Genomic DNA, 57,671 nt, shown 5'->3' on the forward strand with positions numbered 1-57,671 from the left:
ACACTAATCGGATAACTAACTCTTTTTCCCATACAAAAAACACCTCCAAATTGTTTTCAGATATGCTATACCCGATTTTTCAATTTAAAGGTGTTTTTATTTGTCTCACTTTATGGGGTCAGTCCCAGATCTGAAGGCTTTTTGATTATTTTACGATGAAACAAAAGAGGGTACTATTTAAAAATCCTGAACCACCCTTTATGTTTAAACCACAAAAGCATCCCTGAGACGAGGAGACCCATGAAAATCAGCACGCCAAAATAGCCGTATTTCCAGTGTAATTCAGGCATGTTGTCAAAGTTCATTCCGTACACCCCAACAATAAAGGTCAGTGGAATAAAAATGGTCGACACAATGGTCAATGTCATCATAATCGCATTCATCCGGTTGGAATTCAGCGTCTGATAGCTGTCTCGTAAATCGGCTGTCATATCACGGTTTGACTCAACAATTTCGGTTAGTTTTAATAGATGATCATAAATATCATTAAAATACGCTTGGCGGTTTGTATCGCTTTTCATCATGTTTGTGTTCACAATACGATATAAAAGGTCCCTCATCGGGATAATCGTTCTTCGCAGTTTGAGTAAATCTGAGCGAATCCCAAATACTTCGTTCATCAACGTGCCATACGTTTTATGCCCTTCTTCATCCTCAATTTCATTCAGCCTGTCTTCAATTTGATAAATAATAGGGAAATAATCATCAACAAGCTGATCAATCAGCATGTAGGCAATATGCTCAGGTCCGCTGTTTCTCGCTTTATCAGACCCTTTGAGCTTTCGAATCACACGTTCAACGTACGGCGCTTCTTTCAAATGAAAGGTCACGATATAGTTTTCACCAACAAACAGATCGACTTCCTCAGAACGAAGCGTTTTTTGATTAAGGGCATGCAGCACAAAAAACAAATACCCTTCATAAAAATCAAGCTTGGGCCGTTGTAAATAATGAAAACAATCTTCGATCGCAAGCGGATGGAAATGAAAATATTCCTTTAAAAGCGCTGCTTCCTTTTCCGTTGGCGCATGAAAATCAATCCAATACCAGGCGATATCGGGGCTTGAAAGCTGCTGCAATGTTGCATGTTCAATCAAGTCGCCGTTTTTTGTCACTGCAAGTTTTCTCAGCATGTGCACCCCTCCAGACTTGCATTATATCATGAAGCAGCGCCGGTGAACTTATACGTTTTCTTCATAAAAAAAGCCGATCTCATTTTTGAGATCGGTTCAATGTGCGTGTATGATTGATGGATAAAACCGAGAATTAAGGACGACGGAAGTTGACGAAACCACCATTACGGTCGAACCAGCCTCTAAATGCCCAGTTGATGTAGCCGCCGTCACCTTTGTTTGTGAAAGATCCATTTTCGAATACCCAGACTCCGTACGTAATACTTCCGTATTTCACAGTAGCAAACGTTTTGACGCCGTTGAAACGAGTCTCATAACCTTGGCTTAAGTTAAATACCATGACATTGTATTTTGCGCCAGCAGCATAGAAAGCAGACTCCATTAATCCTTTCACAAAGCCTTCACGGTTTGTGTTAGCATTTGCAGCATTGATTAATGCATTCGCAATACCAAGTACGTCAAAGTTAATATTAACGTTTCCTGCAGTTGTAGATGCTTTACCTTCAGCAGCTTTGTTTAAAACGGTTTGCTGTAATGTAGTAGAAACAGGTGCTGAAGTTTTTGGCTCAGCAGCGTCAGCGAATACTGGCAGTGTCGAAGAAACAGCAGTGGCAAGAGCAACAGAAAGAATTGTTTTTTTCATTGGTCGGATCTCCTTTGTTTTAAAATTTTGGGTCTTCTTTTTTGTAAAATGTGAAACTAAGTGAAGCCGGTCATCAATGAGGTAAATATGTTCCTGCAAGATAAAACAAATGATTGCCTAATCCGCTAATTTCTTTGTTCACCTCCTTGATATGTCATAATTATACAAATATTTTTAGAATGGAAGATATCACCCAGAGGTTCTATTTCTAATTTAAGGAAAATGAGCCTAAAATGTTGCAGGATGCTGTCGAATTTTAGCTGAATTCGACTAAAAACTTTCATCTATCCAAAAGGAGAATGACCACAAATAAGGAAGATATAACTGATAAATTCTTGTACTCTTTATGTTTAAAAGTATTCAATCTAGAGAATCATTCATGCAAAATGAAACAATCACATCTGCGTATGTTTGCAGAAAGGAAGAGGACATGTATGTGGGAAAAACAGCTGGCGGTAGAACCGCCGTATCATTTCGATCAAGTGCTTAGACGCTTATCAAGTGATCCATTAAAAGCAGTCGATTTGAGTCAAAGAGAAATCAAAGTACCGATCAGATTAGAGCAAAAACCGTACGTGGTCATCGTTCAAGCTACTGGAACAAAGGATGCGCCTATGTTTCGGGTGCGATCAAACGGTCCAGAGGAACCCGTTCTTTCTGAGGTGAAACGGATATTTGGCATGGAGCATCAATTACACATGATTCAAGACCATTTTTCTCAAACCAATCTAGCGCCCATTTTTGAGCAGCATATCGGAACGCCGCTCATGCTTGATTTCCATTTATATCATTGTTTAATGAAATGCATCATTCATCAGCAGCTTAATCTTTCGTTTGCTTACGAGCTCACGAAACGATTTGTCCATACGTACGGCGAGCAAATAGAAGGTGTATGGTTTGATCCTTTACCAGAAACCATTGCCTCTCTTGAAACAGATGATTTGAGAAAGCTTCAATTTAGTCAGCGAAAAGCAGAATATGTCATCGATGTATCGAAACGAATTGTGAGCGGCTCACTTTGTTTAGAGGAATTACACGATTTATCTGATTTGGAGGTGGAAGAGCGATTGCTTCCGATTAGAGGGATTGGACCTTGGACGGTTCAAAATGTGCTCATGAATGGGCTTGGAAGACCAAATCTTTTTCCGATGGCAGATATCGGCATTCAAAACGCAATCAAACGTCACTTTGACCTGCCTGTAAAACCGACAAAAGATGAAATGGCAGCGCTAAGCAAGGAATGGACCCCATATTTAAGCTACGCTTCTTTATATTTATGGAGAAGCATTGAGACAGATAAATAACGGAAAGGAATTTTCTCTCTTTGTCTAAGACGTGATATACTAATGAGATGGAATAAAATGAAGACAACCTATTAAGGGTTCAAATAGAACGGAGAGAATAAAGTGAAAGAAAAACAGCAAGGTGCCCTTTTGCAAAAGGGACAGCAGTTCCCGCTTACCATTAAACGCCTTGGCATTAATGGTGAAGGGGTCGGTTATTTTAAAAAGCAAGTGGTCTTTGTCCCAGGTGCGCTTCCAGGTGAGGAAGTGGTGGTTGAGGCAACGAATGTCCAAGCAAAATATGCAGAAGGTACAGTGAGGAAAGTGCGAAAGCGCTCCGAGCATCGAGTCAAACCGCCATGCCCAGTATACGAAGAGTGCGGCGGCTGTCAGCTGCAGCATTTGGCGTATGAGCAGCAGCTAAATGAAAAGCGTGATATTGTCATTCAATCAATGGAGCGACATACAAAGCTATCGGTTGAAAAGCTTGATATTCGGCCAACGATCGGCATGGAAGATCCGTGGCATTATCGAAACAAAAGTCAGTTCCAAGTAGGACGTTCTCACAGCGGAGACATCATTGCAGGACTTTATGGACTAAATTCCCATAAGCTTGTACCGATCAAGGAATGTATCGTGCAGCATCCAAAAACGAACAAAACAACAGGCGTTGTCCGCAAAATTTTAGAGAAATTCGGCGTATCTGTCTACAATGAACGGACAAGAAAAGGCGACGTACGCTCGATTGTCGTGCGTGTCGGCTTTGAAACAGGGGAAGTACAAGTCGTTCTTGTCACATCAAAACCTGAATTTCCAAAGAAAAAAGAAATAGCCGAAGCCATTCAAAAACGTCTGCCAGAAGTGACGTCTATCATGCACAATATTAATGGTGAAAAAACGTCGGTCATCTTCGGCCATAAAACATCTCATCTAGCTGGCAATATGGTCATTCAAGAATTTTTAGGAGACGTCTCGTTTGAATTGAGTGCACGTGCTTTCTTCCAATTGAATCCGAAGCAAACGCTAAAGCTTTACGATGAAGCGAAAAAAGCGGCCAAACTGACAGGCAAAGAAAAGGTTGTCGATGCGTATTGCGGTGTTGGGACCATTGGGATGTGGCTCTCAGATGGCGCCAAAGAAGTACGAGGAATGGATGTCATCAAAGAATCGATTGATGATGCCAAGAAAAATGCCAAAAAACACGGCATGAAAAACGCGACCTATGTAACAGGAACAGCTGAACATTGGCTGCCAAAATGGGTCAAAGAAGGCTTCCGCCCTGACGTCATCGTCGTCGACCCGCCAAGAACCGGCTGCGAGCGCACCTTCTTAGACACCGTCAAACAAGTCAAACCAAAACGCTTTGTCTACGTCTCTTGCAACCCATCCACCCTAGCAAAAGACCTTGAATACATGTCAAAAGACTACAAAATCGAATACATGCAGCCAGTTGATATGTTTCCGCATACGGCGCATGTCGAGGTGGTAGCATTAATGTCTAGGAAATAAGTACATCAGTAATAAAAACATTGATATAGCAAGGTTTATAGGGTTTCGCCTAAGTTTATTTTAAATGAATAAACGGGTGGAACCCTTTTTGTTATTGGTGTTGGAAATGCTAGAATTTGGGGTTGAGTTGACAGAATAGATTTTGACTATGGGAGTTGACAGGATGAATGGATGATAAAAGATGTATCGGTGTTGATAGGTTGCTCAATGTGGGAGAACATCAAGAACATTATGTCTTAGAAAACAATCATTCAACAGTTATTTCAAAGAGCGATTTGAAGCGGTATAAAAAGAAAAACGGTTGGTTGAAAGGATAACGATTTATGAAAGAGAACTAACAATTGAATTTAAGTCGGGGCTTAAGATTGAAACAGAAGTATAAAATCTTTAGAAATAGTCCCTTCCCACCTTCATGAATTTTTATTTGTGGAGGTGTTTTAGTTATCTTATAACTAGATTGTAGTAAAATAAATATAATCATTTATATAGTCGGAGGTTGTTAAAGTGAAACAAGTAAGAAATGAACCTTGTAAGTGTGGAAGTGGTTTGAAATATAAAAAATGTTGCCTTAATAAAAAAGAAGAATTTGATATGAAATTACAATCACTATTTGATACTGTTGAAAAAAACAAAAGAAAAGCACGTATTTCTCATTGTTTGCATCCAGAAAGTGAAAACTGTTCAGGGAAAATTGTTCGTTCTCATGCAATTCAAAACAACAGGATTTTAAATAAATTAGCAGTTAATGGGATGCTAAAAACAATGGATGGCGAGTCGCATATGATATTCCAAGACGTAGACACTAAAGGTAGGAAACAAGCAACTACATTTAAAGGTTTTTGCTCTTTTCATGATAAAATAACTTTCCAACCAATAGAGGATTTTGAATTTAATGAATCTGCTGAACAGCTGTTTTTATATACATATAGAGCTCTTGCTTGGAGTTTCCATAAAAAACTAGAACAAGTTAATCATATTATTTTAAACATGGAATCATTAAAGAATAAAGGGTTTCATTTCTCGGATGATTTGATGCTTCATAATTCAATGCATTTACTAGGACATTTCGAAAATGAATCAACATTGAAAAGGTTCAATGGATATTTACAGAACGAAAATTATGAAAGAGTATCTTCATATGTATGGACAATACCTTATGAAATAAAGTTTGCTGTGTCAACTATGCTTACAATTGAACATGATATTAAAGGCAATATGATAAACAATATAAAATCCTTCCGACCTTTAAAGAATATTTATCTAAATATATTTCCAGGTAATCAAGAATCATATCTTCTTTGGACTTGGGAATCTAATCATAAAATACTTGAAAAGTTCGCAAAGCAATTTGATAGTCTGAAAGATAAAGATAAGAAAAATTATTTAAATAATAATCTTCCCAGGTGGACAGATGCCATTGTAATTTCACCAGATTTATGGGATACATGGGGCGCTCCTATTCACGAGAGTATTATCGCTCATTCTAACTTTGAATTTTTATATAGAGCTATGGAGGAAGACTTGGGGACTTATGCGTATGAATATGAATATACACCTTGGAATTTTTTTTGAATAAATATTCTGCTTGGTTTCTACTAAAGCAGAATATTCGCTATTAATGATATAATAAGAATAAAGTTTAATAAATTGTCCGTTAATTAATATAATGCAGTTTTGTTTGTGTAGAAAGTAATATAAGGAGATGGGAGTATTGTCCTATACCAATCCCATGAAAACATACTCTACACGAATGTTAACAAAAGAAGCTGGAAAGGATAGTGTTTATGTTATCAATTTCTAGGAAAGATTTATATGATGAAATTTGGTCAGTTGGAATGACAAAGGCAGCTAAGAAACTTGATATACCTTATGAAAAGTTGAAAAAGGCATGTGTTAATCATGATATTCCACTACCTACTCAATCTTATTGGAGTAAAGTATACATGGGAAATGAAAAGCCATCGCAGCCAGAATTACCTAATGCGAAAGATAGTGTAGTGATTACAATTAAAAAAGCGAAAAAGCAACAAGTTAAATTAGCTCCAAAAAAGATTGTTAAGTCCACAAAACAAAAGGAAAAACAAGAACCACCACCCTTAAAAACAAATCACGGCAAATTATCAGAACAAGAAAAAAGTTATTTTTCTTACTTTAAACAAGATGAAGATAGTTTAATAGATATTTATAATAATTTAAAAATAAACAAAACTCTATCTTCAAAACCACACAAGGCAATAGTTGAGTATAGTAAAAAAACTCAATCCTATCGAGAGGATAAATTGAGAATTAAATCGGCATCTGGAAAAATATTTCCAGAAGTTTTATCTTTTGTAGATAGCCTATTTAAAGCCCTTGAGAAAACGGGCGCCAGGATAATTCCTAAATACGATGAAACTGAAGTTATACTTAAAGATAAATATACTGTTACTTTGAACTTTAAGTTACCGTGTAGAAAAATTAACCTATCACCAGAAGATGAAAGATATTCTACATATCATACATTTGAATATGAAATTAAAGGAATAATAAATGTAGAAGTTGGATATAAGTTATCTTGGTATAGTTGGGGTAGAAGTGAAAAAAATATTAATCAAACAAAAAGAATGACTACAGAAGATCTTTTAAGAAAAGTATTTGTATATATATTTTCCTTGCCTGAAAAAATAGATGAAGAAGAAGCGGCTTATCTTATTAGAGAAAAGAAAAGGCTTAAAGAGGAAGAAGAAGGATTAATCTTGAAGGAAAAGCGAGACAATGAATACACAAAAACACAGCAACTCATAAACAATTCATTGAATTATTTCTATTCTAAATTAGTTCAGGAGTATGTTGCTGCTGAAATTGAAGAAGATTCAGACGAGTATAGGTGGGCGAAGGAAAAGGCTAATTGGATTCGTGATTCAGAAAAACATCCTGATGATTTATTAAATAATGCTGATAAGACATTAATGTTAAGATTTGAAATAAATAATTAATATAGAGGGTGAAAAGATAATGCCAAGACCAGGGATTACAGCATATGATGTACTGATATCTTGTCCAGGTGATGTTGCGGATTATTTGGAAGTGATAAATCAAAGTATTGATAATTTTAATAGAATGTTTGGAGAGTTAAATAATATCACTCTTGTAATAAAACATTGGTCAAAGGATAGTTATCCGCAGTCGGGCGATAAACCACAGGAATTATTAAACAAACAATTTGTTAATGACTGTGATGCAGCAATAGCAATTTTTTGGACTCGTTTTGGAACACCTACAGATAAATATGGGTCTGGAACAGAGGAAGAAATAGAGATAATGTTAAATTCCGATAAGCAAGTATTTATATATTTTTTAGACTTACCAATTAATCCTTCAGAAATTGATATGGAACAATATCAAAAGGTATTAGATTTTAGGAATAAATATAAAGAGAAAGGTCTTTACGCTGTTATAAAAGACAAGCATGAATTACAAAGAGAATTGTCAAATCATTTAGCTATGCATTTTATTCCAATTATTTCGGGTGAAAGTGTAGCAGTTAATAATAAGGAAAAACCAGAATTAAATATAAGAAATACTGAGGACTATTCAGAAGCGTTTTATACTGTACATAAAACAAGTTTGTTAGAAAGTATATTTATGGTTGAGCAGAAAGAGAAAATATTTAATGACATTGTAGAACTGAAAACGACTAGTTTACCATTAAAGGATAAAGTGAAAGATAATGACATTCATACTGAAGAAAGCTTAAAAAAGGTTGAAAGTTCTGGAATAGATTCGAAGCATACTGAACTTCTTCAAAGTATAAAAAAAGGAAGTTTTTATACGGATGTTACAATAAGTGAGGATTTTAAAAAGGTAATTAAAGATTTCATAAAAGCTAACCAACTTATTATTGAAGATGACTTTTGGAATTTGGGTAATTTAAAGAAATCAACATTGCAGTTTCCTTTTGGAACTGGTGGTTCTACATATGAAGGTTCGGAAGCAGAAAAGGAAAGATTCAAACAGATTAAAAAATTATACTGGGATATCCGAACTTATAATGAATATGTAATTTATTTTGGAGAAATTGATAAGATTAATTTTTTGAAATTAGCAATATCTAATAATGGAACAACATTTGATGAGGATATTGACATAAAATTTATAATCCCAAAAAAATATTTAATTAATTATTCAGATCTACCCATGCCAGGAATAAATATTATAAAAGAATTAATTGATATTAAATTTATTGATTATATTTTTTCTATTGCAGAAACTGAAACAATGGATGAGTATTCTGGGCATCCCAACTATCCATTAAACATCCCAAGTCATTTATTACTTAATCAAAGAAGTATTGAACAAGAATATGAAGATTATAAAGATGAGTTTTTATCTGAGTTTGAATACCTATTCTGTTACAGAACATTCGAAAATAAAAATAATGATGTGGTTTTATTTCATGTTGATTATTTAAAACATAATACTACAATGGCATTTCCTTCTGTTCTTATGTTTAAGGAAATTCCACCATATATAAAATATGAAATCTCCTCCAAGTTTAGTACAGAAATAATTGAAGGTGAATTAACTCTGAACCAGAACTAAATGAGTGTCTTGACTTGTTTCCGTAGACGTACAAAATAGTCGATTTGTTACCGCAGACGACCATTTTGTTAAAATTCGTAAAAACATCAATTCTATCAACTCGTCCCATGTGGAGTGCGTGGTGTCTTTATCTCTTAAATAAAAAGGAAATGAAATCTATGATGGACCAAAAACGAAACCAGCAATAGAAAAGGCAGTATCTAAATGATAAAACCCTTCCAACAGGAGGGGTTTTACTTTAACTAACAATCTATTTTTCCTATTCGGGTTCTTATTGTACTTAGTCCTCTATAATGAGACACCCATCATGTACTCTCGATTCTCAAAACAACTCATGTCTCACTCAATTATCAGCTGGATGAATATAAAATCAAGGTCTTCGGCAAGGTGCTCTTTAAATATAATTTTAAGTATTTTTAATGGGAGTGATTCAATATGAGACTGAAAGAACATGAAATATAACAACTTTATACATTCGTAAGAGGCCCGCCAAATATTTAATCATTAAACTCAAAATGATAATTGGAGGGATTATGATGAATGACAAACAGTTTTCTTCATTTATAAAACAAGCAGATGAACCTTTTGTTGGGTGGGATTTCTCATTCATATCTGAAACTGGAAGAATGAAAAGTGAGCTGCTTTCATGGTCATATGGTAGTATAGCTACTTCTCTTGTTCAAAATGCAAAATCAATGCTGGACATGGGAACAGGTGGTGGAGAGTTTTTATCAAAATTAAGACCTTTTCCAACGTCAGTTTATGCTACAGAAGGGTACTTGCCTAATGTACCTGTCGCAAAAGAACGATTAACACCCTTAGGAGTGAAGGTAGTTCAAATTTCTAATGATGGAAATCTTCCGTTTGAGACTGGAAAGTTTGATCTTATCATCAATCAACATGAGTCATTTTCATCTAAAGAGGTGAGAAGAATTATCTCGAAAGAAGGTATTTTTCTAACTCAACAAGTCGGTGGACTCGATTGCATAGAGATTAATGAGAATCTAAGGGTACCAATAAATAAAGATTTTATTGATTGGAACTTAAAGAAAGCTTTAAACGAAATACAGGAGAATCATTTTGAGGTGTTGAAAAGTGCAGAAGAGTTCCCTATTCAAAGATTTTATGATATCGGAGCATTGGTGTATTATCTGAAAGCAATTTCTTGGCAAGTGCCAGGTTTTGAAATAAGTAATTTCAAGGATGAATTATACACCATTCATAAAATCATTGAACAAAAGGGTTATTTTGACGCAAAACAACACAGATTTATTATTTTAGCTAAAGCAGTTTAGTTGGAAATGGAGCCTTTGATATATTTGAAGGCTCCAGCCTAATTTTGAATAGATGCCACCACGAAACAAAAGATGAAAAATAATAAAACGTACGATTCAGTTGATCATATGTTTCCTTTTATTATTGTCGGGCTTGAAAGCATTCTAAAAATAGAGGAGGATAACGATGAGCCAATTTGATAGTCTAACAAAATACATACCGATGCTCCGCGAGGACCATATCGGAGAATGGGTGATCGACCAAGAAAATGATGGAACAGCTGAACGCCCAATCCAGATGCCTTTTGTCCATTATTCTGAAACGGTCCAACGCTTTATCGAAGATGTCTATATCTTTGCGGAACAACATCAAGAAATGGAGCTTATCCGCTACAGAGAAATCCTCAAAGAAAATGGCATTGAAGGTGGATTGAACGATATCGAGAATGTGGACCTCTCACATTTAAATGCGCAATGTATACTTGCCCTCATCATGGGAGTGGTGAGTGCTGAGCGGTTTTGCGATGGTGCCATATTGGGCTCTTTTAAAAGTGGAGCCATCTTAAAATGGCTTGAAAGATTGAAAAACCTAGATGTATGACATCTAGGTTTTTTATTTCTGAAACGAGATTATGAGCATGTGAATTGCTCCACTTCTTGACGAAATAGATCAAGCAGCAGCTGCTTGGTGTTTTCCAGAGAGAGATGGGGTTCCTTATGAGTTAAGATTCCTATTGGGATAAAAGGGTCTTCCATTTCAAATGGAACTTTCACAAATTCGTCTGACAATAGAGTAGAAGAAAGAACAACTCCGACAGAGGGGAATTTTTTTAGAAATGATGGAATCGCTGAAATCTGGCTGATGGTGTAAGTGAACGGCTCCACATTTATTCTTGAGAGTTCCTTTTGTAATTTTATGTGATATAAACAACTTTCCCCGCCAATAATCAAAGGCTGTTCATAAAGATCTTTGATCAATGAAATCGGTCCAACTTGATCTGCCTGCTGTTTTGCGATAATAAAAGACATTTCCTCCTTGTACAACTCCTCAAACGGAAGTGTATTCATCACTGGTTCCCCTGAAATGGCAAAATCGAGCTCTCCCTTGAGCAGAAGCTTGTGAAGAAAGTCTGTATTACCAATGATAAAGTGGCATGTGATATTCGGTTTTTGCCTCCTGAATGTTTGAAGGACGGAAGGAAGAATAGTAGCAGCAATTGGTTCTATGACGCCTATATTCAAGGTTCCGATTTCTTCTTTTTGGAGTTTTTGTGATTGTTCTAATACAAAATGCCAATGGAGTATCAGCTGATCAATCTCTTTGGAAAACAATTGTCCCGAAGGGGTTAATTCAGTCTCCCATCCTCTTACAAACAATTGAAATCCTAACTCCTTCTCTAATCGTTTGATCTGATTCGTTATGGTCGACTGGGCATAATTCAATTTTTGAGCGGCTTTTGAGAATGTCCCTTCCTGAATGATGGCTTGAAATGCTTTTAACTCTTTTAAGTCCATTTCTAATAATCTCCATTCGTTTTATAAATACAATTTTATATATTATTCAATTATATAAAACAAGTATTAGCATGTAAAATGAATGTAGACAGAAAAAAGGAGATGACATTCATGCCATTTGTAAAAGTCAGCTATATGGAAAATGCGTACGATACAGAAAGCTTAGCTTCTGTTAGCCAAACGATCATGAAGGCGCTGATGAAAGAATTTCAAGTTCCTAAAAAAGACTACTTTCAGGTATTCAGTTCACATAAGAAAGAAGAATTTTTTTATGATCCCCATTATCTTCTTCGTCATGAAAGAGATCATCGTCTTTTATATATCCAAATTACATGTGGTGCAGGAAGAACCGAGGAGCAGAAGCAGTCTTTATATAAGGAAATAGCTGACCAGTTGTATTGCCAGCTTCATATCCCGAAAGAAAATGTATTCATTATGCTGATTGAGACAGGGGTGGAGAATTGGTCCTTTGGAGAAGGACTTGCGCAGATGATCAAGTAACAGAACGAATGAAAGGGGAAATAGCTATGCATCAGCCAATCAAGCCAACTGTAAAATTCACTCTCGGAGATTTTGCCCCAGCATTTGTTGAGTATTCAGAAAAAGTTCTCTTTGGAGATTTGTGGAGGAGGGAGGAACTCTCTCTTAGAGATCGCAGTCTGATTACAGTCTCAGCCTTAGTAAGTACGGGCAGTTTGAATCAGTTGGAATACCATTTACATCTTGCCAAAGAAAATGGTGTCACGAAGAACGAATTGATTGAAGTCATCACTCATCTTAGTTTTTATATCGGATGGCCTAAAGCAGCTTCAGCACTAGAAGCGGCTAAACATATTTTGGAGGACGAATAAAATTCATCAAACAACGAGAGCCCTATTTGAAATAGGGCTTTTTATATGCGATAAATTGTATTTTAAAATCTCCTGTTGACTTTCCCCTTTACTGAAAGGTTTATACTTTGATCAGATCAACAAAACGGAGGAGATGCAGGATGTTTAAAATCGGTGATTTTTCTATGTTAAGTAAGGTCCCTGTCAAAACCTTAAGGTATTATGACCAAATAGATTTATTAAAGCCTAAGCAGATCGATCAAGAATCCGGATACCGGTATTACTCAGCTGAACAGCTGCTTGAGGTCAATCGGATTTTTCTGTACAAGGAATTAGGTTTTACGTTAAAGCAAATGGGTCAGCTTCTTCGTGAAGATATTTCTGTCGAGCAGATTCAGGGCATGTTTCTTTTGAAAGAGAGTGAGATTCAGCAATTGATCGAGAGAGAACAACAGAAATTAGCGCGTATTAAGGAGCGGATGCACCTCATCAAACGAGAGGGGTGTGTTGAAAAAGCGCAGGAGGTCATCATCAAATCGGTTGAAAGCAAACGTATCATGTCTTTTCAATCTCATGGAACTGTTGACGAAATCCCAACATTCTTTCAAACGTTTCATCATTTGTTACATAAACATCCGCAAGACTTGAACTCGGAGCCGCAAATCGTGCTGTGGAGGGAATCAATTGCTAAAGAAAGTGAGTTCGAATTTGAGGTGGGATATTCCACGAAAGCGTTAAGGGGCTCTCTGCCTCAGGGTATCACGATGCGTACGTTACCAGCTGAAGAAACCATGGCGACGCTCTTATTTCATTCAGATTCTCCATTTGCACAAACTGCTTGTGTTGACCTAGCGACATGGATCGAACATAACGGATACCGCGTGAAAGAAGATCAGCCGGGCAGAGAGATTTATTACCCATTGTCTGAAAATGAAGAAGGAAGACTCATTGAAATTCAAATTCCTATAAAAAATGAAGTCAAATCGTAAACATTGTCCAAAGGAGAAAAGCCACGATGAAAAATAAAGCCGTTGTCTATTTACTTGCTTTAGCAGCCTTTTTAATTGGAACGATCGAATATATCATTACAGGCATTATTCAAATGGTCGCAGATGATTTACATGTCACGACATCTGCTGCTGGTTTATTGGTCACATCATTAGCGCTCTCAGCAGCAATCGGCGCGCCGATTGTCATTGCACTGACCATCAATATCGACCGCAGAAAAATATTATCATGGATGCTGATCATTTTTACTTTAAGTAATATCATCACAAGTGTCAGCCATTCGTTTGAAATGGTGCTGATGACTAGGGTTTTACAAGGAATTAGTGGGGGAACGGCTATTGTGGTGGCAATGGCTGTGGCTACTCGTCTTGTCGAACGAGAAAAAAGAGGAACAGCGATTGGCATCATCTTAATGGGATTAAGCAGTTCCTTAGTTTTAGGTGTGCCAATCGGGACATTTCTAAGCAGTATGATTGGATGGAAAGCATTATTTGCAGCCATTGGATTGATCACGCTCATTCCGCTGATAGTTGTGTATAGGCGCATCCCTTCTATGAAAGAACAAGAACCGGTGACGCTAGGTATGCAATTATCGATATTAAAAGATAAGAGAATTTTGCTTGCAGTGGCAGTTACACTCTTTTATGTAGGCGGATATTCCACTTTATTTACCTATTTAACGCCATTCCTGCAAGAATCAGCAAACCTTAGCATCACAGAAATCAGTGGCATTTTATTGCTAGCGGGAATATGCAGCTTTTTGGGCTCCAGTCTTGGAGGGGTTGCAGCAGATAAAAAAGGCCCAACATTCACGATTTTCTCCGGAATTATTCTACAAATCATCATGCTGATGCTGCTTGCATTTGTGACAGGGAATCTCGTGGTCATGGTGGCGGTGATCATGATATGGATGATTGCTACATGGAGCACATCGCCAGCTCAGCAGCTGTATCTCGTCACACTTGTACCCAAATCTCCTGATATCGCATTAAGTGTCAATACATCATTTATTCAATTCGGATTTGCTTTAGGCTCGGGTTTAGGAGGTCTTGTATTGAGCAGGACATCTATACTGCACTTGAGCTGGATCAGCGCTGGAACGGTTCTTCTCGCTTTACTTATGACCATCTTGATGGTAGCATTTGACCGAATCTCTCAGCAGAAGAGTTTGAAGGTGATGGGGCAAGGAAGGTAACATGGTTCGATTCACTAGTAATCACACAAATTCAGTTTTGTATTGTGGGAACTACTTCTTTCGGGTAGTTCCTTGGCCCAGTTTCGTAGGGTTTTTTTATAAAAATTCTTATCTCTTTAGTTCTGCTTTATTACTTCTGTAAATACCTGATCATCTTATTGTCATACTTTTGAATGAAATTGACTCAATAGAATTGACGTAAGAACCGTGAATAGGTGAAGATGAAATAAACTGTAAGATAAAGGGAGACGGATGATGATACATATCATATTTGGGGCGGCAGCTGCGGGTAGTTTAAAACAAGCAATACGTGAAATGAAGCAAGATCAAATAGATGATATCATCGCTTTTGATGATATTTATTCGATTGGACCACTTCTGTATTTACACGAACATAAAGGACAAGCGAACCGTATAGAGTGGCTGCGTAACGTGATGTCAAATGAATTTGGCTATTTTGACGACATGGTTAACGATCAGCACAGAATGCTTCAGCAAATAAGAGAAATAAAAGCTGGCAGTCGTATTCTCATCTGGGCAGGCAGTAATGCACATGAGCAAATTGGTTTGCGATATGCCGTCTATTTATTAAAAGAAAAAAGGGTTGAATTGTCTGTAATCAATATAACGACAGCATTTGATCAGCTGTTCAATACAAATACAAGAAGAATGATCCTTCGACATTCCGGAGAAATCGCTTCTGAAAAATTTAAAATTTTGTATGAGAATAAAGAGCATATTCACCCAGTGACAAAAGAAGAGAGAGAAAGATTACAAAATGAATGGCTTTCACTTGCTAAAGAAAATCATACGCTGCGGATATGGCAAAAAGGACAAATGATCAGCGTACCAGAAGATGAATTTGATGCTTATTTAGTGAAAATGGCTAAGCGGCTTCATCAGTCCGCGCCAGAAGAGGAGTACATCGTCACTCCACGTCTAATAGGAGAAGTCATTGGTCATTTAGATCAGTATATCGGCGATGATTTTATTGAATATCGACTGAAGACATTAATTGATCAAGGGATTTTTGACATGAAAGGAAAACGAACTTCCATGCGTTATTACTCGTTTAAACTGACAGAGTTCGGTCAGCACTTCAAAAAATGGGTGTGCTGTCGAGAGTTTGTAGATCATCCCTTTGTGAAAATTGAAGGAGATTACGGTGGTGAACCTTTTCATTGCGGGCATTGTCAATGTCATTTAGAAAGAGATGATGTACCAGTAAGCGATACCCTTTTCTCAAAGATTTGGAATTGGGTGATACAGTATGGCCGCTGGTTTGACGAAGAGACCGATGATTTACTGCCAAATGGCGTAGATATGGAAAGGAAGTTTAATCAAGAAGGAGAGCGAATCACGAAAGAAGTGAAACGTGAATTATCTCCTGCGTATCAAATAGAATATAGTCCAAGTGAAATGACGAGATATTTTATTTAAAACAGTAGAATTAATTAAGTAAATGTAGGTTTTTCTAAGGATTAGACATTCGTTGAACTGATGGGGAGTGAATGTTTAATTCTTTTTTTATTTATGAAAGATTTTAAGATCCGCAGAAAAACGGAATCTGCAATGGAAAGGGAAAATATTGAAACATTTTTTCGTTAAAACCGTAATAAAGATAGAGCGTTCAACAGAAACCTTTAAAACGGAGAGGAGTATTGCATGGAACAAGCAGCATTGAAAAAGATGAGAACGAAACAAGTAGTTACCTCTAATTTACTATTCGGCATGTTGATCTTGATTTTTTTTATTTTGATTCAAAAAGTTGAGATTCAATTTACATATTTCTTTCTTTGTTTAGGAATCTTCATGCTCCTTCAAGGTATTTACGGCTTGATCAAAAAAGGATCAACAAAGTCTATCATTTCCATTTTTGAGCAGGTAGCCATTTATGAAAAAGAGAAATTGGGAAAAGAGTGGGAGAAAGAACAAAGAGTGGAAAATATTTGGAAATTGATATTGAGCGGGCTAATGTTCTTCCAGTCATTTAGTTTTCAAACGATGCAAGATCCATTTTTTCATATAGAACCTAAGTTTCTCATTTTCTTATTTGTTATGGCTTTAGCCCTTATCAATATAAGCATGCTTTTTCGCTTTAAAAAAATCGACCGGTCGACTGAAGGCGAATTAACAGGCTATACAAAAGAGTCAAATATAATGGCAATAGCTTTAGGGTTCTTAACTGTAATCATCATCTTCATCTTTATCGTCATTTTTCTTCTTCCATAAAACATCATCATTTTGAGGTGAAACAAATGAATGCAAACATTCAACAACTGATCGATCAGACAAAGGCGAAATTTGGTTTAGATCTTTATTATTTAAAAAGGCACAGTTTTCATCGCTACGTCAATATGTTCAATGAAACGGTTTATACATTGAATATGGAATGGTTTCCCTCTCATGAAGCTGAACCCGAGGACGATGATCTAAACCCGGACGGCACAGCTGTGATTGACGTGAACTTAAATACAGGCCAGATTGAAACGGTCATTTTTGTCATGGACAAAACCTTCGCGAAGAATGGTGTCACATTTAAGAGGCCTTATCCAGCTCATGTCATTCAATGGATTGAACAAGAAACAGGGTTGATCTATGGCGAGCACTTTCACATGCATCAAAAGGAGAAAGGGGAACTTTTTTTCGAAGAAGCAATAGATGGTGTGAAAGTGACGCCTTCAGGCAGAATCGAAGTGAAATGGGATGAACAGGGGCAGCTCATTCACTTTACACATCGAGGGCCATTTATGGCAAAAAAACTATTAAGAGCTGAAGAATATGTGCTTTCCATTAATAGGATCGAGGATTTAGCTAAGCAGCAAGTGCAGCGGTTTGATTGGCCATCCTTCGAGCAGAATCGAATCCGCCCTATATATGCGTTAGAAGAAATTTATGTGAAGAACGATGGAACAGGCACGCTTCCGTTTGAAATTGGGCGTGAAGAAACGCATTGTATACATATGCATCAGGTCATGGAGTGGAATGAACCGTTAAACAAAGCTTTTGAAAAAAAGGAAATCAATATAAACGAAGACATTACTGCTGAACAAGCCTTCTCACTGGAGCCTTCGCCAGATACATTCCCGATCTCAAAAGAAGATCAAGCTGCGTGTATCAAAGCGGTTCGAACCTTTTTGGCGCAAAAATATTCAAAGGATACAGGGAAGTGGGTGCTAAAAACACTCCACCGTGATCATGGCTACATCCAAGCGATATTAAAAACGAATGAGCAAGAAGGCTTTGGATTTATGGATAAGATCAAGGTCTTCATTGATGCCAGCACTTTTGAAGCCGTTAATTACATAGATAAAAAAGAGATGTTTCAAGTATGCGGGATACTCAATCCATCTCAAACAGCTAGTGAAATCACCATATCTCCGAAAGAAGCCTTTGAAAAATTGAAGGAAAGCCTCGAACTTACACCCATCTACGTCTATGACGATGTGCAAAAACAATATGTTTTATGCGGAAAGCTCGACTGTCATGAAGGCGTTGATGCAGTGAGCGGTGAAGTGTTCTCTTTGACAGACCTTTCATAACTTCTAAAAGAACAGTGAGCAACTGTTCTTTTTTGCCCATTTTCCTCTTTTTAGAATAAAAATGGAATTTTGTAGAAGGAAGTTGTCGTTTCATCACGAAAGAAACAGATAAGAATATGATCATAGGTCCATCGGTTGGAATTCGTATTTCATATAGTAAACGTCATACATAATGAAAACCCATGACAGTAAAGTTGATCTACAATTCTTTTAGAAGAAAAATGAAATCGTGTCTCTAGTAGTATGCGAAAATAGGCGGACTGAGATCATAGGATGAGTTGAACATGTTTGTTTTTAGGTAAGCTTAAAGCCATAAATAGAAGAAAGTGAGGATATCTACCTTGAGTACATTGGAAGTGTTTCGTCAGTTTTTGGTTGACCATTATCCTGCGTTACAAGATGAGCTTTGGCTAAAAGATGTTGATACCCTTCGAATCTCTCCTATTCTTCATCCTTTTCTGAAAAGCAAGCTGCCAGAAGGAATCGAAAAATTCACTTGTGTCCTATTCACGCAGCAGACAGATCAAACCGCTGCACCGCTCAAAGTCTACCTTTTATTAGATGAATATGAGCAATCGCTTTACGCCATTGATTTGATGAATGAACAAATAGTGCTTCATTAATACAGAAGAAAAAAGCTGCTTGAGAGCTCCTCAGCAGCTTTTCTTGTGAATATTAGTTTGTCATACCAACCAATCTTGAGTGCAAGTTGTCCAATTCTTTCTTTGTTGGAAAAGAGCTGATCAGCAGCGTAGACCGTCCTAATTGATTAGGAAGCTCAGTATCAGTCACAATCATATCAATCCCAAGTCGATCCATTGTCAGTTCATTTAATGTATTTTCTGGACTTGTGAAAATATGAATGAGAGGAGGCAATCTTAATTTAATTAAATCCGCAATCAACAAACTATGATTATAACCTAATGTTGAAATGACAAAAATGTTCAACACGTTTCTCCGATCCATTTCCAAATGAACAAGCCCCCTCCAGTTAGAAGTAATGATACGAATCAATTCTCGTTCATTTTTCACAAAAGAAGCAAGTATATCGTCTGTTTTTAACTCTTGGATGATATGAGTAATCCTCGAATAGAAGTAAGGAAGCTGTTTTTTTACCTCTGATAAATACCTCGATTTCTTTTTGAAAAGGAATCCATCTCTTACGGTAATTTCCCTAGAATACACATAATATTGGAGAAGAATCAGCGTCATCACCTTGCGATTAGCCACCTCTTGATGAAAAATCAACTCCAATTGATTGATAAAGGAATGAATGGCTTCGAAGAGGTGTGGTGTATGCGATTGAAAGAACGTCAATTTTTCTTCGACAGTTTCAATTGATTTATAATGGCCAATAGCTGGTTCAATCAATAGTAAAAAGACAAATTCGTGACGATCCAACGTAACACCAAAAGTGTCCTTTGTCATTTGGCAAACGTGTTCTTCCAAGTTTTTGATTTGTTTATAGATACCTTTAGCTGTAGATGTTTGTTTTTCCTTATCCATTGAGTACGTATAATTGCGTCGTATGGTAAAATTTTTCCTCACTCGGTGTATGGAAACGGCGAGCCATAGGCAAAATTTATCTATAGCCACATCAGGTAGAGTGACTTCGAGCACCTGAAATAGCTTTTGTAAAAAATCAACTGCATCTTGCTTTTGAATATCATCGAATGGCCAAAGCCTGCTTCCATAGACTTCAAACAAAAATTCCACAAAAAATTGACGAATCTCCTTCTCATTTCCATGGAACTGCATACTATCTGGTCGTAACTCAAGGTCATACGAGATAAGAAGCGAATTGATTTTATGAATGGTGTTATACAATGTGGATCTACTGATATTCAGCGTGTCCATCCATTCATAGAAAGACCTGTTTTGTTCAAAGAAAACGCCGTCAATCAATCGAATTTCAATCGTATCTTTTAGAATTTCTTTGATATAGTAGTCGACTCGTATCGTCTGTGTATAACAAATGGATATGCCTTGTCTTGGCTTTATGTGGATTAACGGCTCTCCGTTCTCTGTTTGGAACGACTTCATTTGTTCTAAATCGCTTTGAATGGCACGAACCGAACCTATTTGTTCATTCGATATCTCTTGAAGGCTCCACCACTTATCTTTTGATACAAGCAGTTTTAAAATTTTTATCCATCTCTTTGATTTATTATCAATGAGCTCCATTAAACAACTAACTCCTTCCCTTGGCTTGCCTCTATATGATGAAGTTCACTTAAAGAACATTTGATTTTCTAAATAGGCATAAAATGATTTTAATGTTTAGGCTAAATCGTTTTGTCTTCACTTTTCATGATAAAAGAGAAAAAAATTAGACGAAAACAAATGTTATGCCCTGATTCTTCATATATTTCTTTTAAAAGGTGATAAGTAAGCCATGAATCCTATAAAAATGGATCATTTTAGATATTTAAGTTTATTTTTTTGCTGTTGAAACGGTAAATGTAAGAATAAAACACAGCAGCTTTTTGATTACCATATGAAAGGGAGTAGAAAGGAATGCGGTCTATATGATGCTGAACTGTCTAACCATACATACCATAAGATACATGCTTGTTTCATATGAACGAACCATATGTGAGTACATGCTTATATATGCATGTATTTATAATTTATTGTTTATTCCAGTATAAATAGAAACATTCTTCATGATCCCTCTCACTATTCCCCATTTCTATGGACCCCAATCCATTTATAGAATCCACTACTCATGATTGATCAACTCATTTTATTCATAGGGTCTTAAGGTGCAAATTTTTAAAAAAATATTAGATCAGAAGCGGAGTGATTGATCAGACAGTATACAAATGATTTTTTTATCATTGGTGAACATTAAATTTAGAAAAGGGTGGATGTATTGAAAAGAATATTGGCGCTGGCACTCATTACCGTGTTAGTCATACAGTCTAGTATATTAGGAGTCTTGCCTTTAGCAGGGGCACAAGCAAAAGAAATTCAAGAAAACATTTATGGGGATATTGAGTTTGCTGATAGCGAAGGCAATAAGTTATCAAGCATGGAAGATCAGCAAGTAAGAAAGGCCACTGTGCATTGGTCTATAAAAGGAATTGATCTAAAAAGGCAATATCCGTATGTACTCTCTCTCCCTTCTGCCATCCAGGTAGAAAAGGAGCAGAAGGAACCCATTACTGTGGGTGACATAATTGTTGGTGAGTATACCGTTTCAAAACAAAATGAAGTGACGGTCATATTTAAAGAAGATGTTGAGCTTGATCCAAATTTAGAAAGATCAATAGACATCGATGTCACCAGTATAGCTGAGCAAAAAGAGAAAACAAAGCAAAACGAGAGTGAAGAAAGCCTTCCAAAAGAGGAGTCAACCTTATCTGAAAAAGATGCTAAGAATCAAGAAGCCGCTCAAACGAAACAAAGCGATGAAGATGAATTACTAAAAAACAAAGTGAATGTATCTAAGCGTGCAGGGCTGCAAAGTGTTTCAAAACAAATGCAGATACAAGAAAATCTCCTCACTGATGCGAAATTAATTTTTGAAGATCAGGAAGGAAATTCAGTTGAAAAGCCTGACATCAACTCGCTGATTTCCATTAACTATGAGTGGGCCATCCCGAACGGTCATAGCTATAATGGCGGGGATGAATTCCATTTCAAGGTTCCAGAGGAATTAGTGATTTATGAAAAAATCGATCGTCTTGAGATGAAATTTAATCAGGCAACCATTGGTTATTTTTCTGTAGATGAAAGCGGAAATGCCTCCATCGAATTCACTGATTTTATTAAACAATATTCAAATATCCATGGAACACTTCAAGTGTGGACGCAATTAGATAAAAAAACTGTCATTACTGAAGAAAAAGAAGTGGTCATTACCCCGATTGAAGGAAAGGATAAAATAACAATCCCGATTCAATACATTCCAAATGGCCCAAACGTCTCTAAAAAGGGAGAACCAAATCGATCTTACAATGCTGAAACCATTCAATGGACAGTAGATTTTAATATGGATTTAGAAGATGTGAAACAAGCGAAACTGTTAGATCCGATTCAAGAAGGTCAGGCGTTGAAAAAAGATTCAATCAAGCTTTATCGTATTGATACAAAGCTAAATGGTGAAACATCGCTTGGTCAGCAGCTTGACGAAAACCACTACACGATCGGCCAAACAGCAGATGGTCAAGATTTCACGATTGAATTTAAAGATGACGTTCATCTAGCTTACCGTTTAATGTATGAAACGGACATTACGAATCAAGACCAGTCTGCGTTTCGTAATAAAGCGTCCCTTGTCTCTGGTGATAAAGTGATCAGTTCAGCAGAAGGCACAGTGAATGTGACAAGAGGCAGTCCTTTAAATAAAAAAGCCGCCCAATACGACCCAGTCACACAAACAATTACATGGGAAATTCGTTATAACTATAACGAAAAAAAGATTGCTGAAAAGGACGCTTTGTTAGAAGACTTCTTTAACGGCACACAGGCGCTGATATCTGATTCCATTCAAGTCAAAGAAGTCACAATTGATCAAAATGGCAACGAAGCAGGAACAAAAGCGTTTGAAAATTATGTGGTTCAACCTCAAAAAAAGGATGAACAAAACGGGTTTACCTTGCAATTCAATCAAGATATTCAATCGGCTTATCTCATCACCTATCAAACAAAAGCAACCGAGCGGATTTTTGAAGCTGAAGAGATTATCAATACGGTAACAGCTGGCAAAGAGAGCAAACAAGGGAAGCAAAGAATTGACCAGCAAATCCTAACGAAAAGTCATGGAACACCGAATTACAAGAACAAGACCATTCCCTGGCGTATCACCTTCAACAAAGATCAACAAACGATGAACAATGTGATATTAAAAGATACGTTTACAAACGAAGGATTGACGCTGCAAAAAGATAGTTTAAAAGTGACGACAGGTAATACAGTGCTTGAAGAAGGCACAGATTATCAAGTAGTTGAACATGCAAATGGATTTGATATTCAATTTACGAAAGAAATAAAGACAGAACATACCGTCACATATACAACGTCTTTTGACTATGAAAAAAGAGCAGATAAAGATCAAAAGAACCTGCGTAATCATGTAAAGCTTGAATGGGTAAATGAAGAAGGCAAGGATTTGACGAAGGAAAATCAATCTGTCTTCACGCCTGACACATACACGCAGTCAAATGGCTTCAAAAACGGAACTTATAATGCAAAGAAAAAAGAGATCACATGGAATATCGGTGTGAACTATAACTTGAAACATCTAGAAGAGGCGAGAATTGAAGATTTCATTCAAGGAAACCAGCGTTTGCTTAAAGATTCAATCACCGTCTATTCGCTTGATTTACATGGCGGGGAAAATGGTACGGAAGAAAAAGAGGTATTAGCGAAAGAAAATTACGACATCAAATTCCTTGAAAATGAAAAGGGAGAAACAGGCTTCGAAGTCATTTTCAAAAAAGCCATTGATTCTCCATACAAAATCACGTATCAAACAAGTGTTGAAGGAATGGATTTAGTACAGAAAACCTACGATAATAAAGCGACCCTTTATGATGGACAGACAAAAGAATCAGACGTGAATGCTGTGGTGTCCATTCCAAATGGGGGGAAATACACGAGCAAATCAGGAAATCAACAAGGAAAAGTCATTGATTGGAAACTAAATATCAACTTTGGTCAATCAACAGTCCAAGATGCGACGATTATAGATCATCCAAGCACTAACCAAGCCATAATAGAAAACTCATTTCATCTCTATTCGACGACAATAGATGAAAAGGGGCAAGTGACAAAAGGAGAAGAGCTGGAAAAAGGGAAGGATTATGAGCTAGATCTTGAATTCGATCCAGATTCTTTTCAAATTAAATTTAAAGAAGAAATCACGAGACCATATATTTTGGAATACCAATCTCTCATTTTAGATAAAGTGGGAAGTACACTTCAAAACGAAGTGACGTTTAGAGGTGAAAATGTAAAAGAAATCAAAAAGGAATCCGAAGCCTCAATTGTGGTCAAACGCACCGCTGGCATGGGAGATGGCACAGGATCGATTGGTGCTTTAACCGTTAAAAAGGTAGATGCGAGTAGTGGAAAAGCGCTAAAAGGAGCAAGCTTCTCTCTGACAGATGCTGCGAGCGGTATTGTCATAGGTACAAAGACAACAGATGAAGAAGGAGCTCTTCGATTTGATCGTCTTCTGTATGGTGACTATATCGTGACAGAAGAGAAAGCACCTGATGGTTATATTAAAACGAAGGAACCGATCCATGTAACGATTGATCAGCCTTACGAATCAGGAGATCAAGCGAAAACAGGAAATAGCATGACGGTCCAGAACCAAGAAATCCGCCAGCATGTCAAGTTAACGAAAAAATACAAAGAGACGGGTGCAGCATTAGAGAATGCAGAATTTGAACTGAAAAATGAATCTGGAGATACCGTCCAAACCGATTTGAAAACGGACGAAAAAGGAGAAATTCTTTTCAAACATCTTGAGCCAGGTTCCTATTATTTTGTGGAGACAAACGCACCGAAAGGCTATCAGTTAAATCAGCAAAAATGGCCGTTCACCATTAAAGAAAATCAAACAGAAACAACAATTGTAACTGCAGTAAATGACATCATCAAAGGCTCTGCAGAATTGAGCAAAATAGGTGAAGGCGGAGAGCGACTAGAAGGTGCACAGTTCAAGCTTTTAGATCAAGATGGGCATGAGCTAAAAGGTTCGCTTGTCACAGGAGAAAATGGCAAGATCACGATAAACGAACTAAGGCCGGGTACGTATCACCTCATTGAAACAAAAGCACCCGATGGTTATGTATTAGATGAAACGCCAATCAAATTTGAAGTACCACTTGATCCAAAGGAACCAGTCGTCATTTCACAAAAGAACCTATATGAAACAAGTGCATTAGAAGTGATGAAAGAAGGGGAAGATGGCAAGAAACTTCAAGGTGTTCGATTTGAAGTCAGGGATCAAAATGACGAAGTTGTGCGTAAAAATTTGACAACAGATGAAGATGGGAAGCTTTTGGTCGACAACCTCAAACCGGGCAAATATCAGCTCGTAGAGACAGAGAGTATTGATGGTTACGAAAAGAAAAATAAGCCTTATCCGTTTACCATCGAAGTCGCACAAAAAACACCAGCAGAGATCAAAGTGATCAATGATCTTAAAACTGGAGCTGTCGAGCTCACGAAGCGCGGTGAAAAGGATGATGTGCTTAAAGGAGCAGAATTTAAGCTTGTAGATGCAAATGGAAAAGAGATGAAAACAGGTCTCGTCACTGATCAGAACGGGAAGATCATCGTCAACGATCTGAAACCTGGAACCTATCAGTTTGTTGAAACGAAGGCTCCATTCGGTCATGAGCTTGACGAAACACCTGTCACTTTTGCTATTCCATTTAACCCTGAGAAGCTGGTCAGTGTGACAAAAGAAAATAGCCGCACTACAGGCGGAGTGCTACTGCACAAAAAAGGCGAAGATGGGAAATCATTAGAAGGGGTTGTCTTTGATCTATCTGATGATAAAGGAAAGATAGTGGCAGGAGGAGAAGGGGTTACAACCAATCAGGATGGAAAGATCACCTTCACAGGGCTAAAACCTGGAACCTATCAATTTGTTGAAAGAAAGAGTCTTGAAGGCTATGAATTGAGTACGAAACCACTTGTCTTTGAAGTTAAATTAGGTCAAAAAGAGTTGATTCAAGTGGAGGCCATCAATCAGCTTAAGAAAGGTTCTGTAGAACTCACAAAAATAGGGGAAGAAAAAGAAAGATTGAAAGGCGCAGAATTTACCCTTTTCAATGACGATGGCAAAGAATTGATGTCGGGTTTAACAACAAACGAGAAAGGCATCATCACTGTCAACGATTTGAAACCAGGCGCTTACCAATTGGTTGAAACGAAGGCTCCTTTTGGACATAAACTTGATGCAGAACCAGTAGACTTTAAGATTGAATTCAACCCAAATCAACTGGTGAAAGTGACAAAAGAAAATATTCGGACGACAAGTGCTGTGCAGCTTCAGAAAAAAGGAGAAGATGGTCAGTTGCTCAATGGAGTGACCTTCGATCTGCTTGATGAGCACGATCAGCGTATAAAGAAAGACTTAAAGACAGATAAAAACGGTCAACTGACAGTCGATCAACTGAAGCCAGGCACCTATCGATTTGTCGAAACAGCAAGCATTGCCGGCTATGAATTGGATCAGACACCTGTCACCTTTACGATTCGATTAGGTCAAGACAAACCAGCAAAAGTAGAAATGATTAACAAGCTGACGCCGGGAGCAGTGGAACTGACCAAAGTGGACGATGAGGGACATACGCTGGAAAATGCAGAGTTTGCTCTTCTGAGTAAAGAAGGAAAAACGTTGAAGAAATCACTTGTAACGGACCAAAAAGGAAAGCTTCACATCAACGATCTAAAACCGGGACAATATCAATTCGTTGAAACGAAAGCACCTCATGGCTATCAATTGGATCATCAGCCGATCCTGTTCACAATTGAGAAAAATCAGCAGAAGCCGCTTCAATTAACAGCGAAGAATCACTTGATCTTAGGAAGTCTGCGTATTATAAAGGTAGACCAGCAGACAGATAGAACCTTAAAAGGGGCAGCCTTTGACATTCGTACAAAAGCCGGGAAAACCATAAAATCTGTGACCACAGGAAAAGACGGAGAAGCGATTGTCAAAGGGCTTAAACCTGGAGAGTATATACTCACAGAGACGAAAGCACCAGATGGTTATGTAGCTTTAAAGAAGCCGCTCGCTTTTACAATTCAAATGGGCGAAGTGGAGATCAAGACAATGATTGTAAAAAATGCACCAGTGAAGAATGAAGAGGAACACACGAATCCTCCAGCCTCAGATAAAGGGGATCAGCATCCGCCTCATGACTCAAACGGTGAGCTGCCAAAGACTGGAGAAGAATGGCTGCGTTACTTGATGTATGCAGGGATTTTACTAGTAGTGTCTGGAACTGTTCTTCTTGTTATCAGAAGAAGAACCATTCAGTAAAAGGAAGGAACGAGTGTATTGATGAAAAAAAGAACCTTATTAGGCAGCTTTTTGGTGGTCACGGGGCTGATGCTCATCTCCGTTCCTTTTCTATATGAGTGGCGAACTTCTCAAGAGACAGCAGCAATGGAACAGGCATTAAAGATGATTGAAGAAAATGAAAGTGATGCCCTTTCTTCTATTCCACATTTAACTGTGTCAGAAGAAGACCTACGAGATGTGATGGAGCTAGAGATCCCGTCAATTGATTTAAACGAAAAAGTGCTTCCTGTTACAACAAAAGAAAATTTAGGTATAGCACTGACTCAAATTAAATCTCATCAAATGCCAGGTGAAGGGAATTTCACGATTGCAGGGCATAGAGGGTATAGAGGCGATCGTCTTTTCCGTCAGCTGCCAGAGGTATCTAAAGGAGAAAAAGTCGTCTTACATCATCAAGCAGAAACATACGAATATAAAATTGTCAGCTCAGCTACGATAGAACCGACGGATGTGGATGTACTAAAGGATCGCGGGAAAAATGAACTGACATTGATCACTTGTACACTTGATGGTCAGAAACGCTTTGTCTTAAAAGGAATACGAATCAATGCTTCAAAGGGTGAGCAGCCATCGGATGTATAACACCAACATAATAAATGATGGATGCGATGGAAAAGCAGCGCTCACGACCGACATGTTACACGAATTGTTATCAGAGCATTATCCAACTTTAAAAAATGAACATTGGAATGTTGATGTAGATACAATTCGGGCTTCGCCTATTCTTCACCCTTTATTAAAAAGACTGCTGCCAGTTGGTATTGAAAAATTCACCTGTGTTTTGTTCACGCAGCAGACAGAATCTATTGGAGAGCCTTTGATTGTGTACTTTTTATTGGATGAGAAAGGCGAATCGATTTACGCAATGGATCTCTTGCTCGAGCAGCAAGATACCCATTAAACGAGAAATAAAAAAGGATTAGCGGGTTTGATTTTAAGGTGGAAAAATAAAATCAGTCATATCATGAGGACTCTAATTCGTATATGAATTAGAGTTCTTTTATTTGTTTATATATAGTCGTTTTACTCACTTTATTATCTACTAAAAAGTCCGCTGCCTAGCAGATAGTCTCCAATGACTGCTTCATATTTTAGATGATAAAGATTTTATAAAATGGATTGAAAACAGAGGTCATAATCACGATTGGCGACCAAAGAAGATCATCTAGTTTTTATCCCTTCCCCTGTTTCTTCGGAAGAAATATCAGAAAGTGATAAAGATAATAATGTGTTGACTCCAAAATACTGATAAAATTTATTTAGATATTCCTTAATTATAGGTGTGGAGGTAAAAGCATGCGAAAAGAAGACCCCCAATATATTTTTCATCATGATAAACGACCAGAAGTTGTTCATGATTTAGCCGATGTAGATGAAAGCTCCACTGAGTTGTTAATCACAGGAAAAACAAAAAATATTGAAAGGTTGAAATCTTTTTCTAACCTGACGAAATTGTGGATTTACAAAGTGAACCAAAAGGAATTCAATACGATCTTGAGCTTAGTTAATCCCAAAATGCTCTATATGCGTGAACTGAGAGTAGAAGATTTATCAATCATCAGTTCTCTTAAAGATGTTGAGGTATTGGCACTTGAATGGAATACAAAGGCACAAAGTTTATGGGATTTATCAAAAAACACGTTTTTAAAATCTTTATCCATAACAGATTTTTCAAAGTTGAATGACATAGCTCCTTTGCAGAAAAAAACTGATTTAGAATGGTTAGAATTGTCAGGCGGCCTTTTTAATTCATTAAACTTAAATACTCTTCAACCTTTAAGATACCTCAAGAATTTAACATATCTGTGTTTATCAAATATAAAAGTGAAGGACGAGTCTTTAGAGCCGATATCGGAATTAGAGGGACTCAAGGAACTTGAAATTTCGAACCAATTCCCGACAGAAGAATATGCCAGGTTATCCGTAACCCTCCCAAATACGAAGTGTGATCGTTTTGCGCCATACATCTTTTTAACAAGTCCTATTGTAGATAAAGATGTGATGGTGATTGGAAAGCGAAAACCGAAATTAAATTCAAAAGTTGATGGGGAAAAGCTGCAAAAATACGAAGAACAATTTAAAGTGTATCAAGAAAAGTATATAAAGTAACTTAAAAAGCAATGGAACATCATTCCATTGCTTTTTCTATTGCTAATGTAATAGCTAATACCATCATAAATTTTTTCTTTCTTGTGATTCAATTACGCAAACAGCTTCAGCCCAACCACACCAATTACAATCAGCAGCAAGCTCAGTATACGAATCATGTTTTTCGGCTCTTTAAATAGAATCATATTAAACAAGACAGAGCCCGCCGTTCCAAGCCCGATCCAGACCGTATAAGCGACGGATACTTGAACGGACGAGAACGAGGCGTATAAAAACAAAAAGGATAACGCAAACCCGCCGACAAATAAAATGCCTGTCGTGATTTGCTTTTTCTTACTAAACATATTGAGGCCAATGGTTCCGCCGATTTCGCAGGCAGAGGCTAACAGTACAAAAAACCAGCCCATTTATACCGCTTCTCCTTTCTGCTCATGTACATCTCCATCAGACACTTTCAGTCCGATAATTCCGAGAATTAAAATGCCCATAAATAAGAGCTTTTCTAATGAAAACGAACCGCCAAACAGCGTATAATCCATCAAAGATGTCCCAATCGTTCCAACTCCGGCAAACACGGCGTACACGGTCCCTGTCGGCAGCTTTTCGCAGGCCTTCATTAAAAAATAAAAATCAACTGGGATCAGACAGATAATGACCGCCCATTCCCACACAGCATCAGCTCTATTTAAACCAAACACCCAAAGTAATTCGAATAAACAAGTGAGTGCAACATACATCCAGCTTTTTTTCATCGTATTTCCTCCTAAAACTCAAAACTGACGATTCGTCATTTTGAAACCAAAAAAGAGCGTACAGCAAGTGCTGTACTAAGTTAAGGCGTCTCTATGCCAAGTGCGTAAAGAAGAAATTGCTTCACCTCTCGCTTTTGAATCAGAACCTCTTCTGTATCTGTTTCCGTAAATAAGTACATTTGCTCAGCAGAAGATTCAAGTAAACCGATAATGAATTTGGCTGCATATTGACAGTTCAAATTCGCACGGACCCTTTTGTCCTGCTTTGCTTTTTCTAAAAAAGCAGCGACCCATTTGTAAATTGGCTCATAAATATCTTCCCATTCCTTTAAATGCTCGGTGGCGGCTAAGCCTGAGTAGGTCAGGGCAAGGACATCACGGTATTGCCTTGTAAAAGCGAAAATGAATTCAACAAGCGCATCTGCTTGATCGAGGACATCTGCATGCTGAGTGAATTCCTTTTCGATCGCAGGCACCATCTGTGCGATCAAATGTTCAGCGATAGCAGGCATGACGGAAAGCTTTGAAGGAAAATATAAATAAAACGTTCCTTGCGCTACTCCTGCTGCTTTCACAATATCCGAAATGGTCGTCTTTTCGATTCCTTTTTCTTTAAACGCATCAATCGCAGCAAGCATAATCTTTTCTCGTTTCGACATATCATCACCGGCCTTAACTGACTGAATGTCATTCATTTTAGCGAGAAAATGACGATTTGTCAATATGGTCTTCTCTTCATTGAATGTGAGAATAAGTGATGAATAGATGCGGGCAAGCCTGAATAAGCTGTAAATATGGTCAAGCATCATCATGTGAGAAAGGGGCAGCTCTCTGTATGACATCCAGTGCTATGTTTTCCATTACTTATTTTCTCCTGCTCGTCCCGCTCTATTTACATATGAGATACAGACAGGCAAAAAAGCACAATCGTTTTATCTATTTGCGAACAGAATTGGTCCTTGCCAGTCTGTTTATTTATACGAATGTTTTACTATATTTGACGGTCTTTCCAAATCGTTTTTCCGCCCCAAGAGATCAGGTGAGTGTCAACCTCATGCCTTTGCAGTCCATTTATCAAAATCTTCACGCCTACCATCACGGCTATCCAAATCTTGTCTTTTTAAATTTAGCAGGCAACATATTGTTATTTGTACCACTCGGTTTTTTTCTATATCAAGCCTTTCGAACCATGCGCTGGCAAAAGGCAGTTCTTGGGGGCTTTCTCCTGTCAATCATGATCGAATTGCTCCAATGGATGTTCTCGCAATCTGGTATCATTACAAGAAGCAGTGATATTGATGATATTCTTTTAAATACAATTGGCACAGCGCTAGGCTGTATCATGTATCAGATCTATCGAAAAAGGAAGGAGAAAACCTGAGTGAAGCGAGTTTGTATCATTCCATGTGGCGCGAAGAAAATTTGGGATGTCGATCCAGAAGCAGGGAGCCAGCCAGCGAATCATGTCTATTTAAGTCCCCTGCATCAGCGTACGAAAAGCTATGCTCAAACGTTCTTTTCAGACTGGATGATCGTATCAGCGAAGCACGGATTCTTAAAGGCAGATGATATCATACATGAAAATTATGATGTGGCTTTTGGTACACCGCATGCTAAGCAGATCACACGAGAAGAACTGAGCCAGCAATTTCATCAAAAAAATCTTTTCGCATATGATGAATTGGTGGTACTGGGTGGAAAGAAATATCGAAAAGTGATCGACCCTTTATTACAACCTCATCAAAAAGCAAATTATCCGCTGGCTCCATATAAAGGAATTGGCTACATGCTTCAGGCATTACATCAAGCAGTGGAATCAAAAATAGAACTTCCGCCGCATATTTAACACATTCACATCTACCGGTAAGCAGGGTTTTGATCTTTAAAAAGAGAATAATTGAAATAGCGATGCTGATTGTTTCATATCTTTTCAGCAGCCACTAGGATCTGTATCGCTCAGGTGAAGTGGCTCAATGAAAAAGGGAGGCGTATGAACATGACAACCATCTATTTAGCTGGTGATTCGACCGTTTCATCTTATCCAGATCGTCCTGTTCAAGGAGGATGGGGAGAGTTTTTACACCGCTATACAGCGCACGGGGTGAACGTCGAGAACCGTGCCATTGGTGGAAGAAGCTCAAAAACATTCATTGAAGAAGGACGCCTTGATGACATATTGGCTGACATTCAGCCGGGAGACTGGCTTTTCACACAAATGGGGCACAATGATGCTTCCAAGGAAAAGCCTGAGCGGCATACAGATCCTTTCACGACGTATAAAAGCTACCTGTCTCAATATATTCATGGAGCAAGAGCAAAGGGGGCAACACCACTTTTACTCACGCCAGTCGGCCGTTTTCATGAAAAAGACGGAGAATTTATCAATGATTTTCCTGATTATTGTGCCGCTATGAAAGAACTAGCTGATGAAGAAGAAGTCCTTCTCGTTGATTTAAATACGGCAAGCCTTCAGTTTTATCAAATTTCCGGTATAGAGAAAACGACCTCTTACTTTATGCTGTCAACAGGAATTGAGGATCGCACACACTTTACAAAAGAAGGCGCAGATGCGATTGCAAGACTTGTTTCTCTTGAATTAAAAGACCTTGGTTTAACCATTGTGTGATGGATAACAGGACGAGTGAGCGCTCGTCCTGTTCTTTTTTTGCAGAAAGCTATTGATTCCCTTCACTAGAGTAGACTACAATAGGTACATATGATAATGAGAATCAATATCACTGGAAAATAGATCATTCGATGGAAAACTGGAGGGACTCAAATGACAGATCAGCTTGAATTGTTTGACGTCACCATTATTGGCGGCGGCCCAGCAGGCATGTACACCGCCTTTTATAGTGGTATGCGGGACTTAAAGACGAAGGTACTTGAGTACAACGAAAGCCTTGGCGGGAAAATCCTTCTGTATCCTGAAAAGGTCATTTGGGATGTCGGCGGTTTGCCGCCAACAAGAGGAGAACAGCTGATACAGCAGCTTGAAACACAGGCGAAAACATTTGAACCAGAGATTGCACTGAATCAAAAAATCACGTCATTTGAGCGAGATGAACATAATCATATCCTGCTGACGGCTGAAAATGGTGATCGTCATTTGACAAAGACCCTCATATTAGCGATGGGTCACGGCATTCCAGTTCAGCGGAAACTTGAAATCGAGCATGCAGACCGCTATGAAGTGACAAACCTTTATTACACTGTCCAGGAGCTCAAGACATTTGCAGGGAAGCGGGTTGTGATTTCTGGAGGCGGCGACTCAGCGGTTGACTGGGCCAATGCCCTTGCACCGATTGCTGAAAGTGTCACCGTCGTGCATCGCCGTGACATGTTTGGCGGACATGAGAAAAATGTCGCCAATATGAAGGCAACTTGCAAACGAATTTTAACCCCGCATGAACTAACAGAGCTGCATGGTCAAGGCGACAAAATTGATGCTGTCACCATTCAAAATATAGAGACAGGTGAAAAAGAACGAATCGAAACAGATGCTGTGATCGTCAATCATGGGATGAAAGGCGATTTAAGCGTTCTATCGGAATGGGGTCTTAAGCAAGGTGAATGGGGACTGATCGAGGTTAATGAAAAAATGGAAACCAATTTACCGGGCGTCTATGCGGTAGGCGACTTGTGTACACATAAAAGCAAGGTCCGCTTAATTGCCGGCACGTTTGTTGATGGAGTCAATGCACTGAATAGCGCAAAGCTGTACATCGAACCAGAAGCTGAGAAAGTGGCGTACGTTTCCTCTCATAACGAACGCTTTAAAGAGAAAAACAAAGAATTACAAACGGCTGGAGCTCGTTGAAGCATTTAAATAACATAGCAAAGTGCTGCCCGTATGTGGCAGCACTTTTTATATGGGTCCATTAACTGCGAGGGGCAAATAACATCACACTGACTCCAGCTAAACAGATCAAAGCCCCCATCCAGTCATAGAGATCAGGTGTTTTTCGATCGACCCACCAGCCCCAAAACACAGCAAGAATGACAAAAACACCGCCATAGGCAGCATAAACCCGTCCGAAAGTCGGGAACTGCTGGAAGGTTGGAATGACGCCATATGCAACCAAGATGAGGCTGCCGGCGATCCCGAAGCTGACAGGCTTTGCTTCACGCAGCCAAAGCCACACCAAATAGCCGCCGCCAATTTCTGCTAAGCCTGCTAATAAAAAAAGAACAATCGTCACCATCATATACGGACACTCCAATTTCTCCAATTTACACCCTATTATGACATGAGGAAAGAATGCGTTCTACCTCAACTGAATTGAGAGGGAGAGAGAGTTTGCTAAAATCAGCTGATCAGAGAGTGGTCACAACATGGATTCTTGACTTTTGTACGATGGGTGATCCAAACGGTCTGTATGTCGTAAAGTGTTTACATTCTCATGAGGAGCACACTTCCTTTTCAGAAAAAGAACTTGTGGTGAGTGCAGACGGCTTAAAGGGTCCGCTTGATTCATCTGCTGTTTATCAAGTGTGGCTTATTAAAGGAGATCAGCCGGTTCCAGCAGGTGCCTTTAAAACAGATAACAAAGGGGAAGGAACCGTCACTTATGCTTTATCTGAAAAAGAAGCAGGCGAATCATGGGATACCGTGGCTGTTACACTTGAACCGAAAAAGGATAACAAGCTCCCGCAAGGTCCTGTCGTACTAAGCGTTGCTTTTTAAGTTTGATTCATGAAAAGGATGCCTTCTTGGGGCATCCTTTTTTGATAGCGAAGGGGAACATTTTGGCAATTGAAACGTAGTACATATGGAGGTGAAACACATGAAAACATCCATAGAAAAAGACCTATTTGTCTTATCAGTCAGACACGCATTGATTGCCATTTATTTTCTTGTGATCCCATTTGCAGTCCCAATTTTTTATCACCCATCTCCTTTATCGATAGCGCTTATTGCACTATTTATAACTCATAACTTAGCAGAAAGTATCATTTGGTTCTACAAATCGAGAAAGATTAGAAAGCACCAGTCTGGTGATTTATCAAAACGCGGGCAGCTCCTTAGCCAGTTCGTGCAAAGAGTTGAACAGCTCATCATCCTCGGTTTTGTGATTCTGTTGATCAATGAATGGATACAAGGAAGGGCGGATCTATCTACACTCTCATTCACTCTTTTTCTATTGGTCATCGTTTTTCTACAGCACGTCCAGTTTTACTACGTTCAGCTATTTTTTAAATCCAACAGCTGGTTCACTTATGTTCCTTCTTTGCAAAAAGCACGTCCTTCATACATGGCGAGGGAGCGAAAGGCTCTGAAAAGGTCATAAATGTGCCGTCATTCGTTTGATCCAGCCATCAACATCAGAAAATTATGATAAAATGTGGAAAGAAAGAATGGAGAAAGGGAGTGCGAGCGAGTGAAAGCAGTTGGACTATTGGAGTATTTGCCGATTGAGCATGAACAAAGCCTGATGGATCAGGAGGTTGAAAAGCCTAAGGCGTCTGGCAGAGATGTACTCGTGAAGATAGAGGCTGTGTCCGTGAATCCAGTGGATACAAAGGTGAGATCACCGAAGGATCAGAAGGAAGAAAAACTGAAAATTCTAGGCTATGATGCAAGCGGTACGGTTGTTGAAGTGGGCGAAGCGTGTACATTGTTTCAGCCAGGTGATCATGTATACTATGCGGGAGATATTACACGTCAAGGCTCGAATAGTGAATACCAGCTTGTGGATGAACGTATTGTGGCGAAAAAGCCTGCCAATCTATCCTTTGCAGAAGCAGCCGCAATGCCCCTTACAACAATTACGGCTTATGAGGCTTTATTTGACCGGATGCATATGAAGCGGAATGCTGAAGGCTCAACCTTGCTGATCATTGGTGGTGCAGGCGGTGTTGGGTCTATCGCCATTCAACTAGCTAAATTAGCGAAGGCAACTGTGATCGCTACCGCATCAAGACCAGAAACAAAAGAGTGGTGTCTGTCATTAGGTGCCGATCATATCATTGATCATCATCAGCCGCTTTTCGCGCAGCTCGAGGAAAAAGGAATCGGCGAAGTGGATTTTATTTTATGCTTAAATGATACAGATGGACATTTCAAAGGCATGGCAGAAGCCATCAAACCGCAAGGCACGATCTGTACCATTGTCGAGAACAAGCACAACCTAGACATTCAATTACTCAAAAATAAAAGTGCGGCATTTGTATGGGAATTCATGTTCACACGCCCTATGTATGAAACAGCGGACATGATCAAACAGCATGAGCTTTTGACAGAGGCGGGTGAGTTATTTGAGCAGGGAAAAATAACGCATACCTTAACAAAGGTTCTCAGTCCGATCAATGCTGCTAACTTGAAGCAGGCACATCAAACACTTGAGCAAGGAAAGATGATTGGCAAATTTGTACTTGAAGGATTTGAGAAAGGGGAGAACGTATGACGTCATTACAATATCCGATTGGCTTATATGAACCAGTTGAAACAAAAACGAAAGCACAGCTTGAAGCATGGATTGATCAGCTGGCTGCAATCCCCGAAGAGTATGAAGCGGTGACTGCACCGTTGACAGATGCGCAGCTTGATACACCTTATCGGCCGGGAGGATGGACTGTTCGTCAGCTTATTCACCACGTAGCAGACAGCCATCTAAATGCATACTTACGATTCAAGCTTGCTCTCACAGAAGATACACCGGACATATGTCCATATGATCAGGAGGGATTTGCCTCACTTCCTGACAGCAAGGCGCCCATCAGTTTATCCCTGCCTTTGATCAGCAGTCTGCATCGCAGGTGGGTCATTTTACTGCGGGGAATGTCAGAGGAAGACTTCAACGCTTCTTATTATCACCCTGCCGATCAACAAACGGTGTCCTTATATGATGCAACGGGAATGTACGTCTGGCATTCAAAGCATCACCTTGCCCATATCACGGAATTAATCAAAAGAAATCAGTGGAATTAAAGGAGTAAACGCATGTCTGGAAGAAGAATTGTCGGCGCCATGTTTATCTGTATGGCGGCATTGTTTTATATAGCGAAATATGTTCTTTTTGAGATACGCTATAGTAACAGCTTAGGCTCAGAAAGAACGATTGAGGAACTTGAACAGCTGCTTCCTGGCGGTACGTGGATCAGCATCTTTTTTCTCCTCATTGGCTTAGCCTATCTTTTATGGGATGACAGGGAAGTGATTCGTAAAAATCTTTACACCCCAGATCGACAAGTAGAAAAACAAAAAAGACGGACCTCAAGTGACCGTCTTTTTTCCTTTTCATGTTTAGCCTCGTTCAGGACGCAGTGCTTTTTCTAGGATAGCAAGACCTTCATTGACTTTTTCTTTTTCCTCGTCATTGAGCCGCTGCAGGGAATTTTTGATTTTTTCGTGTCCTTTTTGATAAATACTTCTGAAAATATTTTTCGCTTCCTCTGTCAGTTCTACGACAATGATTCTCCGGTCACGCTCAGAGTGCTTTCGCACGACAAAGTTAGACTGTTCTAACCGGTCAAGCAGGCCTGTCATATTGGACAAAGAAGCGCCCATTTTTTCAGCGATTTCGGATACTTTGAGAGAGCCATGGTTATTGAGCAGCATGAGCACCTTCATTTGAGGCATACTCATATCAAGCTTCATCCATTCAGAAACATCTCCAAGACCTGCAGCTGTGAGTACTTTCATATAAAGAACCCATGTCTTTTTTTCTTCTGGAGAGAGAATCTCTTCTTTTAATACGGTGGTGTCATGAATATTATATTCCACGCTTGATCACTTCCTTTAAGCGGCTCTTTTTCTTTATATTACTGATTTTTACTTCTAATTGAAAGGTTCGTCAAGCTTTTGAATGTTAAACTGCATGAATCAAGTGGTATTTGTTGTATAATAATGTTCAGTTGAAATAATGAAGCAACCTAGAAAGTTGGGAAAAACATGTGGAACAAAAAAACGGGTATGACGATCTTAAAAATGCTTTTTCCGATCGTCATTATCCTTGTCTTGATTTTTGTCGCGAAGCAGGAGCTGAGCGGACTTTCCATTAAAAAGACGTTTTATATTATTGACAGCTTGAACCGAATGGACTTGTTTATTCTTGTCTTTCTTGGACTTGTCGCGGTTTTATCGATGTCCTTATATGATTTTATTTTACGAAAAAGCCTTGATATGCCGATCAGCGGCTGGAAAACGATACGCATTTCCTGGATTGCGAACTCCTTTAACAGTGTTCTTGGATTTGGCGGTCTATCAGGAGCAGGGCTTAGAACGCTTCTCTATAAGGAGTACATAACAGATACGAAAAAATTGCTGAAAGGCATTGCCCTTTTGACTTCCTCTGTCCTTTTGGGCTTATCTATTTTCAGTGATTTGATCTTGGTCAGGGTGCTTCCAGTTGAAAGTATTATCAGCCAGGAGCCGTGGCTATGGGCATTTGTCATTATCTTTGCCTGTATTGTACCGATATATATCGTCATGGCATCCATTCGAAAAAGCTCGATCGAGAGCGGTGAAAATGGACTGAAGCATCCAATTTACGCTTATATCGGTGCATCGTTTTTAGAATGGCTGGCAGCTGGACTTGTCATGTACATGGCTGTCGTCTCTATGGGGATGAATGTCGATGTCCGAATTGTCTTAGGTGTATTTGCGATTGCGTCAATCGGCGGTTTAATCAGTATGGTTCCGGGCGGATTTGGTTCGTTTGACCTCATCTTTTTACTAAGCATGCAGTACATTGGTTTTGATAAAGAGATGGTCCTGACGGCGCTCGTCTTGTACCGCTTCGTGTACTCGATCTTCCCGTTCATCTTAGGGCTTTGTCTAGCTGCTTACGATTTAACAGGAACAACGCTTAGACGTCTTGAAGGCAATCCGAAAATGGCACCTGCCATTGAAACAACGAACGTTTTAATTGTTTTGCACCGTGCTTTATTAATCCGATTATTGTATGGATCTTTATCGATTTTAACCTTTGGAAGCGGCTTGCTCATCATGGCGTCTGTTGTGCTTCCAGTCGATCGATTAGGTGTGATTACCAGCATTCCGCACTTTCTGTTATCGGGATTTAATGGTCTTTCTTTAATGTTCGGAATCATTCTGATGATTTTGTCCATTGAAGTGTATAAAAGAACGAAAAGATCGTACGTGCTGACAATGATCTCTTTAGCAGGCGGTTTTGTGTTTACTTTGTTAAAGGGGTTTAACCTCAGTCTGATTTTTATTTTGCCAGTCATCATGGCTGTGTTTTTCTCTCTTCGAAATCAATTTGTAAAGCAGCAGGCACCTTATTCCTTGTATCAGTTTGTGACGGCTGCCGCTGGTTATTTATTCGTGCTCTTTAACTATAATGTTATTGGCAACTTTATTTGGACAAAAATTGGGCATTTTTTGAGTAAGGATTACTTGGTGCATAATGAACGGCATATCACGATGACAAGCATGATCGCTCTCATCGGTGTACCGCTTTTCTTCTTCATTAGTAAATTGATCTTTAATAAGAAAGCATTTCCGATTGGAGAAAAAGCAGATGAGGAAAAACTAAAAACGTTTTTAGAAGAAAAGGGCGGAAATGCCCTCAGTCATCTTGGCTTTTTAGGCGACAAAAAACTATTTTTCTCAAGTGATGGAGAAGCAATGCTTCAGTTTGGGCGAATTGGCCGCTGCGTCATTGTGCTCGGAGATCCATCTGGACGTGAGGCGTCTTATCCGCTTGTACTTGAAGAGTTTTTACAGGAGACAGAAAAAGCCGGCTACCGCGTCGCTTTTTATCAAGTAGAACGAGAAGGGATGGCTCTTTATCATGACTTAGGCTTTCACTTCTTTAAGCTTGGGGAAGAAGCCATGGTCGATTTAGAAACGTTTACTCTGTCAGGTAAGAAAAAATCAAATTTACGAGCTGTGGCGAATAAATTTGAACGAGAAGGCTACACCTTTGAAATGCTGGAACCTCCCTTTTCAAATGAGTTGATCTCAACCTTAAAACAGATCTCTGACAGCTGGCTCGGAAAGAAAAAAGAAAAAGGATTTTCGCTCGGTTATTTTCAAGAAGACTATCTTCAAAAAGCACCGATTGCGATTCTAAAGGATGAAGAAGGGCAGATCATTTCCTTTGTATCATTGATGCCGATGTATCAAGAAGGGGAGATTTCCATCGATTTAATGCGTCATATGCATGATGCACCGAACGGGATGATGGATGCGCTGTTTATCCACCTGTTTCAATGGGCGAAAGAAAGAGGCTACAAATCGTTTAACATGGGAATGGCACCTTTATCGAATGTGGGGACGTTCCATCAATCCTTTCTCACGGAGCGTTTGGCGAGTGTTATTTTCAACAATGTCAGATACATGTACAGCTTCAGCGGTTTACGGTCATTTAAACAGAAATATAAGCCTGAATGGCGCGGGAAATATTTAGCGTATAAAAAGAATACGTCACTGCCTGTCACAATGGTGCTTGTCACCAAGCTGATCGGGATGGACCCAAATAGAAAGCGGCGTCCATAAACCAAAAGACCTTTACCTTTCACTAGGTGAAGGTTTTTTTAGACAAAAGAATAGCAAAAGTGGTAAAGTTGAAGGGTAAGGGGGATGTTCATATGACATTAAATGAATGGTTTACAAAGGGATTAGCTGAACGTACATATGTACACAACATGGAGAAAAACCGGGAAAATCTGCTCACGGTGTACAACCAGTATGCAATTCATCAAAAAGAAAAAGAGCTGCTTCAAAAGTTGCAAAAGAAAAAGCTCAGAGCACTTGTCATCACAGCGGATTGGTGCGGAGATGCGATGGTCAATGTCCCAATTTTCATGCGTATTGCAAATGAAGCACTCATTGATGCGCGCTATTTTATTCGGGATGAGCATCTAGACCTGATGGATCAGTATTTAACGAACGGGACCGCAAGATCGATTCCGATTATCGTCATCATTGATCAGGATGGGAATGAAGTGGGCAAATGGGGACCTCGCTCAGCAGAAGCGCAGCGCTTTGTCGACGAGAAAAAACCGGACAAGGATGCACCTGATTATGAAGAAGCTTTTCAAGTATTTGCGAAAGAAGCCGCACATCACTATACGACAGACCGCTACTTATGGAAAGATATTGAGAAAGAAATAGTAGAAGTTTTGGCAAAAATATAAACCAAAAGACTACTTCGCCGCAATGGGAAGTAGTCTTTTTTTATCTTGTTTTTGCGTTTTACCTACAAAACCACCGCATAAAGATGTAGAAAACCGCAGAATTCTATCAAATACCGCAGAAAACCGCAAAGCACCACGATTTTCCCAACCACTTTTAGTTGAAAAACCTCATATATGCCATGAAATCAATGATTTTGCCCTTATCCAAAGGCTCATATAACGCACAACGGTTGGCTTTTTCCCAATACAAGAGGCCCAGCAACTATAGTAATCTAGTTGTAATCTCCTTTGAACGAACTAAAAAAATGACGGAAAAGGACAGGCGATCAATTTATGAAAAAAATCATTTATCTCGATCAAGAAAAAAAGAAGCTCGCTGAATCGAAAAAAAGAGAACAGCGTTCCATTAAATCACTGAGGCTGCTTGTGTTTTATGACGGACAAAGTCCTGCATGTGCAAAAATGATTGATGTGTTAAGATCACTCGATTGGAAAAATCGGATTCACTTTGAATCCTTTAGACACTCACAGCTGCTCAGGCTGAATAAAATAAGTGAAGAGAAGGCGGAAAAACGAATTGTGTCTATTTCCCTAGCCAAAAATCAAAAGAATTCAGGGATTTATACTTGGCTGCGTATGGCTTGCCATATCCCGGCTTTATGGGGAACGGTCCCATTCATCGTGCTCAGTATTTGGCTTGGTTTTGGACAGCATGCGTACGATTTCTTTGCAAAAAGACGGTATATTCATTCTGTCAAACGGGTGAACCATCATGATACAGATCAACAAGAGACCATTTAATAAATAGAAAAAGCATGACCTTCGATCGGCAGAAGGTCATGCTTTTTTGTAATAGGGAAGATATACTGTTAAATGATCGAGCAGTTTCTTTGTATAGGACTTATAGGCCTGCTCATCAAGCTCAGCAGCTGCATAGGTAAGCAAGGTTCTAAGAGCAAATAAATATTCATTGTGCAGCTCATTGTGTTCAAAGTAAGGAAGGGCTGCTTCGACCAAATAGGTTTTCAAATCAAGAGGGTTTTCCTCAATCATCAATTTATAGATTTTGATCATATATAAACAGTTTGGCTGAATACGAGGCTGTTTTAACAGCTCGTGTATGTAGGGAAGTGCTTTTTTGCGGTCATATTCAGCATAAAGTGTCGCAATTTCATATAGCGTTTCACAGTAACGATCTTCTATCTGTTCTTGATTAAAGTAATTGAGTGAATCTAGTAAATAAGGCACAGCTGAAGAGAAATCGCCTTCACGTTTTAAGAGCACTCCGTAATAAAAATAAGCGGACATTTTAATATAGGCATCAGGATGAAGGGACGTGTGCAAAATCACTTCCTTTATATATTTCTTCGCAGTTTGATAGGCTTTTAGTTCAAGTGAGATCACGCCATGAATAAGTGTACAGTGAATAATCCGCTTGAAATTGTTCTTTTGTCTATATAGATCCATCGCTTGATGTGTCGCTTCAAGCGCATCACCCAGCTGTCCCATGTTTCCAAGTGCTTTTGCATAGTGATAATACAAATCACTTTGTTCGACTGAAGCGTAGGAAAAGCAGCTTTCAAGCTTTTTCAGCCCATCTTCAAGCTGACCAATTTTAATTTGATGAATGCCGTCAAGATATTCAAAAATTTCTTTTTCCGTTTCAATAAAGGTTTTTTCGAATTTTTTGAGCACGCGGTGTGTTTTTAAGGCAAGCGGCTGTTTATCCGTTAATAAATAAAATTGAAATAAGGACAAATGATACTGAATGCCTAAATCGAGCGAAAAGAACTGCTCCTCGTGCTGAATAATCATTTCTGCATTTTGTTCAGCCTGATCGAGAGCATAGAAATACATATTCATTTGAAACTCATCCAAAAGTGACAGCAGATGACGCGCCTTTTGTGACAGCTTTTCTTGGCTGATGCCAAGCCGTTCAAGCAGCAGATTGATCGTATCTTGATTGGCCTCCTTTGAGCCATTTTCAATTTTACTTAAATGAGAGACAGAACAAATTCCTTCTGCCAATTCAGATTGGGTCATATTTTGTTTATAACGGTAGAGTTTAATGATTTGTCCAATATTGATTTTCATTCCATCCAGAAGCCTCCCTTCCAATCATGGTTGAAAGCCTTTTGACAAAAAAACAAGATCAGACAAAATGGGAATACTTGAAAATCATTTCATCATCTTGGCTTTTTTCTCAAAATTTGTTTAAAACGTAATATGATTGTAACATTACTTGAAAAAGTCAAACAACTATTTAGCAGACGGGGAGGAGGGATACTTGATTTGCAACTGCATGCGATGACGTTTATAATGTGAATGAGAATCAATTTCAATTAAGTTGATTGAAAGGATGACATATCATATGCCAGAAACGAAACAACAAACAGAAGCGTTAACGGTTCGAGACGCTGTCAGATATAGACGATCGATTCGAAAATTCAAAGACACACCGGTGACGATTGAGCAGCTTCAGCCGTTATTAGAGGATGCAGTCTATGCACCGAACCATAAAATCACGGAGCCGTGGCGCTTTTTATATGCGGTGACGGATGAAGCCAAAGCCACATTTGTAGAGCGCTTCATTGCTTTCTTTCAGCGCAACAACCCAGATGCAAAAGAAGAAAAAATCAATCAATACAGAGAATACTTTTCTAAGGTTCCAGCGCTTTTACTTGTCGTGCTAAAAGAAGACGAGAACCCTGTAGTGAGAAATGATGATTTTGCCGCCGTGAGCGCGCTCATTCAAAATCTTCAGCTGCTTGCGTGGGATCAAGGAATCGGTATGGTATGGAAGAGCGGACGTATTTTATACGACAAAGGCTTTCAACAAGACATGGGATTAAAGGAAAACGAACGGTTTGCTGCGATCCTTCATATAGGTTATCCAGAAGAGGTGCCTGAGGAAAAATCACGCCAGAAAGCATCAAGTCTTCTTACTGAAATCAAATAAAAGAAAAGCAGACCGCTGAATAAGGTCTGCTTTTTTACTTATTGTTTTTTGGCGCGCTGATCGGCTGCTTTCATACGTGCCATTGCTTTTAAGTCATTCGGATCTGCAAGTTCTTTGGAAAATTCAACATATTCGCCATCCGTCTCTTGTGCTGCGAGCTCGTGGTTGGATTTTTTGTGTTGGTCTTTTTTCAAAGCCTTTCCCTCCTTTACAAGATCACTTTAGTTATGTGCTTGTTGGTGGGGAATATCCGTCTTATTTGTTTCTTTTTTCTGCTGCTCTTTCCGCTTTTTTGAATTCCTGCTGATACAGGACTTCCTGAGTTTTCTTCAGCTTTGAAGTTGGCTGGTGTTCTTTTTTCTTCATCAAAATCGCCCCCTCATCTCATTTCTAATAGGATGGGTGTTTTTGACAACATTTATTCCTCAGAATGCAAAATCGCTTCTTTTAGTTCAGGGTGCAAAAAGTCATAAGAAGAGAGCAGCGCTTTTTTTGGCAGAGCACGCTGGCCTTCTAAAACAAGTAATGACATTTCGCCAAGCGCCGTTTTGATCACAAAAGATGGCACCTTCAGCCAATGGGGGCGGCGAAGGGCAGAAGCAATGGTTTGTCCAAGCTGTTTCATTTGAACAGGATTCGGTGATGTCGCATTGAGCGGACCTGACAGTTCGTCATGATGAATCGCATAAGCAATGAGATGTGCCACATCCTCCACATGAACCCAAGAAACCCATTGCGATCCAGAGCCAATTGTCCCGCCGGCAAACAGCTTGTAAGGAAGTGTCATCAGCGGCAGTGTGCCTTTTTCTCCTAACACGACACCAAAGCGTGTGTAGACCGTACGAATGCCGAGGGCTTCAATCTTTTGCCCTTCAGCCTCCCAAAGCCTTGATGTATGACTTAAGAAATCAGAATCCGCAGGAGGTGATTCCTCCGTAAAATCTTCTGTTTGAGATGTGCCATAAATTCCGACAGCACTTGCTTGAATCAGCACAGATGGTTTTGATTCCTGCGCTTCTATAATGCGTCTTACCTCTTGTGTTGATTTGAGACGGCTGGAGAGGATGCCTTCTTTTGCCTTGTCTGTCCAGCGCGTGAAAATGGATTTTCCAGCAAGGTTAATCCATACATCGATGGCAGGCAATTCATGCTCAGGCGCAGCACCTTCAGTCAGCCACTGCACATAATGTAAATGATTTTGTTCGGATTCCTTTGGATTTCTTGTTAAAATATATAGATGATGTCCCTCAGCAGCGAGCACTTTTGTGACATGCTGGCCGATAAAACCGGTTCCTCCGGTAATGGCGATATTCAATTGACATCTCTCCTCTCATATACATACCTATATCTTTCACGATTTTGAATCAGAAGAAACATCCTGACTGTTTTGGAAAAGGAGTGATCACAGGATGCCCTATATTACAAAAATTTCTGCTCAGAAAAACAATACCGAGCGGGTCAACATCTTTCTTGATGAAAAGTACGCCTTTAGCGTTGATTTAGATGTGCTCGTCCAGCACGATTTGAAAAAAGGAAAAGAGCTGGACGAAGCAGATATCATTGAGATTCAATTCGGTGATTCAGTGAAAAAAGGATTTCAGCAGGCCGTTGATTATTTATCCTACCGCATGAGATCAGTGAAAGAAGTCACCGATTATTTAACGAAAAAAGAAATCCCTGCACCTGCTATTAGTGAAATTATACACAAATTAAAGCATTATAAGTATTTAAATGATCTTGAATTTGCAGAAGCCTATGTCAGCACACACCGAAAAACGAACAGCAAGGGACCGGCCGTCCTAAAAAAAGAATTGAAGCTCAAAGGCATAGACGATGACATGATTGAACAGGCGCTGTCGCAATACCCTGATGACTTACAGCTGGAGGAAGCTGTAAAGCAGGTTCTCAAACTTGTCAAAAAAGAAAAAAATCGTTCTGCAAAAGAGATCGAGCAGCGCATCAAGCTGCAGCTGCAGCGAAAGGGATTTTCGTTTGAGATCATTGATAAGGCCCTTCAAGAAGCCTATGATGGACAAGAAGAGGAAAAGGAAGAAGAAGCCCTCCTTTATATGCTGGAGAAGGCAAAACGCAAGGTAGGATATGACGGATCATTTGAAAAAAAGATGAAAGTGAAGCAATTTTTATTCAGAAAAGGCTTTGATCTCGATACAATTGATCACGTTTTAGACAAAGGGGAATGACAGATGGAAAAACGCTATAGTGAAATGACAGAATACGAATTGAAGCAGGAAATTGCCGCCCTTTCTGAAAAAGCACGAAAGGCTGAGCAGCTTGGTATTGTGAATGAATACGCAGTTTTAGAACGGAAAATCGATATGGCGAAAGCCTATTTATCAGATCCAGCCTCAATTCAAACCAAAACGACTTATCAAATTAAAGACACAGAAGAAGAGTTTTATGTAGAATATCTAAATGGCGTTTTTGCGTGGGGATACAGAGTATCGGCTCCAAATAAGGAAGATGCCCTGCCGATTTCAATGCTGACGCAAAAGGACTGATCCTAAAAGATCAGTCCTTTCAGCGTGTAGACAAACCCTCGCATTCGGTGTCAGTCCTGCGCTCCGGTACTCACGAATGTCAAATTCGCTCCGTTCCGGTGCTCATCCTTCCTAGACTGCAAAGGTTTTCTATCACGCTGAAAAGAAGACAAAGGGCTAAAATAAACATCATTTTAGCCCTTTGTCAACAATCTGAAGGACTGATCCCAAGAGATCAGTCCTTTTCTTTACTTCGAACGCTGTTTACGGACGTTGTTCTGAAGTACGATGTCGTGCTGCGTTTGCTGCGTTTCTCCGTTGACCTGAGAGGCAGAATGCTTTGCATTTGCCCATGGTTGAGGGTAAGCGGTTGTCCTTAATTGAACAAAGTCTGCCATATACGATTTCCCATTTGAACTCATATCTCAAGCACTCCCTTTGGAAAAATTAGCGTTTCCCTGATGCCCTCATACGTTCCTGTGGACGTGTATTCGTTTCACCATTCGGCCGTTTAGACGCATAAGCATCTGTAGCGCCTGGCTCGCCTTCAAACTTGTGATTTACCTGATTTGGAAAGCCTTTTGCTTTATTACGCATATCGATTCCCTCCAAACAATACAAATCATTTGCGTCTTTTGAAGACGTAAGGGTAGTATATGAAAAAAGAAGTTTTTTTAAAAAGGCACTTTCTGCTAGATGAAGGAGGAACAGACATGGAACAATACTTTGAGCGACTAACAGAACAACTTATGGAAAAAAACAATATGCTGACATATGACGAAGCACGTACATGGGTAGAGCTGCTTTGGAGTGATTTTGAAACGACCTATGCAAAGGCTGGCCGCAAGTATAAAGGACAGGAAACAACAGAACGAATTGTCCAAGAGTGGATCGAGAGCTACGGCGCGCAGCTGCATTTATTTCAAAATAAACAATCAAAGGCAAACGAGCATCTGCAACAAAACAATCGAGGGCTGCTTCACTAAAAAGGCTGCCCTTTCACTTCCATTCATCTTTTTCAATAAATAGGAAAATATATAAATGAACAAACAATTTTATGAAACAATACCCAGTCTGTGATCGAAATTACAGGCTTTTTACAATGATTAAACTTAAAATTACATTAAATTCATCCTGCTGAAAATCACTGGAAATAAAACTCTGATATAATGAAACGATTGAAGAGACATGTAATTTATGGATAATAAAAAAGGGTTTCGTTTTCTGACAAAAAAGGAATAATGAACATATCAGACTATGTGAAAAAAGTGAAGAGAAGGTGCGATATGGAACGGGAACTGCTCTCTGTTATAATTCCTTCTTACAATGAAGGTGAAAACATCAGACGAATCTTTGAGGCACTCGAGGAAGAGTTTCGCGATTTTCATTATGACTTTGAAATCATCTTTGTAAATGATGGAAGCAAAGACAACACGCTTCAATACATGAGAGAGCTCTCTCGCAAAAGTGCAAAGGTTAAATATATTTCCTTTTCGCGTAACTTTGGAAAGGAAGCCGCTATTTTGGCAGGTCTTGAACATGCAAAAGGAGCAGCTGCGATTATTATGGACGCCGATCTGCAGCACCCGACGTATTTAATTCAGGACTTTGTCAGAGGGTATGAAGAAGGCTATCATCAAGTCATTGCCAAACGGAATCGTAAAGGTGACAGCAAGCTGCGCTCTTACCTGTCATCCATGTACTATAAGGTGATGAACAAGGTAGTAGAAGTGGATTTGCGTGATGGTGTCGGGGATTTCCGTTTAATTTCACGCCAAGCCATCGATGCACTGCTTCAGCTGAAAGAGGGAAATCGTTTTTCGAAAGGGCTTTTTTGCTGGATTGGGTTTGAAGAAAAGGTCATCTATTATGAAAATGTAGAAAGACAGCATGGGGATACAAAATGGTCACTGAAGAAATTATTTAACTATGGCATAGATGGCGTCATTTCCTTTAACAACCGTCCGCTGCGAATTTGTTTTTATACTGGCATACTGATCTTATTTCTCTCATTGATTTACATCGTGGCCACCTTTATTCAAATTGTCAGAACGGGCATTATGGTGCCGGGTTATTTTACTTTGATATCGGCTGTGCTGTTCCTCGGAGGTGTCCAGCTTTTGAGTCTAGGTGTGATTGGAGAATATATTGGCCGTATTTATTATGAAACGAAAAAGAGGCCGCATTATTTAATCCAGGAATCAAATGTGATGGAACAAGAGACAAGCTCAAAGGAACAAGACCGAGTGTTAACACAGTTATTTAAATAACGTGGAGTCAAATAACCGGCAAGCACGAATCGCTTGCTGGGTTGTTTTGTTTCAAAGAAAAGTGGATCTTTTGTGGAAAGGATTTAGATGATGAAACGTAGATGGATAATGATAGGAATGTGCCTCATTCTCGCTTTATTAGGACACTCCTTTTTCTTATATGAATATACGCAAGGCCGGTATATGACAGGAGATGGAGACGGAATCTCACAAATGCTCCCATTTAAAAAGCTGCTTTACGATGAATACGTCAAAGGGAACTTCTTTTATTCCTATCAATTCGGTCTAGGCGGCGGTACATATACGCAATTAGGTTATTATTTCACAACGTCGACTGTCTTTATGGTCACAGTCGCTGTCGTCTGGCTGATGAATGCGCTTCATGTCATCCAGTCAACGGACATTCATTTCTGGGCAAATGCCGTCATTTGGCTGAGTGTGATCAAGCTGACGCTTATTCTTTTCATCGCTTACCGTGTGCTTCTTTCAATGGTTCAGCATAGGCTGAGCGCATTAACAGGAGCCGCAATTTACGGATTGTCTATTGTGTATTTTCGGCATCAAACGTTTTGGGAGTTTTTCACCGACAGTATGATGTGGCTCCCGCTGCTTGTGCTTGGGGTTGAACGGATTTTCAAAACGGGTAAGCCGGCTTGGTTTATTGCGGCGTGCAGCCTGATGCTCATCAACAACTTTTACTTTGCTTATATTCATTTTATCTTTTTAGCGATCTATCTTGTCTTCAGATATATCATCAAGCTTCGAAGTGAGGAGAACGGGTGGAAGGTGTTCTGGACGCTGGCGGTCTCTACGCTGTTATCCTTTGGAATCAGTGCTGCTTTTTTTGTCCCGTCTGTCTATGGATTTCTTAATAATATAAGACCGCCATATGATCAATCTATACCTTGGTTTAATCTGCATGATCATCTGCTGTTTGCAAGCAGGGTGTATTTATTACCTGTGATCTTTCTCATTTGTATGTTCCTCGTTCCGCTCTATCGGAACAGGTGGTTTTTCATGTTTACATCGATCAGCGTTCTGCTCATTGTTTTTCACTACAGTCCAAAGATGGCGAGCGTGTTTAATGGTTTTTCTGCACCGCAGTACAGGTTTGAATACATTCTTGCCTTTACAGTTGGAGCGGTCGTTGCCATCACCATCAAGCATTTATCACAAATCGAGTGGAAGTGGAAAAAGCGTGCGGTCTTAGGCGCTTGGATCGTGTTTCTTCTTGCAGTCATCTTATCAGAAAGAGCAAAGGGAAATATGGATGTTGTTGTATTTACAGGCATAGGACTGCTTGTGATCAGCTTGTTTTTCCTTGTGATTCATGCGGAAAAACGCCAGCATCTTCGTCTCTTTTCAGCTGTGCTCATCGTTGTCAGCTTACTGACAGCAGGCGTGTATCAGCAGGGCTACTTATCTGAAAGAAGCAATATTAAGAGCGTATCAGATACGTATCTGAATAGTGAGGCGTATGCTGGACATGAGCAAATGAAGCTTATTCAGCAGATTCAAAGCCGCTCCTCAAAAGATCCGCTTGCCCGGATTGACTGGATGAACGGCGTGCGCAATAATACCCCGTTATTTGAAGGCTTTCAAGGCATGAGTGCGTATTCAAGTATATTGAATCAGCATTTGCTCAATTTCTACTGGAATGACCTGCAGATCGATATGGGACGGGAAAGTGTCAGCCGTTATGCAACAATGGGGGACAGGGCGAATTTATACAGCCTGACCTACGGAAAGTATTATATGAGAGAGCGCGCGATGCCTTACTCACCGCCAGCTTATTTTAAACCAATATTGGAAAGCGAACATTATAAAGTGTATGAAAATACACGGCCGCTGCCATTTGCAAGAACAACAAGCACCGTTTATTCAGAAGAATCCTTAAAGGATGCCTCAGCACTTGATAGGGAGCATGCAATGCTGCAAGGTGTGGTTTTAGACAAAAAAGGAAACGCTGAAATTGAGCACGCGCCAGATCGAGTCAAGGATACAAATATTCATACGATACAAGCCATATACGAACATGGCGTGCTTGATGTATACGGAGAAACAGGCGGTCTGAATATCACGCTGCCAGATGATATGGCCCGCGCTGGGGATGTGTATGTGAGCTTTTATGTGAAGCGGACAGACCGTAACGAAGGATTTCAGTTATCCGTTGACAACTACGTCACCTCACGAAAAAGCAATACATCCATCTACAAAACAGGCGTCAATGAAGTGACGATTCGAGTCCCTGCGGAAAAAATCCTTTCCATTCGAGTACCAAAAGGGACGTATGAACTCGATCAATTGAAGTTGTATCAAGAGCCTTACCGCGTCCTAGAGAAGGCATATGAAAAAGAAAAGCAGGATGATGGCAGACAGCAGGTAAAGCTCGAAAACAACCGCTTTACGATTTCATATGATAACAAACGCGGCGATGATTATATGGTTCTGCCAGTACCATATGAAAAAGGCTGGGAGCTCACAGTAAACGGACAGCAGACCGATATTGAACAAGCCAATTACGCCTTTATCGGTTTTCCAATAGAAAAAGGCAAAAACGAGATTGTGCTAACCTACTATCCGCCTTATATCAGAATTCTTGCATTGATTTCACTCGTCAGTTTGATTGGTGCGATCCTATATGCACGAAGAAAACACAAGAAACACCACTTTTCATCATAAGTGGTGTTTTTTTATCTTCCGAGGGCTGATTGAGCATGATATCCATCATATGAAGCATTCACTAAACTTCTTTCTCAAACGAAAAGGTCGCATAATCAAACAAAAAATGAAACAACCAAAGGCTTAGGGCAAAGAGGATTTCCTCAGAGGTAGACAGTAAAATGCCGCCTACCAATTCATCTGATAAATAGACAGCACCCCAAATAAACAAGAGATGAATTGAAATGGCATAGAAAACGATGGAGCGTTTTTTGGAACGGCACTTTCTCACAACTCTCATGAGCACATGCTCCACATGCTCAAAGGATATTCCAAGAATCACATAGATGCCCATAAATAAAAGCATCGATAAAATTGATTGATAAAAAGCACCCGTTAAATGAAAGAACAGTACACAAAACAACAAAAATATGTAACAGACAGCCGACGCCGCCATGAGCCATTTCAGCCCTTGCCATAAAGCGTGAACAGATTGCTGCATAGGTGAACCAACACTCCTTTACATGAAGATACCTGCAAAAAGGACAGCCTTTTTGCAGGAAGTTATATGTTAATCCTCTTTTTTAGGCGCAGCGATCACAGGATGTTTTTCAGTATCAAGCAGTTTTAAGAAGTCTTCGCCTTGATCTAAATGATCAAGAACAAGCTGTTTCGGTGTGACCGCAAGCCATTGATTCAGTGAAATGTCTGCATAATGATCGCTCTTAAAGATTTCTAAGAAATAAAGCGGTTCGTCGCCTGTATTTTCTACATAATGTCCCATCGCAAATGGTACATATCCAACGTCTCCCGCCTGATAGTTGAAGGTTCTCGCATGACCATCAGAGGCAAATACCGTCATTCGTGCTTTACCAGAAATAAAATATTGCCATTCATCCGTATTTGGATGCCAGTGCAGCTCGCGAATGGCACCTGGATCAACTTTCACAAGAGCAGATGCAATCGTTTTAGACGCTTTGAAATTGGTAGAGTCCGCAATCCACACCTGTCCGCCGCTTGACGTAATCGGCTCCTGTTTTAACAGCTCATATTTAAAGGAATTCGGGACTTCTCCTTGCTCTGTTTTCACCTTGTCACATTCAAGAGAACCAGGAATTCCTTTTTGGAAAATATACTTTTCTTTCTCTGGCAGCTTGTCAAACTGCTCCTTTGTCATACCGAAGTTTTTGAGCACGACTTCCTCTGGCGTGTGGGCAAGCCAATCGGTTACTTGGAACGTACTATTTTCTGAGAATGACCCATCATCAAACACAAGCAAGAATTCAGCTCCCGGTTCAAGTGCTTGGATAGAGTGCGGTAGGCCAGAAGGGAAGTACCACAAATCACCCTCAGTCACATCCTCTGTAAAATTGCGCCCCTCTGCATCAACCGATGTAATCCGGGCTTCCCCATAAATCATGTACGCCCATTCCGCTTCCTTATGCCAGTGCAGCTCACGAATCGCACCAGGCTTTAGCCGCATATTGACAGATGCAAGACTTTTTGAGATCGGCAGTTCACGGACCGTTACCTCGCGGGCGTAGCCGCCTTTTTCTAAACGATTGTGTGTATCAGAGAATGAATATTTCATGTTTGAGACCGTTCCATGATCGGTTTCTGGCGGCGTGAGCATATCTGGATTTTGTCTGTCCCGCTCGAGATTACGTGGAATTTTGACCGTTGCTCCTTTTTCTCCTCGAATCGGCTGTGGTATTCCATTTTGCTTTTCACTCATGATAAAATCCCCTTTCAACATCGTATTGTGTGAGGTGACAAAAGGCCTTTCATTTCGCCCTCGTTTTCATAAGGTGAAACGAATCAAGCAGATGTCAATCTGATTCATCATTTTTTTGAGCAGCGACTAATCGTTGGATGAGCTTGCTTAATTCATCAAACTTTCGTTCAAAGCGTGTCAGCAAGTAAACCGTCAAAATGGCAGGGAAGCCAGCCTGGCCGAGCTGCTTCAGCCATTCCTCTGAAAAAAAGGTCTCCATTTGTCTCACCTCCCAGCGGATACTCGTCTTCTATATAAGTGGTATGAAAGAAGAAAAAGGAAAGCAGAGGGGGATAAAATGAACCATTAGACCCGTTTCACGAAGTTTACTTTTTTTAACTTTTGTCCACTTAATGCTAGTAGAGAGAACAAAGGGGAGGATGCACATGGATTATCGGCTGTTATTGAAGGCAAAATGGAAAGAAATCATTGATCACCCGCTCATTCAGCAGTTTTTAAGCAACCCGAAAAACGAGCAGCTGCTCCGGCAAGTCATGGAAGAGCCAAACGAGGAAAATGCCAAAAAACTAGATTCCGAGTTCAAACAGTTCTATCAGAAAATCCGCATCATCAAGTATATCTCCACAATGATACGCATCTTTTCAGTCGACTTTGACAAACGAGTAAAAAAGAAACAGCAGCGTTTTCCGCTCATACTCGACCATCCTGATACGCAAGAAGTGAAAGACCCTGTTCAAACAGATACGTATGAAGCCGTGCTCTTCAATCAGCAAGACCTAGGAGAACATCTGCAAGATCAAACATTGTACAAGGCCTACCAGCAGCTCACAGACAAACAAAAAATGGTCCTAACCCAAATCTATGTCGAAGGCCTAACGATGAAAGAAATAGCCGATCAGTTAGGCGAAACAAGACAAAACATCTCAAACATTCACAAAAAAGCACTCAATAAACTAAAAGAAAAAACAGGGGGAGATGTCCGTGCCCGAAGACAAAATGACCAATGGAGAAATGGAAGAACTCATTGAAACCTTCTCACCCATGATCAAAAAGAAACTACAAAACACGGCATATCAAGAAAGAGAAGACCTCGAGCAAGAACTCTATATCAAACTCATCGAAAAAATAGACCGGCTGATTTACCAAGAAGGACCTGGCTTTTGGGAGTTTATTGTGGAATATATGACGAAGTTGTAAGAGTGAACTGATGGTGCGAATGTGAGGTGAACATAAACCCCGGTGCATTCGCACCTTTTTATTCGACAAAAATGAGAAAAAATGTATATTTTGTGAAGGGAAAAACAAAATTCTTTATTGAAAGTTGAGGATTTTGCCTTTCATTTCCTAAAAAATGTTACAATTAGGGCAGAAATCGCAGTCGCACTCTATATGAGTGCGTGGATTGAAATATCAATGTCTGTCGCCATTGCTTTTTTACCAAGTCGCACTCTATATGAGGCGTGGATTTAAATAATGATTGTGTGACCGTGCTCAGGTGCTTCTATGTGTCGCACTTTACAGGAGTGTATGGATTGAGATAGCTTGAAAAAAATGTTGACAGTTGGGCTTGATTTAGGTGTGAAAAACATGACTCTGGCTCAGTAGTCATGTTTTTAAATGAATTCAAAGCTGTTGATGAAACAGTGAAATAAGTATGTTTTCAAGAGCAATAGTTTTTATTTAAATAGGATTAAGAAAAATTCGGTGCGAATGTGAGGTGGACATAAAATCCCCGGAACATTCGCACCTTTTTATTCGACAAAAATGAGAAAAAATGTATATTATTTTAGAGGTAAAAACAAAATTCTATATAGAAAATTGAGGGTTTTGACTATGATTCCCTAAAAAATGTTATAATTAGGGCAGAAATCGCAGTCGCACTCTACATGAGTGCGTGGATTGAAATGGAACATAGACAACCTTTCCGGTTTGTTTTGCTGTCGCACTCTACATGAGTGCGTGGATTGAAATTTGTCGAAGCCTGTGAATTTCACAGTGTAAAGAGTCGCACTCTACATGAGTGCGTGGATTGAAATTCAACAACCATTGTTTTATTTGTTTTATAATCATGTCGCACTCTACATGAGTTCGTAATTTTAAATGATTGTGTCTTAAACGGGTATGTCTCAGAGATCATGATCTTACAACACCCTCTTTCAGATACAAAAGCCATCAAAATAGACTGTTCATATGTATAGTGAAAACATGACTCATTGCAGTCATGTTTTTTTTCTTCTTTTTCCTAAATAAACCTTAAAAAATGTCAAAATAAGTCGAAATGAAAAGTAGTCATTTAGATTCAAATTTTATCCATTCGTAATGAATGGTGAAGGAGGAATTGGTTTGGGTGAAACGGAGCGAACCGGTAAAGTTGAGCAGCTGATCTTAGAGAATTATCAAAGATTAAACAGCATGATATCCGAAGAAGTCGACTTTGCTTCTAATCATGGCGGGCTGACAGGAGATTCTAGAGAAGTGATGTGGTTGGAGTTTTTTCGGAAAATCATTCCTAAAAAATATTCATTAGCACAAGGTGTCATCATTATTGACTCAGATGGAAATCATTCTAACGAAGTCGATATTGCCGTATTTGATGAGCAGTATACGCCGTATGTGTTCCAACACAATTCCTTGAAATTTATACCGATTGAGGCGGTTGCGGTTGCTATAGAATGTAAAAGTTCAAATTTCGATGTTGATAATTTAAAAGTTTGGTCTGACAATATAAAAAAATTAGTACCGAAAACAAAAGGAATAGCTAGGATGGCCGCCCAAGGGGTTGTCATGGTTGAAAGTGATACACAGAAACGAACACGTCCTATTTTAATTTTAGCAAGTAATTTAAAAAGGCAAACAGCAAACTCATCTTCAGGGATGTTTGAAAAATTAGACAAAGCATTTGACTTTATACTTATGAAACAAAAGAGTGTATTTCATTTAAGAGCTCCTAATGAAGGTGAACACCTAGGATGGTGGGCTAATGAATTAAATTGTTATGATCCAGAAAGATCTAAGGAACAAGAGGATGAAGAAAAGAAAGAAAATAGTGAGAAAAATAAAAAAGATAGTAAAGACAAAGTGATTTCTAACAAACTTAGTGAATTACGTATTGATGGATACGATCTGTTGACGCTGAACTTCCAATTAAATCAATTGCTGATGCTCATTAACAATCCCATGTTTTTCCCTCACTATGCATATGCCAAGCTGTTTCAGAAACAGATAACCAAGTGAAGAAAGGAGAGCGACATGACAAGGGAATCTAGAAAACCCAAAACCAATTGGCATGATGTGAAACATGCGATTGATACGAAAATCTATGAAGACCAAAGACTTTTTAAAGAGCCGCTTACTATTGATTTGGTTACGCCAATGTTTGGGGGAGGGCCCCAATCAAACTCAATTAATCAAGACAGACCGATTCGAGAAAGTGCGATTCGTGGACATCTTCGTTTCTGGTGGCGTGCAACTCGAGGAGCTGCCTGCAAAAATGCGAATGAATTATCTAAAAGAGAAGCAGAGATATTTGGTCATACAGAACAAGCGAGCCAGATTCAAGTGATAACGCATTATGAAAAAGACGAAGTGAAAAGAAATTCAAACGTATTTTTTAAAAAGAAAAATCATCCTTTTCCACGGTATATTCTTTCAAATATGAAAGATAAAACACCATACCTCATGAAGGCGCAATTTTCTTTAAATATCCGTATATCTAAAAAAACAACCGATTTTGAGTTAATCAAAAAAGAAGTTGAAGCAGCATTATGGGCTTGGATCAACTTCGGTGGACTTGGGTCAAGAACGAGACGTGGGTGTGGCAGTTTATATTGCAAGCAATTTTCACCATACAACAAGAGGACAAAAAGCCAATTGGAAAAATGGTTTGAGCAAAAGCTTTTAGAATATGACATCCAATTGCCAGCATCAAGTCGAGAATGGCCAACGCTTAGTCGTGAATTCAGAGTACAGGCATTTCCATCATCTATGATCTCAAGCTGGCGATCCGTCATTCA

At 39.2% G+C, this 57,671-nt stretch carries 60 protein-coding genes (1 of these 60 running past the window's edge); 42 read left to right on the plus strand and 18 right to left on the minus strand.

Features of this window, described 5'->3' with window-relative positions:
• Positions 1 to 173: 173 nt before the first annotated feature.
• Both corA and AAZR19_RS17560 read right to left on the minus strand, forming a co-directional pair.
• Positions 174 to 1,133, minus strand: a complete 960-nt coding sequence (gene corA / locus AAZR19_RS17555; protein WP_025093503.1) for a magnesium/cobalt transporter CorA — start codon at positions 1,131 to 1,133, stop codon at positions 174 to 176.
• 133 nt (positions 1,134 to 1,266) lie between these two features.
• On the minus strand, positions 1,267 to 1,776 hold the full coding sequence (locus tag AAZR19_RS17560; protein ID WP_024425256.1) for a hypothetical protein: 510 nt from the start codon (positions 1,774 to 1,776) through the stop codon (positions 1,267 to 1,269).
• 434 nt (positions 1,777 to 2,210) lie between these two features.
• Here AAZR19_RS17560 and AAZR19_RS17565 point away from each other — a divergent pair, with 434 nt between their 5' ends.
• The 8 genes from AAZR19_RS17565 (at position 2,211) to AAZR19_RS17600 (ending at position 11,024) form a co-directional block, all read left to right on the plus strand.
• Positions 2,211 to 3,080: a DNA-3-methyladenine glycosylase family protein gene (locus AAZR19_RS17565; protein WP_041106324.1), complete on the plus strand. Its 870-nt coding sequence runs from the start codon at positions 2,211 to 2,213 to the stop codon at positions 3,078 to 3,080.
• A gap of 102 nt (positions 3,081 to 3,182) precedes the next feature.
• On the plus strand, positions 3,183 to 4,568 hold the full coding sequence (gene rlmD, locus AAZR19_RS17570; protein WP_434703869.1) for a 23S rRNA (uracil(1939)-C(5))-methyltransferase RlmD: 1,386 nt from the start codon (positions 3,183 to 3,185) through the stop codon (positions 4,566 to 4,568).
• A 167-nt stretch (positions 4,569 to 4,735) separates the two neighbouring features.
• A complete protein-coding gene (locus tag AAZR19_RS17575; protein WP_423059685.1) occupies positions 4,736 to 4,885 on the plus strand; it encodes a hypothetical protein in 150 nt (49 codons plus the stop codon).
• A gap of 187 nt (positions 4,886 to 5,072) precedes the next feature.
• On the plus strand, positions 5,073 to 6,140 hold the full coding sequence (locus tag AAZR19_RS17580) for an SEC-C domain-containing protein (RefSeq protein WP_423059684.1): 1,068 nt from the start codon (positions 5,073 to 5,075) through the stop codon (positions 6,138 to 6,140).
• 212 nt (positions 6,141 to 6,352) lie between these two features.
• Positions 6,353 to 7,543, plus strand: coding sequence for a hypothetical protein (locus tag AAZR19_RS17585; RefSeq protein ID WP_423059683.1), 1,191 nt, complete (start codon positions 6,353 to 6,355; stop codon positions 7,541 to 7,543).
• A gap of 19 nt (positions 7,544 to 7,562) precedes the next feature.
• The gene (locus AAZR19_RS17590; protein WP_423059682.1) at positions 7,563 to 9,149 is read left to right on the plus strand and encodes a hypothetical protein; all 1,587 of its coding nucleotides are present in this window, start codon (positions 7,563 to 7,565) and stop codon (positions 9,147 to 9,149) included.
• A 533-nt stretch (positions 9,150 to 9,682) separates the two neighbouring features.
• Positions 9,683 to 10,444, plus strand: a complete 762-nt coding sequence (locus AAZR19_RS17595) for a methyltransferase domain-containing protein (protein ID WP_423059681.1) — start codon at positions 9,683 to 9,685, stop codon at positions 10,442 to 10,444.
• A gap of 166 nt (positions 10,445 to 10,610) precedes the next feature.
• Positions 10,611 to 11,024, plus strand: a complete 414-nt coding sequence (locus AAZR19_RS17600) for a DUF6508 domain-containing protein (RefSeq protein WP_423059680.1) — start codon at positions 10,611 to 10,613, stop codon at positions 11,022 to 11,024.
• A 29-nt stretch (positions 11,025 to 11,053) separates the two neighbouring features.
• Here AAZR19_RS17600 and AAZR19_RS17605 read toward each other — a convergent pair whose 3' ends face one another.
• Positions 11,054 to 11,938 (minus strand): LysR family transcriptional regulator, encoded by an 885-nt coding sequence (locus AAZR19_RS17605; RefSeq protein ID WP_434703872.1) that lies wholly within the window; start codon positions 11,936 to 11,938, stop codon positions 11,054 to 11,056.
• Between the two features lie 111 nt (positions 11,939 to 12,049).
• Between AAZR19_RS17605 and AAZR19_RS17610 the strand changes: the two genes are divergently transcribed.
• From AAZR19_RS17610 to AAZR19_RS17645, 8 genes are all read left to right on the plus strand, one after another.
• Positions 12,050 to 12,439: a tautomerase family protein gene (locus tag AAZR19_RS17610; RefSeq protein ID WP_025093498.1), complete on the plus strand. Its 390-nt coding sequence runs from the start codon at positions 12,050 to 12,052 to the stop codon at positions 12,437 to 12,439.
• Positions 12,440 to 12,465: 26 nt separating this feature from the next.
• On the plus strand, positions 12,466 to 12,789 hold the full coding sequence (locus AAZR19_RS17615; protein WP_025093497.1) for a carboxymuconolactone decarboxylase family protein: 324 nt from the start codon (positions 12,466 to 12,468) through the stop codon (positions 12,787 to 12,789).
• Between the two features lie 140 nt (positions 12,790 to 12,929).
• The gene (locus tag AAZR19_RS17620; protein WP_423059678.1) at positions 12,930 to 13,757 is read left to right on the plus strand and encodes a MerR family transcriptional regulator; all 828 of its coding nucleotides are present in this window, start codon (positions 12,930 to 12,932) and stop codon (positions 13,755 to 13,757) included.
• Positions 13,758 to 13,783: 26 nt separating this feature from the next.
• Complete coding sequence (locus AAZR19_RS17625) at positions 13,784 to 14,971, plus strand: MFS transporter (protein WP_423059677.1); 1,188 nt, start codon at positions 13,784 to 13,786, stop codon at positions 14,969 to 14,971.
• Between the two features lie 255 nt (positions 14,972 to 15,226).
• The gene (locus AAZR19_RS17630; protein ID WP_434703875.1) at positions 15,227 to 16,411 is read left to right on the plus strand and encodes a DUF1835 domain-containing protein; all 1,185 of its coding nucleotides are present in this window, start codon (positions 15,227 to 15,229) and stop codon (positions 16,409 to 16,411) included.
• A 225-nt stretch (positions 16,412 to 16,636) separates the two neighbouring features.
• Positions 16,637 to 17,203 (plus strand): hypothetical protein, encoded by a 567-nt coding sequence (locus AAZR19_RS17635; protein ID WP_434703876.1) that lies wholly within the window; start codon positions 16,637 to 16,639, stop codon positions 17,201 to 17,203.
• A gap of 26 nt (positions 17,204 to 17,229) precedes the next feature.
• Positions 17,230 to 18,513, plus strand: a complete 1,284-nt coding sequence (locus tag AAZR19_RS17640; protein ID WP_434703877.1) for a hypothetical protein — start codon at positions 17,230 to 17,232, stop codon at positions 18,511 to 18,513.
• Positions 18,514 to 18,854: 341 nt separating this feature from the next.
• Positions 18,855 to 19,136, plus strand: coding sequence for a hypothetical protein (locus AAZR19_RS17645; protein WP_003217864.1), 282 nt, complete (start codon positions 18,855 to 18,857; stop codon positions 19,134 to 19,136).
• A 52-nt stretch (positions 19,137 to 19,188) separates the two neighbouring features.
• Here AAZR19_RS17645 and AAZR19_RS17650 read toward each other — a convergent pair whose 3' ends face one another.
• Positions 19,189 to 20,697 (minus strand): helix-turn-helix domain-containing protein, encoded by a 1,509-nt coding sequence (locus tag AAZR19_RS17650; protein ID WP_076839084.1) that lies wholly within the window; start codon positions 20,695 to 20,697, stop codon positions 19,189 to 19,191.
• Positions 20,698 to 21,379: 682 nt separating this feature from the next.
• On the opposite strand from AAZR19_RS17650, the gene AAZR19_RS17655 reads away from it, so the two are divergent.
• From AAZR19_RS17655 to AAZR19_RS17670, 4 genes are all read left to right on the plus strand, one after another.
• Entirely contained in the window at positions 21,380 to 27,526 is a 6,147-nt protein-coding gene (locus tag AAZR19_RS17655; protein ID WP_434703880.1) for a SpaA isopeptide-forming pilin-related protein, read from the plus strand.
• 21 nt (positions 27,527 to 27,547) lie between these two features.
• Entirely contained in the window at positions 27,548 to 28,150 is a 603-nt protein-coding gene (locus AAZR19_RS17660) for a class D sortase (RefSeq protein WP_226015535.1), read from the plus strand.
• Complete coding sequence (locus AAZR19_RS17665) at positions 28,143 to 28,469, plus strand: hypothetical protein (protein WP_434703883.1); 327 nt, start codon at positions 28,143 to 28,145, stop codon at positions 28,467 to 28,469. The genes AAZR19_RS17660 and AAZR19_RS17665 overlap by 8 nt, the downstream gene beginning before the upstream one ends.
• Before the next feature lie 395 nt (positions 28,470 to 28,864).
• On the plus strand, positions 28,865 to 29,677 hold the full coding sequence (locus AAZR19_RS17670) for a leucine-rich repeat domain-containing protein (protein ID WP_434703885.1): 813 nt from the start codon (positions 28,865 to 28,867) through the stop codon (positions 29,675 to 29,677).
• 92 nt (positions 29,678 to 29,769) lie between these two features.
• Here AAZR19_RS17670 and AAZR19_RS17675 read toward each other — a convergent pair whose 3' ends face one another.
• From AAZR19_RS17675 to AAZR19_RS17685, 3 genes are all read right to left on the minus strand, one after another.
• Positions 29,770 to 30,084: a DMT family transporter gene (locus AAZR19_RS17675; protein WP_003217878.1), complete on the minus strand. Its 315-nt coding sequence runs from the start codon at positions 30,082 to 30,084 to the stop codon at positions 29,770 to 29,772.
• The gene (locus tag AAZR19_RS17680; RefSeq protein WP_076839080.1) at positions 30,085 to 30,429 is read right to left on the minus strand and encodes a DMT family transporter; all 345 of its coding nucleotides are present in this window, start codon (positions 30,427 to 30,429) and stop codon (positions 30,085 to 30,087) included.
• A gap of 80 nt (positions 30,430 to 30,509) precedes the next feature.
• Positions 30,510 to 31,088, minus strand: a complete 579-nt coding sequence (locus tag AAZR19_RS17685; protein WP_025093485.1) for a TetR family transcriptional regulator — start codon at positions 31,086 to 31,088, stop codon at positions 30,510 to 30,512.
• Positions 31,089 to 31,264: 176 nt separating this feature from the next.
• Here AAZR19_RS17685 and AAZR19_RS17690 point away from each other — a divergent pair, with 176 nt between their 5' ends.
• The 4 genes from AAZR19_RS17690 to AAZR19_RS17705 all read left to right on the plus strand — a co-directional run bounded on the left by AAZR19_RS17690 (position 31,265) and on the right by AAZR19_RS17705 (position 34,249).
• A complete protein-coding gene (locus tag AAZR19_RS17690) occupies positions 31,265 to 31,810 on the plus strand; it encodes a VanZ family protein (protein ID WP_076839078.1) in 546 nt (181 codons plus the stop codon).
• Positions 31,811 to 32,275, plus strand: coding sequence for a DUF6884 domain-containing protein (locus AAZR19_RS17695; RefSeq protein WP_075622583.1), 465 nt, complete (start codon positions 31,811 to 31,813; stop codon positions 32,273 to 32,275). It begins immediately after the preceding gene.
• Positions 32,276 to 32,425: 150 nt separating this feature from the next.
• On the plus strand, positions 32,426 to 33,055 hold the full coding sequence (locus AAZR19_RS17700) for a rhamnogalacturonan acetylesterase (protein WP_024425819.1): 630 nt from the start codon (positions 32,426 to 32,428) through the stop codon (positions 33,053 to 33,055).
• Positions 33,056 to 33,208: 153 nt separating this feature from the next.
• A complete protein-coding gene (locus AAZR19_RS17705) occupies positions 33,209 to 34,249 on the plus strand; it encodes an NAD(P)/FAD-dependent oxidoreductase (protein WP_024425818.1) in 1,041 nt (346 codons plus the stop codon).
• A 61-nt stretch (positions 34,250 to 34,310) separates the two neighbouring features.
• Here the strand turns inward: AAZR19_RS17705 and AAZR19_RS17710 are convergent, their stop codons facing one another.
• Positions 34,311 to 34,637 (minus strand): YnfA family protein, encoded by a 327-nt coding sequence (locus tag AAZR19_RS17710; protein WP_024425817.1) that lies wholly within the window; start codon positions 34,635 to 34,637, stop codon positions 34,311 to 34,313.
• Positions 34,638 to 34,729: 92 nt separating this feature from the next.
• Here AAZR19_RS17710 and AAZR19_RS17715 point away from each other — a divergent pair, with 92 nt between their 5' ends.
• From AAZR19_RS17715 to AAZR19_RS17735, 5 genes are all read left to right on the plus strand, one after another.
• A complete protein-coding gene (locus AAZR19_RS17715; protein ID WP_434703889.1) occupies positions 34,730 to 35,116 on the plus strand; it encodes an anti-sigma factor in 387 nt (128 codons plus the stop codon).
• Positions 35,117 to 35,216: 100 nt separating this feature from the next.
• On the plus strand, positions 35,217 to 35,720 hold the full coding sequence (locus AAZR19_RS17720) for a hypothetical protein (RefSeq protein WP_163115484.1): 504 nt from the start codon (positions 35,217 to 35,219) through the stop codon (positions 35,718 to 35,720).
• Positions 35,721 to 35,810: 90 nt separating this feature from the next.
• Entirely contained in the window at positions 35,811 to 36,836 is a 1,026-nt protein-coding gene (locus AAZR19_RS17725) for a zinc-binding alcohol dehydrogenase family protein (RefSeq protein ID WP_434703891.1), read from the plus strand.
• A complete protein-coding gene (locus AAZR19_RS17730) occupies positions 36,833 to 37,360 on the plus strand; it encodes a YfiT family bacillithiol transferase (protein WP_434703893.1) in 528 nt (175 codons plus the stop codon). Before AAZR19_RS17725 ends, AAZR19_RS17730 begins: the two co-directional genes overlap by 4 nt.
• 12 nt (positions 37,361 to 37,372) lie before the next feature.
• Entirely contained in the window at positions 37,373 to 37,708 is a 336-nt protein-coding gene (locus AAZR19_RS17735; protein ID WP_434703894.1) for a hypothetical protein, read from the plus strand.
• Here AAZR19_RS17735 and AAZR19_RS17740 read toward each other — a convergent pair.
• Positions 37,676 to 38,155 carry a MarR family transcriptional regulator gene (locus AAZR19_RS17740; protein WP_024425228.1) on the minus strand — a complete coding sequence of 160 codons (480 nt, stop codon included), beginning with the start codon at positions 38,153 to 38,155 and terminating at the stop codon, positions 37,676 to 37,678. The genes AAZR19_RS17735 and AAZR19_RS17740 overlap by 33 nt on opposite strands.
• Positions 38,156 to 38,323: 168 nt before the next feature.
• Here AAZR19_RS17740 and mprF point away from each other — a divergent pair, with 168 nt between their 5' ends.
• The 3 genes from mprF to AAZR19_RS17755 all read left to right on the plus strand — a co-directional run bounded on the left by mprF (position 38,324) and on the right by AAZR19_RS17755 (position 42,336).
• Positions 38,324 to 40,894: a bifunctional lysylphosphatidylglycerol flippase/synthetase MprF gene (mprF, locus tag AAZR19_RS17745; protein WP_041106351.1), complete on the plus strand. Its 2,571-nt coding sequence runs from the start codon at positions 38,324 to 38,326 to the stop codon at positions 40,892 to 40,894.
• A 92-nt stretch (positions 40,895 to 40,986) separates the two neighbouring features.
• Complete coding sequence (locus AAZR19_RS17750) at positions 40,987 to 41,535, plus strand: thioredoxin family protein (protein ID WP_024425227.1); 549 nt, start codon at positions 40,987 to 40,989, stop codon at positions 41,533 to 41,535.
• Between the two features lie 333 nt (positions 41,536 to 41,868).
• Positions 41,869 to 42,336 carry a thiol-disulfide oxidoreductase DCC family protein gene (locus AAZR19_RS17755; RefSeq protein ID WP_041106353.1) on the plus strand — a complete coding sequence of 156 codons (468 nt, stop codon included), beginning with the start codon at positions 41,869 to 41,871 and terminating at the stop codon, positions 42,334 to 42,336.
• A 36-nt stretch (positions 42,337 to 42,372) separates the two neighbouring features.
• On the opposite strand, the gene AAZR19_RS17760 is transcribed toward AAZR19_RS17755, so the two are convergent.
• Entirely contained in the window at positions 42,373 to 43,629 is a 1,257-nt protein-coding gene (locus AAZR19_RS17760) for a transcriptional regulator (protein ID WP_041106355.1), read from the minus strand.
• Positions 43,630 to 43,906: 277 nt separating this feature from the next.
• Between AAZR19_RS17760 and AAZR19_RS17765 the strand changes: the two genes are divergently transcribed.
• Complete coding sequence (locus AAZR19_RS17765) at positions 43,907 to 44,494, plus strand: nitroreductase family protein (RefSeq protein WP_024425224.1); 588 nt, start codon at positions 43,907 to 43,909, stop codon at positions 44,492 to 44,494.
• A gap of 38 nt (positions 44,495 to 44,532) precedes the next feature.
• On the opposite strand, the gene AAZR19_RS17770 is transcribed toward AAZR19_RS17765, so the two are convergent.
• The 3 genes from AAZR19_RS17770 to AAZR19_RS17780 all read right to left on the minus strand — a co-directional run bounded on the left by AAZR19_RS17770 (position 44,533) and on the right by AAZR19_RS17780 (position 45,809).
• Entirely contained in the window at positions 44,533 to 44,688 is a 156-nt protein-coding gene (locus AAZR19_RS17770) for a YfhD family protein (protein WP_041087330.1), read from the minus strand.
• Between the two features lie 61 nt (positions 44,689 to 44,749).
• Positions 44,750 to 44,860, minus strand: a complete 111-nt coding sequence (locus AAZR19_RS17775) for a YfhE family protein (protein ID WP_017358836.1) — start codon at positions 44,858 to 44,860, stop codon at positions 44,750 to 44,752.
• Positions 44,861 to 44,912: 52 nt separating this feature from the next.
• A complete protein-coding gene (locus tag AAZR19_RS17780; protein WP_434703897.1) occupies positions 44,913 to 45,809 on the minus strand; it encodes a TIGR01777 family oxidoreductase in 897 nt (298 codons plus the stop codon).
• A gap of 94 nt (positions 45,810 to 45,903) precedes the next feature.
• Here AAZR19_RS17780 and recX point away from each other — a divergent pair, with 94 nt between their 5' ends.
• Both recX and AAZR19_RS17790 read left to right on the plus strand, forming a co-directional pair.
• Positions 45,904 to 46,695, plus strand: coding sequence for a recombination regulator RecX (recX, locus tag AAZR19_RS17785; protein ID WP_434703899.1), 792 nt, complete (start codon positions 45,904 to 45,906; stop codon positions 46,693 to 46,695).
• A 3-nt stretch (positions 46,696 to 46,698) separates the two neighbouring features.
• On the plus strand, positions 46,699 to 47,013 hold the full coding sequence (locus AAZR19_RS17790) for a YfhH family protein (protein ID WP_163115489.1): 315 nt from the start codon (positions 46,699 to 46,701) through the stop codon (positions 47,011 to 47,013).
• A 227-nt stretch (positions 47,014 to 47,240) separates the two neighbouring features.
• Here AAZR19_RS17790 and AAZR19_RS17795 read toward each other — a convergent pair whose 3' ends face one another.
• Both AAZR19_RS17795 and AAZR19_RS17800 read right to left on the minus strand, forming a co-directional pair.
• A complete protein-coding gene (locus tag AAZR19_RS17795) occupies positions 47,241 to 47,414 on the minus strand; it encodes a YpzG family protein (protein ID WP_008360604.1) in 174 nt (57 codons plus the stop codon).
• Positions 47,415 to 47,439: 25 nt separating this feature from the next.
• Entirely contained in the window at positions 47,440 to 47,589 is a 150-nt protein-coding gene (locus AAZR19_RS17800; protein WP_003217849.1) for a small, acid-soluble spore protein K, read from the minus strand.
• 116 nt (positions 47,590 to 47,705) lie between these two features.
• Here AAZR19_RS17800 and AAZR19_RS17805 point away from each other — a divergent pair, with 116 nt between their 5' ends.
• The 3 genes from AAZR19_RS17805 (at position 47,706) to AAZR19_RS17815 (ending at position 51,944) form a co-directional block, all read left to right on the plus strand.
• The gene (locus AAZR19_RS17805) at positions 47,706 to 47,978 is read left to right on the plus strand and encodes a YfhJ family protein (RefSeq protein ID WP_024425219.1); all 273 of its coding nucleotides are present in this window, start codon (positions 47,706 to 47,708) and stop codon (positions 47,976 to 47,978) included.
• 300 nt (positions 47,979 to 48,278) lie between these two features.
• Positions 48,279 to 49,262, plus strand: a complete 984-nt coding sequence (locus AAZR19_RS17810; RefSeq protein WP_024425218.1) for a glycosyltransferase family 2 protein — start codon at positions 48,279 to 48,281, stop codon at positions 49,260 to 49,262.
• A gap of 87 nt (positions 49,263 to 49,349) precedes the next feature.
• Positions 49,350 to 51,944 (plus strand): YfhO family protein, encoded by a 2,595-nt coding sequence (locus AAZR19_RS17815; RefSeq protein ID WP_434703902.1) that lies wholly within the window; start codon positions 49,350 to 49,352, stop codon positions 51,942 to 51,944.
• A 61-nt stretch (positions 51,945 to 52,005) separates the two neighbouring features.
• Here AAZR19_RS17815 and AAZR19_RS17820 read toward each other — a convergent pair whose 3' ends face one another.
• From AAZR19_RS17820 to AAZR19_RS17830, 3 genes are all read right to left on the minus strand, one after another.
• On the minus strand, positions 52,006 to 52,425 hold the full coding sequence (locus AAZR19_RS17820; protein ID WP_041106361.1) for a regulatory YrvL family protein: 420 nt from the start codon (positions 52,423 to 52,425) through the stop codon (positions 52,006 to 52,008).
• Positions 52,426 to 52,494: 69 nt separating this feature from the next.
• Positions 52,495 to 53,658 (minus strand): oxalate decarboxylase family bicupin, encoded by a 1,164-nt coding sequence (locus AAZR19_RS17825; protein ID WP_041106363.1) that lies wholly within the window; start codon positions 53,656 to 53,658, stop codon positions 52,495 to 52,497.
• A 94-nt stretch (positions 53,659 to 53,752) separates the two neighbouring features.
• Positions 53,753 to 53,917, minus strand: a complete 165-nt coding sequence (locus tag AAZR19_RS17830) for a YvrJ family protein (RefSeq protein ID WP_073204399.1) — start codon at positions 53,915 to 53,917, stop codon at positions 53,753 to 53,755.
• A gap of 166 nt (positions 53,918 to 54,083) precedes the next feature.
• Here AAZR19_RS17830 and AAZR19_RS17835 point away from each other — a divergent pair, with 166 nt between their 5' ends.
• From AAZR19_RS17835 to cmr1, 4 genes are all read left to right on the plus strand, one after another.
• Complete coding sequence (locus AAZR19_RS17835) at positions 54,084 to 54,686, plus strand: sigma-70 family RNA polymerase sigma factor (RefSeq protein WP_076839065.1); 603 nt, start codon at positions 54,084 to 54,086, stop codon at positions 54,684 to 54,686.
• Positions 54,634 to 54,855, plus strand: coding sequence for a sigma-O factor regulator RsoA (gene rsoA, locus AAZR19_RS17840; protein WP_076839064.1), 222 nt, complete (start codon positions 54,634 to 54,636; stop codon positions 54,853 to 54,855). The genes AAZR19_RS17835 and rsoA overlap by 53 nt, the downstream gene beginning before the upstream one ends.
• Positions 54,856 to 56,001: 1,146 nt before the next feature.
• On the plus strand, positions 56,002 to 56,892 hold the full coding sequence (locus tag AAZR19_RS17845; protein ID WP_326349939.1) for a DUF6602 domain-containing protein: 891 nt from the start codon (positions 56,002 to 56,004) through the stop codon (positions 56,890 to 56,892).
• A gap of 15 nt (positions 56,893 to 56,907) precedes the next feature.
• Positions 56,908 to 57,671, plus strand: the 5' portion of a protein-coding gene (gene cmr1 / locus AAZR19_RS17850; protein ID WP_326349940.1) for a type III-B CRISPR module RAMP protein Cmr1. It continues 544 nt past the right edge of the window; 764 of the gene's 1,308 nt are visible here — the first part of the coding sequence; it begins with the start codon at positions 56,908 to 56,910; the stop codon falls past the right edge of the window.

Source organism: Bacillus sp. Je.9.29.b, from assembly GCF_051129925.1.
In the GTDB taxonomy this organism is placed as follows: domain Bacteria; phylum Bacillota; class Bacilli; order Bacillales; family Bacillaceae; genus Bacillus; species Bacillus safensis.

Excerpts from the sequence above, each read along its gene's own strand:
- corA (WP_025093503.1), bottom strand. The coding sequence starts at position 1,133 with ATGCTGAGAAAACTTGCAGTGACAAAAAACGGCGACTTGATTGAACAT.
- AAZR19_RS17560 (WP_024425256.1), bottom strand. The coding sequence starts at position 1,776 with ATGAAAAAAACAATTCTTTCTGTTGCTCTTGCCACTGCTGTTTCTTCG.
- AAZR19_RS17565 (WP_041106324.1), top strand. The coding sequence starts at position 2,211 with ATGTGGGAAAAACAGCTGGCGGTAGAACCGCCGTATCATTTCGATCAA.
- AAZR19_RS17575 (WP_423059685.1), top strand. The coding sequence starts at position 4,736 with ATGGATGATAAAAGATGTATCGGTGTTGATAGGTTGCTCAATGTGGGA.
- AAZR19_RS17585 (WP_423059683.1), top strand. The coding sequence starts at position 6,353 with ATGTTATCAATTTCTAGGAAAGATTTATATGATGAAATTTGGTCAGTT.
- AAZR19_RS17590 (WP_423059682.1), top strand. The coding sequence starts at position 7,563 with ATGCCAAGACCAGGGATTACAGCATATGATGTACTGATATCTTGTCCA.
- AAZR19_RS17595 (WP_423059681.1), top strand. The coding sequence starts at position 9,683 with ATGATGAATGACAAACAGTTTTCTTCATTTATAAAACAAGCAGATGAA.
- AAZR19_RS17600 (WP_423059680.1), top strand. The coding sequence starts at position 10,611 with ATGAGCCAATTTGATAGTCTAACAAAATACATACCGATGCTCCGCGAG.
- AAZR19_RS17605 (WP_434703872.1), bottom strand. The coding sequence starts at position 11,938 with ATGGACTTAAAAGAGTTAAAAGCATTTCAAGCCATCATTCAGGAAGGG.
- AAZR19_RS17610 (WP_025093498.1), top strand. The coding sequence starts at position 12,050 with ATGCCATTTGTAAAAGTCAGCTATATGGAAAATGCGTACGATACAGAA.
- AAZR19_RS17615 (WP_025093497.1), top strand. The coding sequence starts at position 12,466 with ATGCATCAGCCAATCAAGCCAACTGTAAAATTCACTCTCGGAGATTTT.
- AAZR19_RS17620 (WP_423059678.1), top strand. The coding sequence starts at position 12,930 with ATGTTTAAAATCGGTGATTTTTCTATGTTAAGTAAGGTCCCTGTCAAA.
- AAZR19_RS17625 (WP_423059677.1), top strand. The coding sequence starts at position 13,784 with ATGAAAAATAAAGCCGTTGTCTATTTACTTGCTTTAGCAGCCTTTTTA.
- AAZR19_RS17630 (WP_434703875.1), top strand. The coding sequence starts at position 15,227 with ATGATACATATCATATTTGGGGCGGCAGCTGCGGGTAGTTTAAAACAA.
- AAZR19_RS17635 (WP_434703876.1), top strand. The coding sequence starts at position 16,637 with ATGGAACAAGCAGCATTGAAAAAGATGAGAACGAAACAAGTAGTTACC.
- AAZR19_RS17640 (WP_434703877.1), top strand. The coding sequence starts at position 17,230 with ATGAATGCAAACATTCAACAACTGATCGATCAGACAAAGGCGAAATTT.
- AAZR19_RS17650 (WP_076839084.1), bottom strand. The coding sequence starts at position 20,697 with ATGGAGCTCATTGATAATAAATCAAAGAGATGGATAAAAATTTTAAAA.
- AAZR19_RS17660 (WP_226015535.1), top strand. The coding sequence starts at position 27,548 with ATGAAAAAAAGAACCTTATTAGGCAGCTTTTTGGTGGTCACGGGGCTG.
- AAZR19_RS17665 (WP_434703883.1), top strand. The coding sequence starts at position 28,143 with ATGTATAACACCAACATAATAAATGATGGATGCGATGGAAAAGCAGCG.
- AAZR19_RS17670 (WP_434703885.1), top strand. The coding sequence starts at position 28,865 with ATGCGAAAAGAAGACCCCCAATATATTTTTCATCATGATAAACGACCA.
- AAZR19_RS17675 (WP_003217878.1), bottom strand. The coding sequence starts at position 30,084 with ATGGGCTGGTTTTTTGTACTGTTAGCCTCTGCCTGCGAAATCGGCGGA.
- AAZR19_RS17680 (WP_076839080.1), bottom strand. The coding sequence starts at position 30,429 with ATGAAAAAAAGCTGGATGTATGTTGCACTCACTTGTTTATTCGAATTA.
- AAZR19_RS17685 (WP_025093485.1), bottom strand. The coding sequence starts at position 31,088 with ATGTCGAAACGAGAAAAGATTATGCTTGCTGCGATTGATGCGTTTAAA.
- AAZR19_RS17690 (WP_076839078.1), top strand. The coding sequence starts at position 31,265 with ATGACATCCAGTGCTATGTTTTCCATTACTTATTTTCTCCTGCTCGTC.
- AAZR19_RS17700 (WP_024425819.1), top strand. The coding sequence starts at position 32,426 with ATGACAACCATCTATTTAGCTGGTGATTCGACCGTTTCATCTTATCCA.
- AAZR19_RS17705 (WP_024425818.1), top strand. The coding sequence starts at position 33,209 with ATGACAGATCAGCTTGAATTGTTTGACGTCACCATTATTGGCGGCGGC.
- AAZR19_RS17710 (WP_024425817.1), bottom strand. The coding sequence starts at position 34,637 with ATGATGGTGACGATTGTTCTTTTTTTATTAGCAGGCTTAGCAGAAATT.
- AAZR19_RS17720 (WP_163115484.1), top strand. The coding sequence starts at position 35,217 with ATGAAAACATCCATAGAAAAAGACCTATTTGTCTTATCAGTCAGACAC.
- AAZR19_RS17730 (WP_434703893.1), top strand. The coding sequence starts at position 36,833 with ATGACGTCATTACAATATCCGATTGGCTTATATGAACCAGTTGAAACA.
- AAZR19_RS17735 (WP_434703894.1), top strand. The coding sequence starts at position 37,373 with ATGTCTGGAAGAAGAATTGTCGGCGCCATGTTTATCTGTATGGCGGCA.
- mprF (WP_041106351.1), top strand. The coding sequence starts at position 38,324 with ATGTGGAACAAAAAAACGGGTATGACGATCTTAAAAATGCTTTTTCCG.
- AAZR19_RS17750 (WP_024425227.1), top strand. The coding sequence starts at position 40,987 with ATGACATTAAATGAATGGTTTACAAAGGGATTAGCTGAACGTACATAT.
- AAZR19_RS17755 (WP_041106353.1), top strand. The coding sequence starts at position 41,869 with ATGAAAAAAATCATTTATCTCGATCAAGAAAAAAAGAAGCTCGCTGAA.
- AAZR19_RS17760 (WP_041106355.1), bottom strand. The coding sequence starts at position 43,629 with ATGAAAATCAATATTGGACAAATCATTAAACTCTACCGTTATAAACAA.
- AAZR19_RS17765 (WP_024425224.1), top strand. The coding sequence starts at position 43,907 with ATGCCAGAAACGAAACAACAAACAGAAGCGTTAACGGTTCGAGACGCT.
- AAZR19_RS17775 (WP_017358836.1), bottom strand. The coding sequence starts at position 44,860 with ATGAAGAAAAAAGAACACCAGCCAACTTCAAAGCTGAAGAAAACTCAG.
- recX (WP_434703899.1), top strand. The coding sequence starts at position 45,904 with ATGCCCTATATTACAAAAATTTCTGCTCAGAAAAACAATACCGAGCGG.
- AAZR19_RS17790 (WP_163115489.1), top strand. The coding sequence starts at position 46,699 with ATGGAAAAACGCTATAGTGAAATGACAGAATACGAATTGAAGCAGGAA.
- AAZR19_RS17795 (WP_008360604.1), bottom strand. The coding sequence starts at position 47,414 with ATGAGTTCAAATGGGAAATCGTATATGGCAGACTTTGTTCAATTAAGG.
- AAZR19_RS17800 (WP_003217849.1), bottom strand. The coding sequence starts at position 47,589 with ATGCGTAATAAAGCAAAAGGCTTTCCAAATCAGGTAAATCACAAGTTT.
- AAZR19_RS17805 (WP_024425219.1), top strand. The coding sequence starts at position 47,706 with ATGGAACAATACTTTGAGCGACTAACAGAACAACTTATGGAAAAAAAC.
- AAZR19_RS17810 (WP_024425218.1), top strand. The coding sequence starts at position 48,279 with ATGGAACGGGAACTGCTCTCTGTTATAATTCCTTCTTACAATGAAGGT.
- AAZR19_RS17815 (WP_434703902.1), top strand. The coding sequence starts at position 49,350 with ATGATGAAACGTAGATGGATAATGATAGGAATGTGCCTCATTCTCGCT.
- AAZR19_RS17820 (WP_041106361.1), bottom strand. The coding sequence starts at position 52,425 with ATGCAGCAATCTGTTCACGCTTTATGGCAAGGGCTGAAATGGCTCATG.
- AAZR19_RS17825 (WP_041106363.1), bottom strand. The coding sequence starts at position 53,658 with ATGAGTGAAAAGCAAAATGGAATACCACAGCCGATTCGAGGAGAAAAA.
- AAZR19_RS17830 (WP_073204399.1), bottom strand. The coding sequence starts at position 53,917 with ATGGAGACCTTTTTTTCAGAGGAATGGCTGAAGCAGCTCGGCCAGGCT.
- AAZR19_RS17835 (WP_076839065.1), top strand. The coding sequence starts at position 54,084 with ATGGATTATCGGCTGTTATTGAAGGCAAAATGGAAAGAAATCATTGAT.
- rsoA (WP_076839064.1), top strand. The coding sequence starts at position 54,634 with ATGTCCGTGCCCGAAGACAAAATGACCAATGGAGAAATGGAAGAACTC.